The organism is Bradyrhizobium sp. JHI2711 (assembly GCF_056156565.1).
In genome coordinates this window covers 283,664-340,337 of the sequence record NZ_JBPZPT010000003.1, presented here as the reverse complement: position 1 = coordinate 340,337, position 56,674 = coordinate 283,664, and the positions used below count along the sequence as shown (strand labels likewise).

General features: G+C 66.0%; 50 protein-coding genes (2 of these 50 cut by a window edge). 27 read left to right on the top strand and 23 right to left on the bottom strand.

Features of this window, described 5'->3' with window-relative positions; all coding sequences use genetic code 11:
• On the bottom strand, positions 1-167 hold the 5' portion of the coding sequence (locus ACTEK7_RS23825; RefSeq protein ID WP_225113897.1) for a hypothetical protein. 193 nt of this gene lie to the left of the window's left edge; 167 of the gene's 360 nt are visible here — the first part of the coding sequence; its start codon is at positions 165-167; its stop codon lies beyond the left edge, outside the window.
• Between the two features lie 68 nt (positions 168-235).
• Positions 236-1,144, bottom strand: coding sequence for a PaaI family thioesterase (locus tag ACTEK7_RS23820; protein WP_225148033.1), 909 nt, complete (start codon positions 1,142-1,144; stop codon positions 236-238).
• Positions 1,145-1,279: 135 nt separating this feature from the next.
• Here ACTEK7_RS23820 and ACTEK7_RS23815 point away from each other — a divergent pair, with 135 nt between their 5' ends.
• Entirely contained in the window at positions 1,280-1,600 is a 321-nt protein-coding gene (locus ACTEK7_RS23815; protein WP_036009675.1) for a hypothetical protein, read from the top strand.
• Positions 1,601-1,836: 236 nt separating this feature from the next.
• On the opposite strand, the gene ACTEK7_RS23810 is transcribed toward ACTEK7_RS23815, so the two are convergent.
• On the bottom strand, positions 1,837-3,306 hold the full coding sequence (locus ACTEK7_RS23810; protein ID WP_225148032.1) for an amidase: 1,470 nt from the start codon (positions 3,304-3,306) through the stop codon (positions 1,837-1,839).
• Between the two features lie 116 nt (positions 3,307-3,422).
• The gene (atzD, locus tag ACTEK7_RS23805; RefSeq protein ID WP_225148031.1) at positions 3,423-4,532 is read right to left on the bottom strand and encodes a cyanuric acid amidohydrolase; all 1,110 of its coding nucleotides are present in this window, start codon (positions 4,530-4,532) and stop codon (positions 3,423-3,425) included.
• Between the two features lie 242 nt (positions 4,533-4,774).
• Between atzD and ACTEK7_RS23800 the strand changes: the two genes are divergently transcribed.
• On the top strand, positions 4,775-7,111 hold the full coding sequence (locus ACTEK7_RS23800; RefSeq protein ID WP_225148030.1) for a Tex family protein: 2,337 nt from the start codon (positions 4,775-4,777) through the stop codon (positions 7,109-7,111).
• Positions 7,112-7,136: 25 nt separating this feature from the next.
• On the opposite strand, the gene ACTEK7_RS23795 is transcribed toward ACTEK7_RS23800, so the two are convergent.
• Both ACTEK7_RS23795 and ACTEK7_RS23790 read right to left on the bottom strand, forming a co-directional pair.
• Positions 7,137-7,508 (bottom strand): response regulator transcription factor, encoded by a 372-nt coding sequence (locus tag ACTEK7_RS23795; RefSeq protein WP_225148029.1) that lies wholly within the window; start codon positions 7,506-7,508, stop codon positions 7,137-7,139.
• Positions 7,505-8,371, bottom strand: coding sequence for a S1C family serine protease (locus ACTEK7_RS23790; RefSeq protein WP_225148028.1), 867 nt, complete (start codon positions 8,369-8,371; stop codon positions 7,505-7,507). Before ACTEK7_RS23790 ends, ACTEK7_RS23795 begins: the two co-directional genes overlap by 4 nt.
• Before the next feature lie 191 nt (positions 8,372-8,562).
• Here ACTEK7_RS23790 and ACTEK7_RS23785 point away from each other — a divergent pair, with 191 nt between their 5' ends.
• From ACTEK7_RS23785 to ACTEK7_RS23770, 4 genes are all read left to right on the top strand, one after another.
• Positions 8,563-9,528: a VOC family protein gene (locus tag ACTEK7_RS23785; RefSeq protein WP_225148027.1), complete on the top strand. Its 966-nt coding sequence runs from the start codon at positions 8,563-8,565 to the stop codon at positions 9,526-9,528.
• A 63-nt stretch (positions 9,529-9,591) separates the two neighbouring features.
• A complete protein-coding gene (locus tag ACTEK7_RS23780) occupies positions 9,592-10,467 on the top strand; it encodes a dihydrodipicolinate synthase family protein (RefSeq protein ID WP_225148026.1) in 876 nt (291 codons plus the stop codon).
• Between the two features lie 167 nt (positions 10,468-10,634).
• On the top strand, positions 10,635-11,741 hold the full coding sequence (locus ACTEK7_RS23775) for a S1C family serine protease (protein ID WP_225148025.1): 1,107 nt from the start codon (positions 10,635-10,637) through the stop codon (positions 11,739-11,741).
• 125 nt (positions 11,742-11,866) lie between these two features.
• On the top strand, positions 11,867-14,191 hold the full coding sequence (locus ACTEK7_RS23770; protein ID WP_225148024.1) for a xanthine dehydrogenase family protein molybdopterin-binding subunit: 2,325 nt from the start codon (positions 11,867-11,869) through the stop codon (positions 14,189-14,191).
• A gap of 202 nt (positions 14,192-14,393) precedes the next feature.
• On the opposite strand, the gene ACTEK7_RS23765 is transcribed toward ACTEK7_RS23770, so the two are convergent.
• Genes ACTEK7_RS23765 through ACTEK7_RS23755 form a run of 3 tightly spaced genes read right to left on the bottom strand, consistent with a single transcriptional unit; the run spans position 14,394 to position 17,612 of the window.
• The gene (locus ACTEK7_RS23765; RefSeq protein ID WP_225142135.1) at positions 14,394-15,590 is read right to left on the bottom strand and encodes an acyl-CoA dehydrogenase family protein; all 1,197 of its coding nucleotides are present in this window, start codon (positions 15,588-15,590) and stop codon (positions 14,394-14,396) included.
• A gap of 13 nt (positions 15,591-15,603) precedes the next feature.
• Positions 15,604-16,752, bottom strand: coding sequence for an acyl-CoA dehydrogenase family protein (locus ACTEK7_RS23760; protein ID WP_225148023.1), 1,149 nt, complete (start codon positions 16,750-16,752; stop codon positions 15,604-15,606).
• Positions 16,753-16,757: 5 nt separating this feature from the next.
• Entirely contained in the window at positions 16,758-17,612 is an 855-nt protein-coding gene (locus tag ACTEK7_RS23755) for an enoyl-CoA hydratase (protein WP_036028670.1), read from the bottom strand.
• A 143-nt stretch (positions 17,613-17,755) separates the two neighbouring features.
• On the opposite strand from ACTEK7_RS23755, the gene ACTEK7_RS23750 reads away from it, so the two are divergent.
• The 6 genes from ACTEK7_RS23750 to ACTEK7_RS23725 all read left to right on the top strand — a co-directional run bounded on the left by ACTEK7_RS23750 (position 17,756) and on the right by ACTEK7_RS23725 (position 23,125).
• On the top strand, positions 17,756-18,364 hold the full coding sequence (locus tag ACTEK7_RS23750) for a LemA family protein (RefSeq protein WP_036009681.1): 609 nt from the start codon (positions 17,756-17,758) through the stop codon (positions 18,362-18,364).
• A 131-nt stretch (positions 18,365-18,495) separates the two neighbouring features.
• Complete coding sequence (locus tag ACTEK7_RS23745) at positions 18,496-19,410, top strand: TPM domain-containing protein (RefSeq protein ID WP_225148022.1); 915 nt, start codon at positions 18,496-18,498, stop codon at positions 19,408-19,410.
• Positions 19,411-19,415: 5 nt separating this feature from the next.
• Positions 19,416-19,913, top strand: a complete 498-nt coding sequence (locus ACTEK7_RS23740) for a TPM domain-containing protein (RefSeq protein WP_225148021.1) — start codon at positions 19,416-19,418, stop codon at positions 19,911-19,913.
• 313 nt (positions 19,914-20,226) lie between these two features.
• Positions 20,227-21,249 carry a hypothetical protein gene (locus ACTEK7_RS23735; RefSeq protein WP_225148092.1) on the top strand — a complete coding sequence of 341 codons (1,023 nt, stop codon included), beginning with the start codon at positions 20,227-20,229 and terminating at the stop codon, positions 21,247-21,249.
• 93 nt (positions 21,250-21,342) lie between these two features.
• Complete coding sequence (locus ACTEK7_RS23730) at positions 21,343-22,881, top strand: hypothetical protein (protein ID WP_225148091.1); 1,539 nt, start codon at positions 21,343-21,345, stop codon at positions 22,879-22,881.
• Between the two features lie 79 nt (positions 22,882-22,960).
• Entirely contained in the window at positions 22,961-23,125 is a 165-nt protein-coding gene (locus tag ACTEK7_RS23725) for a hypothetical protein (RefSeq protein ID WP_193374981.1), read from the top strand.
• Positions 23,126-23,283: 158 nt separating this feature from the next.
• On the opposite strand, the gene ACTEK7_RS23720 is transcribed toward ACTEK7_RS23725, so the two are convergent.
• From ACTEK7_RS23720 to putA, 3 genes are all read right to left on the bottom strand, one after another.
• Positions 23,284-23,931 (bottom strand): glutathione S-transferase family protein, encoded by a 648-nt coding sequence (locus ACTEK7_RS23720; protein ID WP_225142127.1) that lies wholly within the window; start codon positions 23,929-23,931, stop codon positions 23,284-23,286.
• Between the two features lie 189 nt (positions 23,932-24,120).
• Entirely contained in the window at positions 24,121-25,326 is a 1,206-nt protein-coding gene (locus tag ACTEK7_RS23715) for a CaiB/BaiF CoA transferase family protein (protein ID WP_225148020.1), read from the bottom strand.
• Positions 25,327-25,441: 115 nt separating this feature from the next.
• On the bottom strand, positions 25,442-28,441 hold the full coding sequence (gene putA / locus ACTEK7_RS23710) for a bifunctional proline dehydrogenase/L-glutamate gamma-semialdehyde dehydrogenase PutA (protein WP_225148019.1): 3,000 nt from the start codon (positions 28,439-28,441) through the stop codon (positions 25,442-25,444).
• 114 nt (positions 28,442-28,555) lie between these two features.
• Between putA and ACTEK7_RS23705 the strand changes: the two genes are divergently transcribed.
• Positions 28,556-29,017 carry an Lrp/AsnC ligand binding domain-containing protein gene (locus ACTEK7_RS23705; protein WP_036009699.1) on the top strand — a complete coding sequence of 154 codons (462 nt, stop codon included), beginning with the start codon at positions 28,556-28,558 and terminating at the stop codon, positions 29,015-29,017.
• Between the two features lie 173 nt (positions 29,018-29,190).
• Here ACTEK7_RS23705 and ACTEK7_RS23700 read toward each other — a convergent pair whose 3' ends face one another.
• From ACTEK7_RS23700 to ACTEK7_RS23685, 4 genes are all read right to left on the bottom strand, one after another.
• Positions 29,191-29,391, bottom strand: coding sequence for a cold-shock protein (locus ACTEK7_RS23700; protein ID WP_008563500.1), 201 nt, complete (start codon positions 29,389-29,391; stop codon positions 29,191-29,193).
• Positions 29,392-29,599: 208 nt separating this feature from the next.
• Positions 29,600-29,908, bottom strand: a complete 309-nt coding sequence (gene sorB, locus ACTEK7_RS23695) for a SorB family sulfite dehydrogenase c-type cytochrome subunit (protein ID WP_036028658.1) — start codon at positions 29,906-29,908, stop codon at positions 29,600-29,602.
• Between the two features lie 12 nt (positions 29,909-29,920).
• Positions 29,921-31,120 carry a SorA family sulfite dehydrogenase catalytic subunit gene (gene sorA, locus ACTEK7_RS23690; RefSeq protein ID WP_036009704.1) on the bottom strand — a complete coding sequence of 400 codons (1,200 nt, stop codon included), beginning with the start codon at positions 31,118-31,120 and terminating at the stop codon, positions 29,921-29,923.
• A 220-nt stretch (positions 31,121-31,340) separates the two neighbouring features.
• Complete coding sequence (locus tag ACTEK7_RS23685) at positions 31,341-33,068, bottom strand: adenylate/guanylate cyclase domain-containing protein (protein ID WP_225148018.1); 1,728 nt, start codon at positions 33,066-33,068, stop codon at positions 31,341-31,343.
• Positions 33,069-33,260: 192 nt separating this feature from the next.
• Here ACTEK7_RS23685 and ACTEK7_RS23680 point away from each other — a divergent pair, with 192 nt between their 5' ends.
• Positions 33,261-34,823: a glycosyltransferase family 39 protein gene (locus ACTEK7_RS23680; protein ID WP_225148090.1), complete on the top strand. Its 1,563-nt coding sequence runs from the start codon at positions 33,261-33,263 to the stop codon at positions 34,821-34,823.
• Positions 34,824-34,831: 8 nt separating this feature from the next.
• Here the strand turns inward: ACTEK7_RS23680 and ACTEK7_RS23675 are convergent, their stop codons facing one another.
• On the bottom strand, positions 34,832-35,959 hold the full coding sequence (locus tag ACTEK7_RS23675) for a threonine synthase (protein ID WP_225148017.1): 1,128 nt from the start codon (positions 35,957-35,959) through the stop codon (positions 34,832-34,834).
• Positions 35,960-36,307: 348 nt separating this feature from the next.
• On the opposite strand from ACTEK7_RS23675, the gene ACTEK7_RS23670 reads away from it, so the two are divergent.
• The 4 genes from ACTEK7_RS23670 (at position 36,308) to ACTEK7_RS23655 (ending at position 39,886) form a co-directional block, all read left to right on the top strand.
• Entirely contained in the window at positions 36,308-37,564 is a 1,257-nt protein-coding gene (locus ACTEK7_RS23670; protein WP_225148016.1) for a GTP cyclohydrolase II, read from the top strand.
• Between the two features lie 5 nt (positions 37,565-37,569).
• On the top strand, positions 37,570-38,808 hold the full coding sequence (locus ACTEK7_RS23665) for a URC4/urg3 family protein (RefSeq protein WP_225148015.1): 1,239 nt from the start codon (positions 37,570-37,572) through the stop codon (positions 38,806-38,808).
• Positions 38,809-38,975: 167 nt separating this feature from the next.
• On the top strand, positions 38,976-39,605 hold the full coding sequence (gene upp, locus ACTEK7_RS23660) for a uracil phosphoribosyltransferase (RefSeq protein WP_225148014.1): 630 nt from the start codon (positions 38,976-38,978) through the stop codon (positions 39,603-39,605).
• Between the two features lie 68 nt (positions 39,606-39,673).
• Positions 39,674-39,886: a hypothetical protein gene (locus tag ACTEK7_RS23655; RefSeq protein ID WP_225148013.1), complete on the top strand. Its 213-nt coding sequence runs from the start codon at positions 39,674-39,676 to the stop codon at positions 39,884-39,886.
• Positions 39,887-39,904: 18 nt separating this feature from the next.
• Here ACTEK7_RS23655 and ACTEK7_RS23650 read toward each other — a convergent pair whose 3' ends face one another.
• Both ACTEK7_RS23650 and ACTEK7_RS23645 read right to left on the bottom strand, forming a co-directional pair.
• A complete protein-coding gene (locus ACTEK7_RS23650) occupies positions 39,905-41,014 on the bottom strand; it encodes a M48 family metallopeptidase (protein WP_225148012.1) in 1,110 nt (369 codons plus the stop codon).
• Between the two features lie 3 nt (positions 41,015-41,017).
• Positions 41,018-42,172: a DUF898 domain-containing protein gene (locus ACTEK7_RS23645; protein ID WP_225148089.1), complete on the bottom strand. Its 1,155-nt coding sequence runs from the start codon at positions 42,170-42,172 to the stop codon at positions 41,018-41,020.
• Positions 42,173-42,472: 300 nt separating this feature from the next.
• Between ACTEK7_RS23645 and ACTEK7_RS23640 the strand changes: the two genes are divergently transcribed.
• The gene (locus tag ACTEK7_RS23640) at positions 42,473-43,738 is read left to right on the top strand and encodes a cytochrome P450 (RefSeq protein ID WP_036009721.1); all 1,266 of its coding nucleotides are present in this window, start codon (positions 42,473-42,475) and stop codon (positions 43,736-43,738) included.
• Positions 43,739-43,762: 24 nt separating this feature from the next.
• Positions 43,763-45,037: a cytochrome P450 gene (locus ACTEK7_RS23635; protein ID WP_225148011.1), complete on the top strand. Its 1,275-nt coding sequence runs from the start codon at positions 43,763-43,765 to the stop codon at positions 45,035-45,037.
• A gap of 225 nt (positions 45,038-45,262) precedes the next feature.
• Here the strand turns inward: ACTEK7_RS23635 and ACTEK7_RS23630 are convergent, their stop codons facing one another.
• Positions 45,263-46,183, bottom strand: coding sequence for a LysR substrate-binding domain-containing protein (locus tag ACTEK7_RS23630; RefSeq protein ID WP_036009724.1), 921 nt, complete (start codon positions 46,181-46,183; stop codon positions 45,263-45,265).
• A gap of 125 nt (positions 46,184-46,308) precedes the next feature.
• Between ACTEK7_RS23630 and ACTEK7_RS23625 the strand changes: the two genes are divergently transcribed.
• The 4 genes from ACTEK7_RS23625 (at position 46,309) to mdlC (ending at position 51,229) form a co-directional block, all read left to right on the top strand.
• Positions 46,309-47,478: an acyl-CoA dehydrogenase family protein gene (locus tag ACTEK7_RS23625; protein WP_225144228.1), complete on the top strand. Its 1,170-nt coding sequence runs from the start codon at positions 46,309-46,311 to the stop codon at positions 47,476-47,478.
• 10 nt (positions 47,479-47,488) lie between these two features.
• On the top strand, positions 47,489-48,592 hold the full coding sequence (locus ACTEK7_RS23620; RefSeq protein WP_225142100.1) for a CaiB/BaiF CoA transferase family protein: 1,104 nt from the start codon (positions 47,489-47,491) through the stop codon (positions 48,590-48,592).
• 14 nt (positions 48,593-48,606) lie between these two features.
• Positions 48,607-49,458, top strand: a complete 852-nt coding sequence (locus ACTEK7_RS23615) for an HTD2 family dehydratase (protein WP_225148010.1) — start codon at positions 48,607-48,609, stop codon at positions 49,456-49,458.
• A 148-nt stretch (positions 49,459-49,606) separates the two neighbouring features.
• Positions 49,607-51,229: a benzoylformate decarboxylase gene (gene mdlC / locus ACTEK7_RS23610; RefSeq protein WP_225148009.1), complete on the top strand. Its 1,623-nt coding sequence runs from the start codon at positions 49,607-49,609 to the stop codon at positions 51,227-51,229.
• 8 nt (positions 51,230-51,237) lie between these two features.
• Here mdlC and ACTEK7_RS23605 read toward each other — a convergent pair whose 3' ends face one another.
• The gene (locus tag ACTEK7_RS23605) at positions 51,238-52,014 is read right to left on the bottom strand and encodes an SDR family NAD(P)-dependent oxidoreductase (RefSeq protein WP_225148008.1); all 777 of its coding nucleotides are present in this window, start codon (positions 52,012-52,014) and stop codon (positions 51,238-51,240) included.
• Positions 52,015-52,090: 76 nt separating this feature from the next.
• On the opposite strand from ACTEK7_RS23605, the gene ACTEK7_RS23600 reads away from it, so the two are divergent.
• On the top strand, positions 52,091-52,549 hold the full coding sequence (locus ACTEK7_RS23600; protein WP_225126686.1) for a MarR family winged helix-turn-helix transcriptional regulator: 459 nt from the start codon (positions 52,091-52,093) through the stop codon (positions 52,547-52,549).
• Positions 52,550-52,712: 163 nt separating this feature from the next.
• Here the strand turns inward: ACTEK7_RS23600 and ACTEK7_RS23595 are convergent, their stop codons facing one another.
• Both ACTEK7_RS23595 and trhA read right to left on the bottom strand, forming a co-directional pair.
• A complete protein-coding gene (locus tag ACTEK7_RS23595) occupies positions 52,713-53,507 on the bottom strand; it encodes an SDR family oxidoreductase (RefSeq protein ID WP_225126685.1) in 795 nt (264 codons plus the stop codon).
• A gap of 44 nt (positions 53,508-53,551) precedes the next feature.
• A complete protein-coding gene (gene trhA / locus ACTEK7_RS23590; protein WP_225148007.1) occupies positions 53,552-54,247 on the bottom strand; it encodes a PAQR family membrane homeostasis protein TrhA in 696 nt (231 codons plus the stop codon).
• 185 nt (positions 54,248-54,432) lie between these two features.
• On the opposite strand from trhA, the gene ACTEK7_RS23585 reads away from it, so the two are divergent.
• Both ACTEK7_RS23585 and ACTEK7_RS23580 read left to right on the top strand, forming a co-directional pair.
• Positions 54,433-55,902, top strand: coding sequence for a YcjX family GTP-binding protein (locus ACTEK7_RS23585; protein ID WP_225148006.1), 1,470 nt, complete (start codon positions 54,433-54,435; stop codon positions 55,900-55,902).
• Positions 55,899-56,674 carry the 5' portion of a YcjF family protein gene (locus ACTEK7_RS23580; RefSeq protein WP_225148005.1) on the top strand. Its footprint extends 253 nt past the window's final position, so the window shows 776 of its 1,029 coding nt (coding positions 1-776); it begins with the start codon at positions 55,899-55,901; its stop codon lies off the right edge, out of view. Before ACTEK7_RS23585 ends, ACTEK7_RS23580 begins: the two co-directional genes overlap by 4 nt.

The window sequence follows — 56,674 nt, the reverse complement described above, 5'->3', positions numbered from 1 at the left end:
CGCGGGCACCGCAGGTAATAGAACACGGCGGTGATGACGATGGCCGGGCCGATCGCGATGCCGATCATGATCGCGGTCAGCTCCTTCGGCGTCAGCGTGTCGAGTACCATCGATGCCAGCAGCCAGAGTGCGGCGAACATGGCAACGATGTCGAGCGGATGCCGCAATCCAATTCCTCTGGCGAAAGGCGCGCTATCGTTGGGGCCGGAGCTGCGGCCGTCAAGTCAAAATGGGCTTATTCCTCGTCACTTCCAGGCGTCGGGCGCAGCATGAAGTGACCGAAAGCGGTGGCGATCGGCCTCGTCGCATCGTCCTGCCAGGCCCGCGCCTCGAAGGCGACGATACGTCGGCCCTGCTTCACGATCGAGACGTCGGCAAACGTGTCGAGCGCGCGTCCGGAGCGCAAGTAGTTGACGGTGAGGCCGATCGGCTTGGGCGGTGCGCCAGCGCCGAGCTCCCGCGCCACGCCGATGATGGCGGTGGTCTCGAGGAAGGCGCCCGTCATGCCGCCATGGATCGCCGGCAGGATCGGATTGCCGATGATCTGCGGCGAGAACGGCATCGTCAGCGTGCCGTCATCGTTGACGCGGATGCCGAGCGCGCGCGCGAACGGGCTGCGCGCAAAGGGCCCGTCCGGATCCTCCGGCGCCTCCAGCGTCGGGATGCTGCGCGCATCCATCCGGTGGTCGGCGAGCATGTTGGTGCGGTTGGCGCCGATCATGAAGCAGGCGGTCGCGGTCGCGACCGGATCGTCCTCGGACTCCTGATAGGCGGTGGAGCGCACGAAGGCGATCGAGCGCGTGGTGCGGTAGCAGACCGAATGCGCCTTGATGTCGAGGCCGGGCGTTGCCGGTTTCTGGTAGTCGATGCGAAGGTCCAGGGTCGCGATCGCGCGGGTGCCGTCGAGCGCAAGTTGCACCGCCATGCCGCAGCTCTCGTCCAGCATCGCGGTGACGACGCCGCCATGCAGCACGCCGGTCGCGGTGTCGCCGACGAAGGCCGGTCGATAGGGCAGGCTGGACCACGCCTCGCCAGGTGCGAACCGGTCGAGCTGGAGCCCGCTGATATGGCCGTAATCGGAGCGGCGGCCCTTGATGGCCTCGGCGAGTTCCTCGAAGGCAAGCGTGGTCGGCGTGGTGCTCATGGGGACCTTCTAGACCAGTGTCGGGCCTCGCGCAAAACCCGGAATGAGCCCCGCATCGGCGGTTTGGTCTCGACAGGGCGCGCCGAAGCGCCGATGGTGGGCGCTTCGTTCGTCGATGCACTGCAAGGAGCGCCCATGGCCGACCCCGAAACGCCCTCGACCGCCCAGGGGCCCGTCACCATTTCCACCTCCAGCGCCGAGCGGGCGCCGATCATCTATTTCGACGGCGCATCCTGCTTCGGTCACCACAACGGCGCGATCCAGATCGAGCTTGCCGCAAACCTGTTGATGCCGGTCGGCGCCGCCGTCAGGGTCGACGTGGTCCAGACCGCGCATCTGCGTTGCAGTGTCGCCGCAGCACTGGCACTGCGCGAAGCCCTCGAAAAGGCGCTCGCGATGTATCAGCAGGGTCAGAAGCAGCCGGTGGCGGAGGAGATACCGGCGGTCAAGAACTGAGGCTGTTGCGATCGCGTATCGATGCGATCGCACACTTGCTAAAGCGAGATCCATGCCACGGGCTCGCTGCAACCTCTCCCGCTTGCGGGAGAGGTCGCGCCGAAGGCGCGGGTGAGGGCTTTCTCCTCTAGGGGATTGTCCCATCGCGGAAACACCCTCTCCCCAGCCCTCTCCCGCAAGCGGGAGAGGGAGTGCACCTCCGCCGTAGCGATCGAACTGATCTCATCACGCTCTAGTTAGCCTACATGCACCTTCGGTTTTTTGCCGCCGTTCCACTTGCCGTCGAGCGCGCGCTCGATCTGGGCGGCTAGCTGCAGCAACAGGCCGTCATTGGCCTGCTTGGCGATGGCCTGGATGCCGAGCGGCAGGCCGTGGTCTTGCGCCGCCATCGGCATCGAGATCGCCGGCATGCCGCAGAGATTGGCGAGCGGCGTGAAGGCGAAGAAGCGCCAGAGATTCTCGAACCAGTCGCGCACATCAGGATTGTCCGAGATGGTGAGATATTCCCTGGTGCCGACCTTCGGCGTCGGCAGCGCCGTGATCGGCGTCAGGATCACGTCCCATTGCTCGAAGAAGCTGCCGAAGCCGCGCGAGGTCGTGTTGAACACGGCCTGCATCTTCGCCCGCTCGGCAAAGCTGGTGTGGCGCCCGGCTTCCCAGATGCGGATGTTCATCGGCTCGATCAGATCCTCCGGCGGCTTTTCCAGTCCGCGCGCGGCGAGCATGTTGGAGATCACCACCGCGAAGTTCGAGATGTAGCAGGTGGTCTGCGCCTCGAAGGCGGCCGGGAGGTCGATCTCCGGCAGCGCATAGTCGACGTGGTGGCCGAGGCCTTCGAGGAAGCGTCCGGCCTTCTCCAGCTCGGCAGCGAGCTCGGGCGCCGCGGTGTAATTGCCCCATGTGTGCGACAGCGCGATGCGAAGCTTGCCGGGATCGCGCTTGATCATCTCGCAATATGGCTGCGCCGTGGTCCAGAACGGCATGAACTCGCCGGGCGCAGGCCCGCGCGCATGATCGACGAAGGCGGCAGTGTCGCGCACCGAGCGCGACTGGCAGCCCTGGATCGAGACGAGGCCGGTCAGGTCCGACATGTGCGGCGCGAGCGAGAACACGCCGCGCGAGACCTTCAGGCCGATATTGCCGTTGACGCCGGCGGGAATGCGGATCGAGCCGCCGCCGTCGGTCGCATGCGCGATCGGCACCACGCCCGCGGCCACCATCGCCGCGCTGCCTGCCGATGAGCCGCAGGTGGTGTAGTCCGTATTCCAGGGATTGCGCGTGACGTAGACGGCAGGATTGTCGGCCGACGAGCACACGCCGAATTCTGGCGTCGTGGTGCGACCGATCAGGTTGAGCCCCGCCTGACGGAATTTGCCGGTGAGGAACGTATCGGCGCTCGCGCGATTGCCGCGCATCAGCAGCGATCCCATCTCCTGCAGCCGGCCCTTCATGGTCGGTCCGAGGTCCTTCATCAGGAAGGGCAGGCCGGCGAACGGACCTGCGAGATTGGCGCCGTCCTTGGCGGGATCGGCGATCACGTCCTCGAACAGCTCGACCACGCCGGACAGCGCTGGATTGACCTTGGCAACGCCCGCGGCGGCCTGGCGCGCCAGCTCCTTCGCCGTCAGCTCGCCCTTGCGAACGCGCCCCGCCAGCGCGACGCCATCGTGCTGTGCCCATTCATTCCAGCTCATCGGCAAAGTCATGAAGTCAAATCCCCTTAAGGCCGCGGCGTCACCTTTTTCGCAACGGCCCGCGTGAATCAACCGAGGCGCCACGAGGGGCAGGGTTGCGCCCGGCGGAGAGGTCGGGCTGCCGGCTATCAATCCGACAGTCGTGCGATCGCTGCAACCGGGCCGCCGCCGGCCGGCCCCTGATGCTCGGCGCCGCCGGACACGTAGATTGCGCCGGTGCCGGCAAGGCCCGCGATCAGGCCGCCGACCGCTGCGCGGGCGTGGCGTGTCGCGCTGATGTCGGTGTCTTCAAGCATGGTGTGGCGGAAGCCGCGCACTGTGCCGTTAGGCGAGGCCTCCGCCTTGGCGAAGATGTTGACGAGCGTGCGGCCCGCGGTGGTTTGCGGCGCAGTGCCAAGCCCGACGCTGTTCAACGCCGATACCACCGCCGCGGCGTCGATGGCATCCTCCATCACGGCATGGCCGATCTCGAACTCACTCGCTGAAGATGCCGAGTTGCCGAGCACGATGACGACGTTATGCATCAGCTCGATCCCCGACGAGGTCGAGGCCACCTTGGAGAACAGATCATAGCGCCGCAGCACGTCCTCGTCGCCGACGTCGGAACTGATCTCGCCGAGCGCGACCGCAACGCCCAGCGCGGACGCACCGCGCGAATAGGCCATCGAGCTGTAAGCGCTTGTCGTTGCCGTTGTGGTGCCGCGGGCGTTTGCCGCCGCAACGCGCTCGCTGGTCAGCAGCGGGCACTTGATCTGCACGAAATGAACGTCCGCGGGATCGTTGATGCCGGCATCGGCCATGGCGGCTCGCACGGCCTTCGCTGTCTCGGCGATCTGCGCGGCGCGGCCGAGCTCCTCGGGCAAGAAGTCCCGCGTGTGCGCCATGCCGATGCTGAGGCGCTTGCCGTAGAGGCGTGCCGGCTGCTCGGCCTCGCTGCGCGCGAACACCGTGATGTGCGGGCTCAGCACGCCCTCGGTGCCGCCGGACATCACGAAGGCGATACGCTGCTCGACTGCCTCCGCCGACAGGCCAAGCTTGGGTGCCAGCGCCGTACATAGCGCGGCCACCGCGTATTCCCGGGTAAAATCGTTGACGCCGCCATTGCCCTCGGTCTTGCCGAGAACGGCGAGGATCGAGGTGGGATCGATCGCGCCTGAGCCGATCAAGTCCATCAGGCCGGAGACGTCGCCGGGTCCTGCGGTGGCGATCCTGAAGACGCCGACCGATGTGGTACGCATGATTGGTCCTCGTGCGGAGTGTTCGTTGGCCCGGCGGGAGCAAGCAGGCGCGGAACGCGGGGCCGATGTCAAGTCGCCGCGCCCCCACGAATGTGGCGAGATCGCATCGGTCGGGCAAAAAATCCTCTGTCGACGGTTGCGCACCGCACCTTGATGAATCAACCTTGGTTGGTCCATAAGCGGCGTCCCGCGGCCGGTGGTTCGCCCCTGCGCCCGCGTGCTTGGATTAGAGGGAATCTCGCGTGGCAAACATCAACCAGAAAATTGCGCAGGAGCTTGGGGTTCGCGCCGAGCAGGTCGAGGCGGCGGTGACGCTGCTCGACGGCGGCGCCACGGTTCCCTTCATCGCCCGCTACCGCAAGGAAGCGACCGGTGCGCTCGACGACGCGCAATTGCGCACTCTGGAGGAGCGCCTGGTTTACCTGCGCGAGCTCGAGGATCGCCGCAAGGCCATTCTCGAATCGGTCCGCGAGCAGGGCAAGCTCGATGCGGCCCTCGAGGCCTCGATCATGGCCGCTGACAGCAAGGCTCGCCTCGAGGACATCTATCTGCCGTTCAAGCCGAAGCGCCGCACCAAGGCGGAGATAGCCAAGGAAGCCGGCCTCGAGCCGCTCGCCAACCAGCTTATGGCTGAGCCCGGCAATGATCCGAAGGTCGTGGCGGAAGGCTTCATCAACGCCGAGAAGGGCGTCGCTGACGCCGCTGCCGCGCTCGACGGCGCCCGCGCCATCCTGGTCGAACGCTTCGACGAGGATGCCGATCTGATCGGCGCCCTGCGCGAGGAGATGTGGACCAATGCGCGCATGGCCTCCAAGGTGCGCGACGGCAAGAAGACCGAGGGCGAAAAATTCGCCGACTATTTCGATTTCTCCGAGCCGCTGACAAAACTGCCCTCGCACCGCATCCTCGCGATGTTCCGCGGCGAGAAAGAAGAAATTCTCGACCTGCAAATTCAGCCCGAGGCCGAGGCGCCGCCGCCGGGCGTGCCGAGCGCCTATGAATTGAAGATCATGAAGCGGTTCGGCATTGCCGATCTCAAGCGTCCCGGCGACCGCTGGCTGATCGATACCGTGCGCTGGGCCTGGCGAACCAAGATCCAGGTGCATCTTAATATCGATCTGCGCATGCGGCTGTGGAATTCGGCCGAGACTGAGGCCGTGCGCGTGTTCGCCTCGAACCTGCGCGACCTCCTGCTGGCCGCGCCCGCCGGCACCCGCGTCACCATGGGGCTCGATCCCGGCTACCGCACCGGCGTGAAGGTTGCCGTCGTCGATGCCACCGGCAAGGTGGTCGACACCACCGCGATCTATCCGCACGAGCCGCAGCGGCAATGGAACGAGTCGCTGGCGACGCTCGGCCGGCTCGCCATCAAGCACCGCGTCGAGCTGATCGCGATCGGCAACGGGACCGCCTCGCGCGAGACCGACAAGCTCGCGACCGAGCTGGTCAAGGGCCTGCCCGAGCTGAAGATGAACAAGATCGTGGTCTCCGAAGCCGGCGCGTCGGTCTATTCGGCCTCGGCCTTCGCCTCGGAGGAGCTGCCCGGCCTCGACGTCACCCTGCGCGGCGCGGTGTCGATCGCGCGGCGCCTGCAGGACCCGCTCGCCGAGCTCGTCAAGATCGAGCCGAAGGCGATCGGCGTCGGCCAGTATCAGCACGACCTCGGCCAGGCCAAGCTCGCCAAATCGCTCGACGCCGTGGTCGAGGATTGCGTGAACGCGGTCGGCGTCGACGTCAACACCGCCTCCGCGCCGCTGCTGGCGCGCGTGTCGGGCGTCGGCTCCGGCCTTGCCCAGAGCATCGTGGCGCATCGCGACGCCAACGGCCCGTTCAGGTCGCGCAAGGCGCTCAAGGACGTGCCGCGGCTCGGGCCGAAGGCGTTCGAGCAGTGCGCGGGCTTCCTGCGTATCCTCGGCGGCGAGGATCCGCTCGATGCCTCCGGCGTGCATCCAGAAGCCTATCCCGTGGTGCGCCGGATTCTCGAAGCGACCAGGAGCGACATCAAGGCGCTGATCGGCAACAGCGACGTCGTGCGCACGCTGAAGCCGAAGGATTTCGTCGACGAGACCTTCGGTCTGCCGACCGTCACCGACATCCTTCGCGAGTTGGAAAAGCCCGGTCGCGACCCGCGCCCTGCGTTCAAGGCGGCGGTGTTCAAGGAAGGCGTCGAGGAGATCAAGGATCTCAAGAAGGGCATGATCCTCGAGGGCACCGTGACCAACGTCGCCGCCTTCGGCGCCTTCGTCGACATCGGCGTGCACCAGGATGGCCTCGTGCACATCTCGGCGATGTCGAGGACCTACATCAAGGATCCGCGCGAGGTGGTGAAGCCCGGCGACATTGTCAAGGTGAAGGTGCTGGACTTCGAGGTCGCCCGCAAGCGCATCTCGCTGACGCTTCGCCTCGACGACGAGGTCGGGCCTAAGAAGGACGCCCCGGGCATGCAGCGCGACAACAATCAGCGCAACGCAAGCCGCATGACGTCGGCGGCGCCGCGCAAGCAGGAATCTTCTGGCGGCGGCGCGCTCGCCGAAGCGCTGCGCCGCGCGGCGGAGAAGAACGGCGGCAAGCGGGTGTAGCGGCTGAGCGGCGCCGTTAGGGCTGTCAAAGCTCGATCACGCCGCGGCGCGCCGCATGCGCCACCGCATCGGTGCGGCCGGTGGCGTCGAGCTTGTCGAGCAACGAGCCGACATGGAATTTCACGGTGTGCACGGAGATGCCGAGCTGCCGTGCGATCATCTTGTTGGAGGCGCCCTCGGCCATCAGCGCCAGCACGTCGAGCTCGCGCTGCGTCAGCGCGATGTCCGCAGGCATGATGCGCGGATCGCGGGCGACGATCGTTGCGGCGGGCTGCTCGCCGGGCGCTGCGAGGCGAAGCCCGGCGACATTGCCGAGCAGGGCCGCGAGGCGATCGGCGAGTGTGGGGTCGTCGATCTCCAGCGACAATACGATCTCCGCCGTCTTGTCCTCGCTCACGCCTCCGGCCTTTCGCCGACCGTGACCTTGAAGCTGACCGGCTCGCCGCCACGGTGCACGGCGACGTCGACCACCGCGCCGACGCTCGCAGGTCCCAGCGTTCGCGACAGTGCGCGCACGCCCGACAGCTTCTGGCCGTTGACCGCCACGATCACGTCGCCCTGGCGAATGCCGGCCGCGGCCGAAGGCCCGGCCTTGTCGACATTCATCACCATCGCGCCGATGCCGTCGTCGAGCCGCACCGGCTGCAGCCCGAGGCCGAGATAACCGCGTGCGATGCGGCCGCGCGCCTCGAGCTGCGGCGCGACACGCTCGATCGTCGCGGTCGGGATCACCAGCACGCGTCGCGGCCCGAGCACGGCCATGCCGAAGGCTTCGCCCGATGCATCGAGCGCGAGCCCGCCCTGCTGGCTGCCGCGCAGGCGGACATCGAGCTCGATCCGCGCGTCGATATCGCCGCCGCGCAAGGAACGCCAGCTCTTTCCGGACGCCGACACCATCCCGAGCGCCGCGCTCGGTGTCTCCCGGTTGGTCGCGACCACGACCGACAATGCGCCCAGCGGCGGGACGGTTGCGGCGAGCTTGACCGGCGCGACCGCGGCCTCAGTGCGCAGCAGCGCGATGTCGGTGGTGTGGTCGCGGCCGGCGATCGTGGCAGCGACCCGACTACCGTCGGCGAGGCCGATCTCGACCTCGCCCTCGTCGGCGAGGGCCTCATCGGCGGTGATGATCAGGCCGCTCTTCCAGACGAAGCCGGTCGCGCGAGCGCGATGCGAATGCACCGAGACGACGGACGGCGCGGTGCGCGCCACAATGTCCGCGAGCGCGGAGGACAGTGAGGACAGGGGACTAAGATCAGTCATGGCGGGCTCCCGTAAGTTGTCCTCAATCTGGGATGCCGCGGGCGATTGCGAAACTGGCCGGGTGGCCAGGACCAGGACGGCCTCCGCAAGACCGCGACCGACGAACATGTGATTGGGAGCGCCTCACGGGAACGTGTAGCAATCCCAAAATTGGGCCATTTGGCCTCGAGGATTTCCAGCGAGCCCGACCGATGACCATCGACTTGACCCGCCGCACCCTGCTGCAGCTCGCCGGCGCCACCTCGCTCGCCATGGCCGCCGCAGCCGCGGCCCGTGCCGAGGGCACAGCGCAGGGCGGCGGCCCCACCTTTGCCAGCCCTACGCCGATGCGGGTCGGCATGGTGACGCTGCGGGTGAAGAGCCTCGACAAAGTCGCAGATTATTACCGCGATGTGATCGGGCTCACCGTGATGGAGCGCTCGGCGGCCACAGCCAAGCTCGGCACATCAGGCCTCACGCTGCTGGTGCTGGAGGCCCGTCCCGAAGCCGCGATTGAATCGCGCAGCGCCGCAGGCCTCTACCACACCGCCTTCCTGATGCCGACCCGCAAGGATCTGGCGCGCTGGCTGGTTCATGCCGCCTCGCACCGGGTGCCGTTGTCGGGCTTTGCCGATCATCTCGTCTCCGAATCCGTCTATCTCGACGACCCCGAAGGCAACGGCATCGAGGTCTATGCCGACCGCGACCCCTCGCAATGGCAATGGAGCGAGGGTAGCGTGAAGATGGCGACCGACGAGCTCAACATTCCCGACCTGTTGTCGCTCACCAATACGCGCGTTCCCGATTATGCCAAGGCGCCGGACGGAATGCGCATCGGCCACATGCATCTGCGCGTCGGCGATCTCGCCCAGGCCGAGAGCTTCTATCACGGCACGGTCGGCCTCGACCCGACTCGTCGCCGCAGCGGCGCCGCGTTCCTGGCGTCGGGCCGCTATCACCATCACCTCGGCATGAATGTCTGGCAGAGCCAGGGCGCCGGCCAGCGCGACGAGTCCACGACCGGTCTTGCCTGGTTCTCGCTGGTGATGGCGAAGCCGGAGCTGCTCGCCGCGCAGGAAGAACGGCTGCGCAAAGGCGGTGTGAAGGTCACGGCGCTTGCGGACGGGGTGGAGGCGATCGATCCCTGGGGCACGCGGGTGCGTCTGCTCAGGGTTTGATCGCCGGCGCCGGCATTGGTAATAGCGGTCAGCCGCAAACCAATCGACCGGGCTCAGCGCCGCATGTCCGAATTCCACGGTGTCCTTCCGTATCTCGTCTCGCCCATCGATGCCGACGGCACGGTGCGAACCAACGTGCTGGCAAAACTCTGCGACGACCTGATCGGCGCCGGCGTGCACGGGCTGACGCCGTTGGGCTCGACCGGCGAATTCGCTTACCTGAACGCCGCGCAACGCATGGCGGTCGTGCAGACCACGATTGAGGCCGCGCAGGGGCGCGTGCCTGTTATCGCCGGCGTCGCCTCGACCGCAACGGCGGATGCGGTGGCGCAGGCGAAAGCCTGCCAGAAGTGTGGGGCCGACGGCATCCTTGCGATTTTGGAGGCGTATTTCCCCCTGGCCGATGCGCAGGTCGAATCCTATTTCCGCGCCATTGCCGATGCCGTCGACATTCCCGTCGTCATCTACACCAATCCGCAATTCCAGCGCTCCGATCTCACGCTCGACGTCATCGCGCGCCTCGCCGAGCATCCGCGCATCGGCTACATCAAGGATGCCTCGACCAACACCGGTCGGCTGCTCTCGATCATGAACCGCTGCGGGGACTCCTTGCGCGTGTTCTCCGCCTCCGCCCACATTCCGGCGGCGGTGATGCTGATCGGCGGCCGCGGCTGGATGGCGGGACCTGCCTGCATCATCCCACGCCAGAGCGTGATGCTCTACGATCTATGCACGGCCGGCCGCTGGGACGAGGCCATGGCGCTGCAGCGGCGGCTGTGGCGGATCAACGAAGCCTTCGCCCGTTTCAATCTCGCGGCGTGCATCAAGGCCGGCCTTGCGATCCAGGGCTATGACGTCGGCGGCCCCGTCCCGCCGCAGGCGCCACTGACGGCGGATGCGCGCAAAATCGTGGAAACGGCGCTGCGCGAGCTGGAATAGCTCGCCACGCGGCAATATGCCCCGGCATCCGTGCCGGGCGCAAAATGGTCCATACCTGACCGAGAAACTTCCGCGCGTTTGCGACGTTGCTGCGTAAGCGAGATCCTGCCACTTCATGCATGTGCATCTCACAGCCCGCATTCAGCACAAGACACGGTGATCACCCAATGAATCGTCGCTATGCGATTGCCGCGGCAGCCTTCGCCGCCCTGCTGGTCGCGGTCACGGCCGCGAAGATCCTGCATGTCCCCGTCTCGTATGTCCCATGGGCCGCGCCCTCCGCACGTGCCGTCGAGCAGCGCGGGCCGCTGTGGGACGGCGAGAAGGCGACCATCGACATCTTCGAGCGCGTATCGCCGTCGGTCGTTCAGGTTGCGGCCAAGTCGGCGGCGAGTCCCCTCATGGGCGAGGAGAGCCAGGCCGGCGGCGGTGCTTCCGGCACGGGATTTGTCTGGGACCGCGACGGCCACCTGGTGACGAACAATCATGTTGTCGCCAATGGCGGCGAGATCGCCGTGCGCTTTGCCTCGGGTGAGGTGGCCCAGGTCGACCTGGTCGGCACGGCGCCCAATTACGATCTCGCGGTGTTGCGCATCCGCAGCGTGCGCCAGCTTCCAGCTCCGATTGCGCTGGGCAGTTCGAATGACCTGAAAGTCGGACAATCCGCCTTCGCGATCGGCAATCCCTTCGGGCTGGATCAGTCGATGACCTCTGGCATCATCAGCGCGCTCAAGCGCCGGCTCCCGACCCATGGCGGCCGGGAGATCGCGAACGTTATCCAGACCGATGCCGCGATCAACCCCGGCAATTCGGGCGGGCCGCTGCTGGATTCCGCCGGCCGGCTGATCGGCGTCACCACAGCGATCATCTCGCCGTCCGGATCGAACGCCGGCATCGGCTTCGCGGTCCCGGTCGACGTCGTGAACCGGATCGTCCCTGAGCTGATCCGCAACGGCCGCGTGCCGACGCCGGGCATCGGCATCGTGGCCGCCGGCGAGGATGTGTCGACCCGGCTTGCTGTCGAAGGGGTGATCGTGGTGCGGACGGCCCCCGGCAGTCCTGCCGAGCGGGCGGGGATTCGCGGTGTCAACTTTTCCACGGGAGCGGTCGGAGACATCATCACCGCGGTGGAAGGCAAGCCGGTGCGGCGCCTTGCCGACCTGACCGATGCGCTCGAGCAGGCCGGGGCCGGAAAGACCGTTCGGCTCACGGTCAAGCGCGGCTCGGACACCCGTGACGTGAATGTGAGCATTGTCGATATCGACAGGTCCTAGCCGCCCAATCCGCGCCTGCAAGGGGCTCTGACGCGCATTGCAGATGTGCCGGGGCTCGGTTGTCTGGCGCGCAAAATCGGTTAAAACCGCGCGGTCGTTTTTCCGGATCTCGAGGATACAGCGGAATGAACATTCTTCCCGGCAATTTGCGTTTCGGAGCGGGGCAGCCCGTCAAGCGTTTGGAAGACCAGAGGCTGCTCACCGGGAAGGGACAGTTCATCGACGACAAGCCGGCCGACGGCGCGCTGTGGTTGCACGTGCTGCGCTCGCCGCACGCCCACGCCAAGATCGTCTCGATCGACACCAGCGCCGCGGCTTCGATGCCGGGCGTTGCCGCGATCTACACCGGCGCGGACCTCGTCAAGGACGACATCGGTACCATCCCGACGCTGAACATCTTCAAGCGCCCGGACGGCAAGCCGATGACCGTGCCGCCGCGCCGGCTGCTCGCCCACGAGGTCGTCCGCTATGCCGGCGAGGCCGTGGCCGCGGTGGTGGCGTCATCGCGCGTGGAGGCGCAGAGCGCGGCCGAGGCGATCGTGGTCGAATACGATGTGCAGCCCGCGGTGGTCGATCCCGTCGAGGCGGTGAAATCAGGCGCGCCCGTGGTGTGGCCGGAGGCGCCCGACAACATCGTCGGCGCCATGAGCTACGGCGATGCCGCCAAGGTCGACGAGGCCTTTGCCAAGGCGGCGCACACCGTCGAGCTCGATATCGTCAGCCAGCGTCTCGTTCCGTCCGCGATGGAGCCGCGCTCGACCATTGCCGAGATCGACAAGAAGTCGGGACGTCTCCTGCTGCACGTGCAATCGCAGACGCCGGCCTCGACCCGCGACGTGCTGGCGGAAGCCGTGCTCAAGCGTCCCAAGGACAGCGTCCGCGTGCTGGTCGGCGACATCGGCGGCGGCTTCGGCCAGAAGACCAATCTCTATCCCGAGGACGGCATCGTCGCCTATGCCGCGACCAAGCTGAACAAGAAGATCCGCTGGCGCGGCGACCGCACCGACGAGTTCGTCGGCGGTACCCACGGCCGCGATCTCACGTCGACGGCGTCCTTCGCGCTGGACGAGAAGGGCAAGGTGCTGGCCTATCGCGTCAAGTCGATCGGCTGCACCGGGGCCTATTCCTCGGGCGCGGCCAACATCATCCCGCTGGTGCTCGGGCCGTTCGTACAGACCGGCGTCTACGATCTGCCGCTGGTGCATTTCGAGGTGAAGTCGGTGATGACCCACACCGCGCCGGTCGGGGCCTATCGTGGCGCCGGCCGCCCCGAGGCGGTGTTCATCGTCGAGCGTCTGTTCGACGCCGCTGCGCGAAAAATCGGCATGGACCCGCGCGCGATCCGCAAGGCCAATTACATCAAGCCGGCGCAGCTGCCCTACACCAATGCGGCCGGCCAGGTCTACGATTCCGGCGCCTTCGCGCACATGCTCGACCGCGCCGTGAAGCTCGCCGACTGGGACGGCTTTGCCGCGCGCAAGAAGGCCGCGAAGAAGAAGGGCCTGCTCTACGGCCGCGGACTCACCTCCTACATCGAGTGGACCGGCGGCCGCGCTCACACCGAGAAGGTCAGCCTGCACGCGACCTCGCAAGGGCGCGTCGTGCTGCATTCCGGCACCATGGCGATGGGGCAGGGGCTGCAGACCACCTACACCCAGATGATCTCCGACACGCTCGGCATTGCCATGGACAAGATCGACGTGGTGCAGGGCGACACCGATCTTGCCATGGGCTTCGGCAGCGTCGGCTCGCGGTCGCTGTTCGTCGGCGGCACCGCGGTTGCGGTCTCCTCGAATGACTTGATCCAGAAGGCGCGCGAGAAGGCCGCGAACGTGCTGGAGACTTCGGTCGAGGATATCGAATATCAGGGCGGCATGCTCACCGTGGTCGGCACCGACCGCCGCATCAGCCTGTTCGATCTCGCCGAGAAGGAGAGCGGCGCCAGGCTCAGCGTCGATTCCGAAGGCGAGGTCGACGGTCCCAGCTGGCCGAACGGCACGCATATTTGCGAGGTCGAGATCGACCCCGAGACCGGCGTCTCCAAGGTCGTGCGCTACACCACGGTCGACGACGTCGGCGTCGCCGTGAACCCGATGCTGGTCACCGGCCAGATCCATGGCGGCGTCGCGCAAGGCATCGGCCAGGCGCTGTATGAAGGCGTGTCGTATGATGCCGACGGCCAGCTGCTGACCGCGAGCTACCAGGATTACTGCATCCCGCGCGCCGATGACGTGCCGCCGATCGTGGTGACGCTGGATGATTCCGCGCCCTGCCGCACCAATCCGCTCGGCGCCAAGGGCTGCGGCGAATCCGGCGCCATCGGCGGCCCGCCCTGCGTCACCAACGGCGTGATGGACGCGCTCGCCGAGCTCGGCATCACCCAGCTGAACACGCCCCTGACGCCGCAGAAGATCTGGCAGGCGATCCGGGACGCGAAGGCGGCGGGGTAAGTGCGCTAGCTGTTGCGCAGGCTATTGCACCAAACTCAGCTCGTCGTCCCGGGGCGCGCAAAGCGCGAGCCCGGGACCCATAACCACAGGGAGTGGTTGTCGCGCGAAGCTGGCAACTCCGAGTCCCCGTAACCACCTCGGCCTGTGGTTATGGGTCCCCGCCTCCGCGGGGACGACACTGAGGATGTGGCGCCGGTTCGCCCTAAATCCCCAGCATCATCTTCGCGATAATATCCCGCTGGATTTCCGAGGTGCCGCCAAAGATGGTGTAGGCGCGGCCGTTGAGATATTCCGGCATCACCGTCAGCATCTCCTCAGGCGTCGCCGGCTCGTGGTTGAGCTTGTAGAGCGGGCGCATCGGCTCGACGGCGAGGGCGTCATGGCCGATCACGTCGGCCCCTAACCGCGTCACGGCCTGGCGGATCTCGCTGTTGCGCAGCTTCAGGATCGACGACACCGCGCCGGGATTCTGGCCGGTCTGGAGTGCCGAGAGCACGCGCAGCTCCGTCATCTCGAGCGCGTCGATGTCGACCTCGACCTCGGCAATCCGCGTCGCGATGTCGGGGCTGTCGATGGCGCGGCCCGTGAGGTCGGACTCGGCAAGATCGGCAACCGCCTTCAATCCTTCGCGCAGCTTGGCCGAGGCGATGCCCGCGCCGCGCTCGAACTCGAGCAGATATTTGCCGTAGGTCCAGCCCTTGCCTTCCTCGCCGACGCGGTTGGCGACGGGCACGCGGACGTCGTCGAAGAACACCTGGTTGACCTCGTGGTCGCCGCCGATGGTGAGGATGGGACGGATGGTGATGCCCGGCGTCTTCATGTCGATCAGGATGAAGCTGATGCCGTCCTGCTGCCGCGGCCCATCGCTGGTGCGCACCAGCGCGAACATGCGGTTGGCGTGATGGGCGTGCGTGGTCCAGATCTTGGTGCCGTTGATGATGTAGTCGTCGCCGTCGCGCACCGCGCGCGTCTTGAGGGACGACAGATCTGAGCCGGAGCCCGGCTCGGAATAGCCCTGGCACCAATAATCCTCGCCGGAGAGAATCCGCGGCAGGTAGAAATTCTTCTGCTCGGGGCTGCCGAAGCCGATGATGACGGGTCCGACCATCTTCACGCCCATCACGTTGACGTTGGGCACGCCGGCGCGGGCGCATTCAGTCTCGAAGATCCAGCGCTGCGCCGGCGTCCAGTCGGGGCCGCCATATTCGACCGGCCAGCCCGGCGCGCCCCAGCCTTGGGCGTGCAGCGCGCGCTGCCAGGCCATGCCGATGTCGGGATCGGAGAACACCGATGGCGTCAGCGCGGTCGCGCGCTTCATTTCCTCGGTGAGATTCTTGGCGATGAAGCCGCGCACCTCGCTCTGGAAGGCGCGCTCCTCGGCATTGAACGACAGGTCCATGATGCGCTCCTTGTTAAGCAGAGATGGCCCTGCGGCCCAGCTCGGCGTGGCGGGCATAGTGATGCGCGCTGCCGCCGAACAGCGTGTCGAACGCGACGAGGCGCTTGAAATAGGCGCCGACCTCAAGCTCCTCGGTGACGCCCATGCCGCCATGGAGCTGGATCGACTGCTCGCCGACGAAGCGCGCGCATTTGCCGATCTTCGCCTTCGCGCCCGAGGCTGCCCGGGCACGCTCGATCGGCGCGCTATCGGCCTTCAACGCCGCGCGCAGCGCCATCGAGCGGGCCTCGTCCACCTGCATCGCCATGTCGGCGAGGCGGTGGCGGATCACCTGGTTGGCGGAGAGCGGCCGGCCGAATTGTTTTCGGATCTTGGTGTAGTCGAGCGTGGTGTCGAGCAGCGTCTGCATGATGCCGACAGCTTCCGCACCGAGCGCGGCCATGGCGCGATCGATCGCCCATTCGATCGCGGGCACGGCGTCGCTGCCGTCGCCGAGCAGGGCGTCTTCCGGCAGATGCGCGTCGAACAGCTCGATGTTGCAGGCGCGTCCGCCGCCGAGACGAGGATAATCACTGATGACGAGGCCTGACGTCGTCGCCTGCACGAGGAACAGGCCGATCCGGCCCGAGGGGCCCCGATGATCGTGGATATGCGCGGAGACGATGATCTCGTCGGCGGCATGTCCGTCGAGCACGGCGATCTTGCTGCCGGAAAGGCGCCAGCCTTGTCCGGTCTTGTTGGCGCTGGTCGTGACCTTGGCAAGATCGAACCGGGCGGCGCGCTCCGAATGCGCCAGCGCAAGCTTCAGTGATCCGTCCGCCACCTTGGGCAGGCTCGCCTGCTTCTGCTCGCTGGTGCCGCATCTGGCGATCAGCGCGGCCCCGAGCACGATTGTTGCGACATAAGGTTCAGAAACCAGGCCCCGGCCGAAGGCCTCCATCAAGATGCCGATGTCGACCGCGCCGCCGCCGAGCCCGCCGAACTCTTCCGGAAGCGGCAGCGCTAGCCAGCCGAGCTCGGCGAATTGCTTCCAAACGGCCGGGCTGAAGCCGAGCGGATCGTTCGCCATCTTGCGGCGGTGCTCGGCATCGTAGCTCTCGGCCATGAAACGTTCCGCGCTTTCGCGCAGCAACTTTTGCTCGTCACTGAGATTGAGATCCATCGCGTCTACTCCGCGGCGGCCGGCGGCTTGCGCACGGAGGGATGCAGGCCGGATGGATCGACGATCATGCCGAACTCCTGGAGATTGTGCGCGTGGCAGAGCTGATGCAGCGCGAAGGCCTGGTCGATCGCGGCCGGCTGGCCCATGACGTCGACCGAGCGGTTGACCGCCTCCTTGGTCAGCTTCAGCGCGAAGGACGGTTTTGTTGCGATCCTTCGCGCCAGCTCCAGCACGCGCGACGACAGCTCGGCGCGCGGCACGATTTGGTTGACCATGCCGAGCTGGTGCGCCTCCTGCGCGCTCCAGCTGTCGGCGGTGAACAGGAACTCCTTGGCCTTGCGTGGTCCCAGCTCCCAGGGATGCACGAACCATTCGACGCCGCACACGCCCATGGTGACGACGGGATCGCAGAACTGCGCATCGTCGCTGGCGACGATGAGGTCGCAGGCCCAGGCCAGCATCAAGCCGCCGGCGATGCACTTGCCATGCACCTCGGCAATGGTGGGCTTTGCCAGATTGCGCCAGCGCCGGGTGATCTGGAGATAAATTTCCTGCTCGCGGGCGAACCGGCCATGGGCGTTCGGCTCGGCAAAGCCACCCCAATTTCCGATCGGCGGGAAATCGACCCCAGCGGTATTCTTGTCTCCGGGGCGCAGGTCGTGGCCGGAGGAGAAGTGCGGCCCGTTGCCTGCGAGAATGATCACCTTGACCGCATCGTCCTGCACCGCCGCGTCGAAGGCGGCGTTGAGGTCGTAGGTCATTTGCAGGTTCTGCGCGTTGCGCGCCTCGGGCCGGTTCATCACGACACGGACGATCGCCGGCTCAGGCCGTTCCACGAGGATGGTCTCGAACGAGGACATCGCGTTCCCCCTGGTGTTTCCGCTCTTGTTTTGCCGGAGTTGACTATGTCGGCCGGTGCGAGGCAAGAGGCTTGCGTCAGCCGGCTGCTTTTCTCAGGCGCGCAATCTGATAGTTTGCGCCGGATTCCACCGGGAGAAATTTAATGCGCAAGATCCTGACCGTGCTGGCCGCCCTGGCCTCGCTGAGCCTGACCAATTGCGGCTACAACGCGATCCAGAGCGAGGACGAGCAGATCAAGGGCAATTGGTCCGAGGTCGTGAACCAGTATCAGCGCCGCGCCGATCTCGTGCCCAATCTCGTCAACTCGGTGAAGGGCTTTGCCCAGCAGGAGAAGGACGTGCTGCTCGGCGTCACCAATGCACGCGCCAAGGTCGGCAGCATTCAGGCGACGCCGGAGGTGCTGAACGATCCCGCCGCGTTCCAGAAATTCCAGGCCGCGCAGAGCGAGCTCTCCAGCGCGCTGTCGCGCCTCCTGGTCGTCACCGAGAACTATCCGCAGCTGAAGTCCGATGCCCTGTTCAAGGACCTGATGTCGCAGCTCGAGGGCACCGAGAACCGCATCACGGTGGCGCGCAACCGCTACATCAAGGCGGTGCAGGATTATAACGTCACCGTCCGCTCGTTCCCGACCAATCTCACCGCGATGGCGTTCGGCTACAAGGAGAAGCCGAACTTCTCTGTCGAGAACGAGAAGGCGATCTCGACCGCGCCGAAGGTGGACTTTAACGCGGCGCCGGCGCCGTCGAAGTAAGCGCGTCGTTTCGAATGCGCGCCCCACACTCCGCTGTCATTCCCCGCGAAGGCGGGGAATCCAGTACGCCGCAGCCTCTCCGCATCCCACGGGCGTCTCTGGAATACTGGATCGCCCGGTCAAGCCGGGCGATGACAGCGAGGATTTGGTGGACGCATCGAGCGATCGCCTCTTTTGTGTTCGCCATCGCACTCCTCCTCACCTTTGCCTTCCCCTCCCACGCCGACGTCGCCGTCCCCCAGCTCACCGGCCGTGTCGTCGATCAGACCGGCACGCTCTCCAGCAGCGACATCGCCACGCTCACGCAAAAGCTGCGCGACTTCGAGAACCGCAAGGGCAGCCAGATCGCTGTCCTGATCGTCGCGACCACGCAGCCGGAGACGATCGAGCAATTCTCGATTCGCGTCGCGGAGGCCTGGAAGATCGGTCGCAAGAAGGTCGACGACGGCGCGATTCTCGTCGTCGCCAAGAACGACCGGCATTTGCGCATCGAGGTCGGCTACGGTCTCGAAGGCGTGCTCACCGACGTCACCTCTCGGCGCATCATCGACGAGGCGATCACCCCCAAGTTCAGGAGTGGCGATTTCGCCGCGGGCATCAGCGCAGGCGTGGACCGCATGTTGCGGGTGATCGACGGCGAGCCGCTGCCGTCACCCTCGCGCAGCGTCAACTTCGCCCACAATAGTCTAGATGATCTGGCGCCGGTGTTTGCGGTGGCGCTGTTTGCCTCGATCGGCGTCGGCGGGTTCTTCCGCGCCATCCTGGGGCGGCTGCTCGGATCATTGGTGACCGGGGGCATCATCGCAGCGGTAACCTGGCTCATTCTCGGCTCCGCGGCGCTCGCGGCGGCTGTCGGCATCCTCGGGTTCATCGTCGGATTCATCGCCGATCTGTTTTCGGCGATCACGCCGGGCACGGGCCGCTCGCGCGGCGGCTCGTGGTCGAGCGGCTCCTCCGGCGGATGGAGCAGCGGATCGTCGAGTAGCGGCGGCTTCAGCGGCGGCGGCGGCAGTTTTGGCGGCGGCGGCGCCTCGGGGAGCTGGTAGCGATCATGAGCATCAAGCGCATTGCCCGACATCTCGTGCAGCATCACTGGCGGGCGAAGCAGATCTTTCCGCAAGCGGTGCTCGACCGCATCGAGCAGGCGATCAAGCGCGGCGAAGCCACCCATTCCGGCCAGGTCCGCTTCGTCGTCGAAGGGGCGCTCGACGGCGGCCCGCTGTTCCGCAACCAGCCGGCCCGCGAGCGCGCGCTCGACGTGTTCTCGCATCTGCGTATCTGGGACACCGCCCACAACAATGGCGTTCTGATCTATCTCCTGCTCGCCGACCGCGACGTCGAGATCATCGCCGATCGCGGCATCGACGCGAAAGTCGGCGCGGAGGGTTGGGAGACGATCTGCCGCGCGATAGAGGCCGAGTTCAGATCGGGCCGGTTCGAACGCGGCGTGATCAGTGGCATCGAGGCCGTCTCGCGCGAGCTGGCAAAGCATTTTCCTAAGCAAGGGCCGCATGCGAACGAGCTGCCGGATGCTCCCGTCGTGATGTGACGGATAGTGATTTGATCGGAGCGCGCGCGGCGCGCTCCGTCATTGCGAGGAGCCCTTGCGACGAAGCAATCCAGACTGCCTCCGCGGAGCTGCGCTCGCAATGACGCCATGGGGGCCATTCCGCCCCCGTTCATCTTCCCCCGATTACGAACTGTTTCACGCCCGCCACACCGGTTCCACTTTCCCGGCCCAATTCGGCCCCGGATGAATTCCTAAAATTTCGGTAAGCGGGTCCCGAGGTAAGGATTTCGCAAGCAATGAAAGTTACCAAAAGGTCAACCGAGACTGGAGTATTTGAGCCGTGAGCGAACCAATGCCCGAGCAGGCTGCCCAGGATGCCGCTGCCATCGACGCCGCAGCACCGCAGGCCTTCGAGGCTGCCGCCGGTATCGAGGCCCCCTCGATCGCCCCCGACCACGAAGCGCCGCCCAAGCCCGATCCGGTCAAGCCGGATCCGGTCAAGGCGGACGCCCCGAAGATTGAGCCGCTGCGGATCGAAGTGCCGAAGTTTGAGGCCAAGACTGAGGCCAAGACTGACGCCAAAGCTGAGGCCAAGCCCGAGCCGAAGCACGGCAAGCTCATCGTCATGCCGCCCGCCGACCGCGCCTGGGAGCGCGAGGAGTTCGCTCCGCATGGGAAGGCCGACGAGCCGCGCGAAGCCGGCAGCAAGCGCCGGCTGTCGGCGATGGGCGCGGTGGTGGCGATTGCCGCCAGCGTCGGCGCGATCAGCGGTGCGCTCGCGACCGCCGGCATGATGCGTTTCGCCGCACCCGCCCCGGCTTCGGTCCAGGTCGCCGATACCAGCGCGCTGGATGCCTCCATGGCGCGGATCGACGCCGACCTCGTCGCCCTGAAGGCCAATGTCGAGCAGAGCTCGAAGACCGGCCTCACCCAGTTCAACCGGGCCAACGACCGCCTGGACAAGCTCGAAAAGGCGCAGGCCGAGCCGCTGGCCAGGATCGCAAAGCTGTCCGAGGCCGTCGACAAGCTCCGCGCCACGCCGCCCGCCGCGCCCGCGCAGGCCGCAGCAGCGGTGCCCAAGGAGACCACCGGCTCGATCGCGCCGACCCAGCCCCAGACCCAGGTCGCGACCGCGGCGGCCGCACCGGCCCCGGTCGGCGCAGCGCCCAAGACCGAAGTCGGACGTCTGCCGACGATTGAAGGCTGGCGGCTGCGCAACGCCAGCAACGGCGGCGCGCTGATCGAGGGCCGCGACGGCCTCTACGAGGTCTATCCTGGCGATCCCATCCCCGGCGTCGGCCGTGTCGATGCGATCCGCCGCCAGGATGGCCGCTGGGTGGTCGTCACCTCAAGGGGGCTGATCGTCGGACGCTGAGCGTCCGATACCCGACTTTCGAAGAGGCGCTTCACCGCGATGTGAGGCGCCTTTTTGCTTGAATAGGCACGCTTGCGCGGTGTTACCTCAGGCATGGGCCGCGCCTTGCGAATTCTCGTTGCTGCCGCCGCATTGCTGGGCGGTGTCGTTTCGCTCTTGGCAGCGGAGAGCACCGCGCTGACGCGCGGCACCGCGATCACCGATCCCGATCTCCTGCGCAAGCTCGACCAGAACAACACGCTGACGATCTCGCGTCTTTTGTCGCCGGAGCAGAATTCGGGCGTCCCGCTCACGACTGAACTGATGTTCGCCGCGCTGCCGCAGCTGAAAGACATTCTGCCCGCGATCGATGCGGAATTCGACCGCTATATCGCGTGGTACAGGGCGACCTACCCGGGCGAGACCATCGGCGTCGGCGAGGGCTTCGACGCGCAATTGTTCGATCGAGCTAATCTGAAATCGCGCGAGGCGCGCTTCGTGCTGGCCGGCATCGTCAATCGCATGGACCGTGCCTATGTCTCGGAAGAGTCCTGTGGCGAGATCCGGCTGATCTATCGTCTGGCGCGCTTCGACAGCGGGCCGGATGGCGGCAAGACCGCAACGCGCCTGCCGATGACATTCAACCTCGTGATGAAGGCGCGCGATGGGCGCCAGACGGATGCGAAGGGCAAGCCGATCAGCTGCGCCGAGATCGCGCAGCGCTGGCTCGACAACGGCGACTGGCAGGGCTTGATCGGCAGTCGCGCCCCGCCCGACGACGCCATGCTCGACAGCATCGAGACCAATATCCAGGTCTCGGTCGCGCCGAAATCGGCGCTGCACGATTTCCGCTCCGACTATCTTCTCAAGGTGTTCAAGTACAATGCCGCCACCAGGACATTCGTGGAATCGACGCTGGAGAACCAGATCGACCGCGATCGCATTCTTGCCGACGATGCGCTGCGGCGCGACTTCAAGGCGTGGCTGCTCGCGCCGGAGAACTTACGCGCGTTCGATCGCGGCACCGTGTTGATCCCGGAGAAATTCCTGGCCAGGGTCGCAATCGTGCCGACCCCCGCCGGCCTCGACGCCTCGGCCTTGCAGCCGGAGTTCGGCATGATGCAGGGGGAGGGCAAAGGCGATCCCGTCTTCACCGACAATGACGTGGTCGGCGCGCTGAAGCGGGCGGCGGCACGCGGCCTCGACATGCAGAACGTCCGTTCGGTCGCAGGCTTCCAGCGCCGGCTCAACGACGTCACCTGCACCGGCTGTCACCAGACCCGTGGCATCGGCGGCTTCCATTTCCCGGGCGTCGATTGGCTTGCGGACAGACCGTCGAATGCCGCCATCGTGGCGGCCTCGCCGCACTTCTTCGGCGACCAGCTCCGCCGCCGCGACATCCTGACCGCGTTCGCGGCCGGAAAAACCCCTGATTTCTCACGCGGATTTGCCAGTCGGCCGCAGACCCGCGGCAGCAGCGAGCTCGCCGGCAGCGAATATCAGGACGGCTGGGGGGCGCATTGTTCCCTGCAAGATGCGGGATCGGGAGCGCCGGACAGGAGTTTTACGTCATGGAGCTGTGCTAACGGTCTGACCTGTCAGGCTGCCGCGGCCTCGCGCCGCATCGGCATGTGCTTCATCAAGACGCGTTAGCGCGTGATCCAGGAAAAGTGTGGAGCGGTTTTCCGAAGGATCACGCGCAAGATAAGGTCTCAAGCGATTTGGATGACCCATGACGGATACCGGCAACGCCAACAAGGCGCGCAATCGCGAGATCGCGCGGAACGAGGAAGTCAAGCAGGTCACCGGCAGCGCCCGCGTCAGCATCTGGGCCGTCGCGGTGGCCGTCATCGTCGGCGGAATTCTGTTCACGCTGGGCTGGCTGTCGCTGAGGTGAGCTTGCTTACCTCTCCCCGCTTGCGGGGAGAGGTCGAATTCGATCGCAGATCGAATTCGGGTGAGGGAGTACAGGTCCCTCGATGAACTCACATGTGGAGAGAAGCCCCTCACCCAACCCTCTTCCCGTAAGAACGGGAGAGGGAGAAGAGAGTGTCCTCACCTCGCGTAATTCGTCATCCGTTTTCCCGGCAGCAGCTCGTAGGCCGGCTTCCAGCCCGGCAGCGCCGCCATGCGGCCGAGCCAGGCGTGGATGGCGGGATGGCTCGATGCGAAATCGAAGCCATGCTCGTCGCTGGGATAATGCAGATAGGCCATCATCGAGATGTCCGCGACCGTCGGCCTTGCGCCGATCGCGAATGCATTGTGCTGGAGATGGCCGTCGAGGATACCGAGAAAGTCTTCGAGCCGCCGGCGAAAATGCTTCAGCACCTGCGGATCGTTCTTCTCGGTGAAGGCGCGCATGAAGCGGTAGGTCGCCATGTAGCCGGTGAGCTTGTGGTTGTCCCAGAACAGCCAGCGCAGCAGCTCGAACTTCTCGTCCTCCGTCTCGGCGCCGAAACGGCCGTATTGCTCGGCCAGTTTCAGCAGCAGCGGCGCAGTCTGCGTCATCTTCACGCCGTCGATCTCGAGCACGGGAATCTCGCCCATCTCGTTGACGGCCTTGCGCCATTCCGCCGTGCGCGTGACGCCGCCGGCAAAATCGGTCCAGACCGGCTCAAACGTCTCGCCGCAGAGCGTCAGCATCAGCGCCAGCTTGTAGCTGTTGCCGGATTCGGGGAAGTAGTGCAGGCGGTAGCTAGGCATAGGACCTCGCGAGGCGTGTTGTTGCTGCGATTATAAGCGAGATCGCCCCACGCCGTCATTGCGAGCGCAGCGAAGCAATCCAGCAATGCGTCCGCGGAGACACTCTGGATTGCTTCGCGGAGCCTGTCATCGGGCCGCGCTCCGCGCGGACCCGTTGGCTCGCAATGACGAGGTTAGAGCAGCGCGCTCCTAACCGACCGCTCCCGACCCCCGCAGCGCCTTGATCGCCGCCTCGTCAAATCCCGCCTCGCGCAAAATCTCGTCACTGTGCTCGCCGACGGCTGGCGGCTTGCGCGGCTGCACCTTCTTGGCGCCGTCGATCCAGATCGGGCTGTTGATGGTCAGCATGGTGTCGTTCTCGAACGGCACCAGCACCTCGTTGTCGAGCATCTGCTTGTCGTTGGGGATGTCGTCCAGGATGGCGACGACGCCGAACACGAGGCCGTTGCCGTCGAGGATTTTGCGCCATTCGGCGAGATCCCTGGTGGCGAAGGTCTCGTCCAGGATCCTGATCAGCTCGACCGAGCGGGCGTGACGGTCGGCCTTGGTGACGAAGCGGGGGTCGTTGATCAGATCCTCACGGCCCAGGCATTTGGCCAGCGTCGGAAACTGCTTCTCCTCATTCAGCAGCGACAGGATCAGCCAGCGGCCGTCCTTGCACTGGTAATGATTGGCCACCGCGTTAAGCGCGCGCTCGCGCGGGCGCCGCTCGCTGAACTTGGCGCCGCAGAGCTTGGCCTGCGCCAGCACGCTCGCGGCCCACACCCCGTTCGCCATCAGGTTGGAAGCGACGTGCGAGCCCTTGCCGGTCTTCTCGCGCTGATACAGTGCGGTGACGATCGCGCCGTAGAACGCCATGGCGCAGGGATGGTCGCCCATGCCCGCGACCGAGCGCGCCGGCGTGGTGTCGGTGTCGGCGCGGACGAGATCCATCAGGCCGGACCGCGCCCAATAGGCGTTGCTGTCGAAGCCGGGTTTGTTGGCTTCCTCGCCCTTCTCGCCATAGCCGGTGAAGGAGGCGTAGATCAGCCGGTCGTTGAGATGGGCGAGATGATCATAGGTGATGCCGAGCTTGGCGCGCACCGGCGGCGGCATGTTGGTGATGAAGACGTCGGCCTCCGCCACGAGCTTGTAGAGCACGGCTTGCGCCTCCGGCTTCGACAAGTCGAGCGCGATGCTCTTCTTGTTGCGCGCCTCCAGCAGCCAGGCGAAATTGTGCTCGCCTGAGGGATAGCCCGGCAGGTTCGGCAGGTTGCGATAGGGGTCGCCAGTGCCGGGCGGCTCGATCTTGATAACGTCTGCGCCGAAATCCGACAGCACGGTCGCGGCCGCGGGCGCTGCGATGAAGCTCGCGCAGTCCAGAACCTTCAGGCCTGCAAAAATGCCCTTCTCCATCGCGGCGTCGCTCCCTCGCTTCAATCGTTTCCCGCGCGCTGGAATTGGCGCGGGTGCGTGATGAGAGCATTAGACCGATGTTTTGCCGGGATGCAACGGCGCCTGGCGCAGGGCCTCACTCCTCCCCCGCAAGCAATGCGGCATTGCCGCCTGCCGCAGCCGTGTTGATCGTCACCGTCTGCTCGGTGGCAAAGCGCGCGAGGTAATGCGGGCCGCCGGCCTTGGGGCCGGTTCCGGACAGGCCGCTGCCCCCGAACGGCTGCACGCCGACCACGGCGCCGATCATGTTGCGGTTGACGTAGATGTTGCCGACCTGGACGCGGTCGACGATGGCCTCGATGGTGTCGTCGATGCGCGAATGGATGCCGAGGGTGAGCCCGTAACCGGTGCGCGCGATGGATTCCAGCACACGCGCCAGGTTCTCCGCGCGATAGCGCACGACATGCAGGATCGGGCCGAACACCTCCTCGGTGAGCTGACCGGCCTCCTTGAGCTCGAAGATATGCGGCGCGACGAAGCAGCCGTCCGGCGCGGTGCCCGCAAAATGCAGCCGCGCCTCGCGCTTCATCCGCGCGATATGCGCATCGAGGCGCTGCTTGGCCTCCTCATCGATCACCGGACCGACATGGGTCGCGACATCCGCGGGATCGCCGATCTTCAGTTCGCGCGCGGCGCCCGCGATCATCTCGACCATGCGGTCGGCGACATCCTCCTGCGCGAACAGGAGCCGCAAGGCCGAGCAGCGCTGGCCTGCGGAGCGGAACGCAGAGGTCACGACGTCGTCGGCGACCTGCTCGGGCAGTGCGGTCGCATCCGCGATCATGGCATTGATGCCGCCGGTCTCCGCGATCAGCGGCACGATCGGCCCGTCCTTGGCGGCCAGCGTCCGGTTGATCTGGCGCGCGACGTCGGTCGAGCCGGTGAAGACTACTCCGGCGACATCAGGATGCGCGGTGAGGACGCCGCCGATGCGGCCGTCGCCGGTGACGAGATGCAGCGCGCTTCTGGGGATGCCGGCCTCGTGCAGCAGGGCAACGGCCTCGCGCGCGATGCGCGGCGTCTGCTCGGCGGGTTTCGCCACCACGCTGTTGCCGGCCATCAGCGCCGCGGTCACCTGGCCAAGGAAGATTGCGAGCGGAAAATTCCACGGCGAGATCGCGACGAACACGCCGCGGCCGCGCAGGCTAAGCACATTGCTCTCGCCGGTCGGGCCGGGCATGGCGGCATCGTTTCCGAACAGCTTGCGGCCCTGCGCGGCATAGTAGCGGCAGAAGTCAGCGGCTTCGCGCAGCTCGGACAGAGCGTCGTCGAGCGTCTTGCCGCCCTCGGCTTGCAGCAGCGCGATGAAACGGGCGCCGCGGGTTTCCAGGAGATGCGCGGCCTGCTCCAGCGCCGCCGCGCGTGTGCCTGCAGGTGTCCGGCTCCAGGCAGTAAAGCCGGCGCGCGCAGTCGTCACCGCCGCGTTGGCCTGATCCCGTGTTGCGTCAGCGACAGGCTTGAGGTCGGCCGCCGCGGCCTTCACGTCCGTCAGCAGCTGGTCGAGGGCGGCACGCTCACCGAATTCGACGCCGCGCGAATTGCGCCGCTCCGGCGCGAACAGATCTGCCGGCAACGGAATCTTGGCATGAGGTGCCTGCAATGCCTGGCCGATGGCATTCGCCGGGCGCTGCAGCAGCGCCGTGACAGGCCCGCGATAATCGGCCGCCTGCGCCACGAAGGACGAGTTGGCGCCGTTCTCCAACAGGCGCCGCACCAGATAGGCGAGCAGGTCGCGATGGCTGCCGACCGGCGCATAGGTGCGATAGGCGATGTCAGGATGATCCTTTGCGAGTTGCTCGTAGAGCGCTTCGCCCATGCCATGCAGGCGCTGGAACTCGAAGCCGCCGCCATCTGCTGCGAGCTCCAGCACGGTCGCGACCGTCAGCGCGTTGTGGGTGGCGAATTGCGGGAAGATGCGCGGCCGCAAGGCGAGAAGCTTCGTCGCGCAGGCGACGAAGTTCAGATCGGTCATCGCCTTGCGCGTGAACACGGGATAGCCGTCGAGCCCGCGCTCCTGGGCGCGCTTGATCTCGGTGTCCCAATAGGCGCCCTTGACCAGGCGCACCATCAGCTTGCGGTCATGCGCGCGGGCGAGTTCATCGACATAGTCGATCACCGCGCTAGCACGCTTCTGATAGGCCTGGATCGCGAGGCCAAATCCGTCCCAGCCGGAAAGCGAGGGATCGGCGAGCGTCGCCGCGATCACGTCGAGCGACAGCTCCAGCCGGTCGGCTTCCTCGGCATCGACGGTGAAGTTGAGGTCATGCGTCTTCGCGCGCTGCGCAAGGTTCAGCAATAGCGGCACCAGCTCGGCCATCACGCGGCCGCGGCTGATCGCCTCGAAGCGCGGATGCAGGGCCGAGAGCTTGACCGAGATGCCGGGCCGGTCGGGCAGGGGATGGTTGCCCGAAGCCTTGCCGATCGTGTCAATCGCGCTGGCATAGGCGTCGAAATAGCGCTTGGCATCGGCGGCCGTGCGCGCGCCTTCGCCGAGCATGTCGAAGGAATAGCGCGGCTTCTGGCCCGAGCGCGGCCGAGCCCGCTCCAGCGCCTGCTCGATCGTCTCCCCTAACACGAAATGGTTGCCCATCAACCGCATCGCCTGGCGCGTCGCGGTGCGCACCGCCGGTGCGCCGAGCCGCTTCACCAGCCGGCCGATGGTGCCGTCGGGCGTCTCGCCCGGCTGGATCACCCGCGCCGACAGGCCGAGCGCCCAGGCCGAGGCGTTGACCAGGAACGCGGTGGACTTGGTCTCGTGATGGATGAAATCGCCCTCGCCGAGCTTGTCCTCGATGAACTGGTCGGCCGTGCGCGCATCGGGCACGCGCAGCAGCGCCTCGGCCAGCACCATCAGCGCCAGCCCCTCCTTGGTCGAGAGCGCGAACTCCCGCAGCATGTCCTCGACCCCGCCGAGCCGGTCGTCGCGCTTGCGGATCGCCTCGATCAGCCGCGTCGCGATGCGGTCGATCCGGGCCTCCCGTGCTGGGATGAGATGCGAGGCCGGCAGAACCTTTGCGGCGATCTCGGAATCATCGGGGGCGTAAGGCGCGGAGAAGGGGGGCGGGATGTTCGGCATGGCGTGTCCTGTGGCTGAAATCCAGGATAAGGCCCGCGTGACCGTAGTTCGATAGACAATTTAGCCAGTTTGCCTTAGAAAATGAAGAGGGTTAGCCATTTGGCCAGATAAGATATGGAACTCGATCGAACAGACCGGAAAATCCTCTCGATCCTGCAGGAGGATGGGCGCATCGCCAATGTCGAGCTCGCCGAGCGCATCGGGCTGTCGCCGACCTCGATCGGCGAGCGGTTGAAGCGCCTGCAGCGCGAGGGCTTTGTCGAAGGCTATGGCGCGCGGCTCAACCCGCACCGGCTCGGCCTTGGGCTCCTGGTGTTCGTCGAGGTGCTGCTCGACAAGACCACGCCCGACAATTTCGAGCGGTTCGCCCGAGCCGTGAGGCTCGCCCCTGAAGTGCTGGAGTGTCACATGGTTGCCGGCGGCTTCGACTATCTTGTGAAGGCGCGGCTTGCAGACATGACCGCCTATCGACGCTTTCTCGGCGAGACCCTGCTGTCGATGCCGGGCGTGCGCGAGACGCGAACTTATGCGGTGATGGAGGAGATCAAGCGCGACGCACCGCTGCCGGTGGGTTAGCGAAGTGCAGTCGCGATTGTCATTGCTGTGGTTCGATGAGCGGTCTTCGCAAGGAAAAAATAGCTATCCTTGTGCAATCGCAACGCCTGTCGTCGAATGCACCGGCCGTCTTCTTAAATTTTTCTTGGCCCGCTCCCGGACAAATCCGGGAGGCAGCAAAGGCTGGCGCGGGCTTATACTTTGAGGTTTTCCGCGGAGGTCTTGCCCCGGTTTGCGATCTCTTCGTATTCCACCGTCTGTCCCTCGTTGAGGGTCGACAGACCGGCCTTCTGCACTGCCGAGATATGCACGAACACATCCTTGCCACCCGACGCAGGCTGGATGAATCCATAACCCTTCGTCGGGTTGAACCACTTGACCGTACCTTTAGCCATCACGACTTCTCCGCGGGTCTTCCTCCGAGATCTCGAACCGCCAGTCCCCGCCAACCGGCCGGTTCGGTCCTAACAGGATACGCGGAATGTGGCAGGCTTGGTAGCTCAAACCACATCGCCATTTCGCCGAATTCCGCTCAACTTCGCGGCGTTTTTGCCGGTTTTGCCCGTTTCGCGGTCAAATGGCAGGAGCGCGTGATGCCATCCCTCAGTAGGTCGCGGTCAGATAATCGACGATCTTGCCGACATCGGCATCGTCGATCGGTGCGCCATAGACCTTGATCATCTTGGTCACCTCGGCCTGCCAGAACGCCCTCTTGTCCTTCATCGGCGGCTGCGTGGCGACGTAGTCGGACGAATGGCAGGCGCTGCAATTGCCCTGCACGACCTCGAGATTGGGACCGGGCTTGAAGGCGGCGACTTCGTCCGGGGTCTTGTAATTGACGGGCGCTGCAAGTGACGAGCCCATCAATGCGGTGACGGCGAGCGTGATGGCGAGGAGAACGATGCGCTGCATGATCAGTCTCCTTCAGGCCACGCTGACGCGAACGGTTTCGACGACGTTGCGCAAGTAACCCGCCGGGTTCCAGCGCGGCATGTCCGGCTGGGTCTCACCGCCATTGCCGGTGGCGCGGACCTTGAGCTCGTGGCTGCCGGCCGCGAGCTTCACCGGCAGCTTCCATTCGCGGAAGGCGTACTTGCCGAGATCCTTGCCGAGCTTGGCGCCGACCCAGCTCTTGCCGCCGTCGGTGGAGACCTCGACCTGCTTGATGCCCTTGCCGCCATCGAACGCGATGCCGCGCAGGGTCACGGCTCCCGCCTTCAGCTTGGCGCCATCGGGGACGCTGGTGATGAAGGAGCGGATGGTGAAGCGGTTGATCGGGATCGTCGCCTTTGGCGCGGTGCCCGGCTCGACCGCATTGTTCGGCGTGTCGGGGATGCGGTAGGCCGACTTCATCCAGAAGCCGTCATAAACGTCGTCGATGACGGTGATCTCGTTGAGGTGCTTGACCCAGTAGGTGCCGAAATAGCCGGGCACGATCAGGCGCAGCGGAAAGCCGTTGAGGAACGGCAGGTCCTCGCCGTTCATGCCATAGGCCAGCATCACCTCGCCGTCGGTGGCGTGATCGATGTCGAGTGCCTTGATGAAATCCGGCGTCTTGTCGTTGACCGGTCCGTCCATGCCGTTGAAGGTGACCTGCCTGGCGCCGCTGTGCACGCCGGCCATCTCCAGCACGTTCTTCAGCGGCACGCCGCGCCAGCGCGCGCAACCCATCGCGCCGTTGGCGAGCTGACCGCCGGCGACGCGCGGCTCGAAGAAGCCGCGGCTGTTGCCGGAGCACTGGTTGACGGCGACGATCTCCGTCGCCTTCATCTTGCGGATGTCCTTCAGCGACAATTTCAGCGGCTTGTCGACCTTGCCCTTGACCTCCAGCGTGAACTTGTCGGGGTTGAGATCGTAGGGCAGGTCGGAGAGGTGGTAGCGCACGAAGAACGCGTTGTTCGGCGTGATCGGGCCGTCGTTGAACACCGCAAACGGGGTCTCGAGCTGCGGCGGCCGGCTGGTCAGGCCGATCATCGGCCGCTTCTGCGGATATTTCACCAGCGGCCGTTCGCCATTGGCGAAGGGCAGGGTCACCGTGTCGAGGGCCAGCGCCTTGGTGGAATTCAGTGTGGCCGCCATGGCGGCAAGGCCTGCTCCCTTGAGCAGGTCGCGTCGATCGAACATTCTTTCTCCTCCCGGAGCTTCTCGTTGGATCGGCGGTCATCAGCACGATCCTGCGCTCATCTGTCGCAACCATTTGCGTGAAGTCAATTCGCGCTTTCGCAGCAAGCCCATGCCGCTGCGTTGCAGCAGGCCGGTGTTGTGCTCGTAACGAGATTGACGAGCAGTAGGCCGCGACGACGGTGCGCTCCCTCGCCCCGTTCTTACGGGGAGAGGTAAAGAATCACGCCGCCACGCGCTTGCTGCGATCGACCAGCGCCGCCAGCTCCCTCGCATTCGCCACCACGCGCACTGCGAGCGGCTGGTCGCGGCCGCGGATGGCGACCTCCTGCTGCGGCAGTGCGTCGTCGGCAATATCAGCGGTACGGCGCACTTCGTCCGAGACGATCGCCTCGCAGGCCAGCGTCTTGGTCATGTCCTGCAGGCGGGCGGCGACGTTGACGGCATCGCCGAGCGCGGTGAAGACGATGTGATCGCGATAGCCGATGTCGCCGATGATGACCTCGCCGCCGTGGATGCCGATGCCGAAGCGGATCGGCTGGCGCAGATCGTGGCTCAGGAGATCGTTGAGCTCGTCGATATGCGCAGCGATTCCCGCGGCGGCCTTCATCGCGTGCCGGCAGGCGGTTTGCGGGTCGGCTGCGAGTCCGAACAGCGCCAGCATGCCGTCGCCGACGAACTGGTTCGGCTGGCCGCCGTTCTCGATCACCGCTTGCGACACCGCGCCGAGGAAGCGGTTGACGATGAAGACCGTGTCGAACGGCAGGCGCTTCTCGGCCAGCTGCGTCGAGCCGCGCATGTCCACGAACAGGCTGACGAGATAGCGCTCCTGGCCGATACTGGCCGATGTCGAGGCTCCGTCCGTTGCATGCGTGTGAGCTGCGAAGAGCTGGAAGAACGAGAGATCGGAGGTCGGACGCAGCTGACAGGCCAATCTGATCGAGGGATCGGCGGTGCCGACGCGGGTGAGAACGAAGGCCTCGCGCTGCGACGGAGTGGGCAGGGCATCATGATCGCCGATGATGCGGATGCGGCAGGTCGAGCAGCGGGCGCGGCCGCCGCAGACGCTGGCGTGCGGCACGTTGTGGCGCAGGCTCGCCTCCAGCACCGACAGGCCCTTGGGGACCCGCACCGTCTTGCCGTTGCCGTAGGACAGCGCGATCATGCCGCCGCGCCGTTCGCGCAGGGCGCGCACGCCGCGCGCCGCCAGCACCAGTCCCAACAGACCGAAATAGCCCATGGTGAGACCGCCCGCGATGCGCTCGAGCGTGTTGCCTTCCGCAACCGTGCCGACCTTGCTGCGGGCGAGATGCTGCTTACGCCATTCGCCGTCGTCACTGTCGGCGGCGACGCTGCGGCCGCCCTGGTAGATGCCGAGCAGCGATAGCGTCGGGATCAGCACGGCGGCCGCGAGCAGATAGGGCGCCGCGCGTGTGAAGAACGGCTTCAGCCGAAGCCAGAAATAGACGCCGATGCAGCCGTGCACCCAGGCGATGAGAAGCAGGATCGTCATCTGCCAGAGCAGGCCCGGCGCCGCGACGAAGAACAAATAGAGCTCCTGCGGATACAGCTTCTCGTGTCCGTACAGCGTCTGCGCGAGCCGCACGCCAATGACATGGCCCATGACGAGGACGGGGATGCTCAAGCCGAGCACGAGCTGGAGCGGCTCGATCGTTCGCCAGCGGAACTGGCGGCGCTGATACAGCGCGTAGACGCCGAGGCCCATATGGGTGAGGGCGGCCGTGTAGAACACGATCGCGACCGGGAGGAACTGCCAGAACAGCGTGTGGTAGTAGACCCCGGTCTCCATGGCATCGACCGAGATGTTGCCGAGCGCGTGGTTGAGGAAATGACTGACCACAAAGGCGAACAGGATGATGCCGCAAACGAGTCGCACCTGCCGCACCCCGGCGGCGCGGACGACTGACATCTGTGTGGGAGCGGTGGCCATGATTCGGTTGTGTCAGGTCCTGGAGGAGACCAGCCAGCGTAACCTTTAATTTCCGATATGGACAGCCAGCAGGATCACAGGGACGACGGCCCCACATTGACTCCCCCTTCCAAGTCGGGGAAAAGCGCCGCCGTGACGATCGCTCCCGACATCTCTGCAAAGCCTGACGGCGCCGAACGGCGTCTGATCCTCATGGCCGCAGCGATCATCGCCGCGATGACGCTGCTCCGCATCGTCTATGCCTCGGCCATCGAGCTGCGCACCGACGAAGCCTATTACTGGACCTGGTCGAAGGAGGCTGCGCTCAGCTTCCTCGATCATCCGCCCGGCATCGCCTGGCTGATCCGCTTCGGAACCGCGATCTTCGGCGACACCAATCTCGGCGTCCGCTTCGGCGGCATCGTCGCGATGCTGGTGACGCAGCTACTGCTCGCCGACATCGTCCGCCGCCTCACCCATGATGCGCGCGCGATCGTGTTCGCGGTGCTGATGCCGGAGGCCGCGCTTTATTACGGCCTGTTGATGGCAAAGGTCGCGCCCGACGTCGCGATGATCCCGTTCGCGGTCGCGATGATGTGGTCGCTGGTGCGGCTGGCGCAAAGCGGCGATGGCCGCTGGTGGTTGGCGGCCGGCCTGTTCGCGGGCCTCGCGATGCTGTCGAAATTTACCGTGGTCATGTTCGCGCCGGCCGTTGCCGCCTTTCTGCTGGTGCCGGATTGGCGCTGGCGCTGGCTGCGCAGTCCGTACCCCTATCTCGCCGTCCTGGTCGCGATAGCGGTGTTCTCGCCGGTGCTGATCTGGAACGTGCAGCACGACTGGGCCTCGTTCCGTTTCCAGGGCGTGCGCGCCACCGCCAATTACGGCGTCTCGCTGCGTACGATCGGCGATTACATCGGCCTGCAATTCGGTCTGGTCGGTTTCGTCTTGCTGCCGGTGGTGCTGATGGGCCTGGTGCTGACGGCGTGGCGCGGCTATCGCACGCGCGAGCCGGTCGCGATCCTTTTGTCGAGCGCGGTGCTGGTGCCGTTCGTCTACTTCTTCTTCAAGTCGCTGACGCTTCGCGTCGGCGACACCTGGCCGATGTTCATGTGGCCGGTCGGTTTTGCCGCCACCGCGGTCAACCTCGTCACGATGAGGAAAGAGGGATGGTCCGCCCGAATGCTGAGGTCCTCGCTGTTCTGGGCCAGGACAGCGATCGTCTCGGGCATTCCCTTCGTCATCATCGTGTTCCTCTACTACGTTGCCGCGCCCTGGAATCTGCTCGGCAAGATCGACCCGATCGGCGCCGAGGCCGGCTACGAGCAGGTCGCCGCGCGGACGCAAGCGGCCCTCGACGTAACAGGCGCGACCTGGATCGCAACCACGGACTACCGCACCTACGCCATGATGCGCTGGCTGTTCCGGGGCCGCGTGCCCGTGATCGAGATCAACGAGCGCGGCCGTTTCCAGGATTTCCGCGACCCTGGCATGGACCGGATCAAGGGCCATGCCGGCATCTATGTCGGGCGCGAGCCGGACAACCGCGCATCACTGTGGGAGCACATTCCGGCGCAGCGCGAGCAACTCGCCACGGTCGAACGCCGTTGGCGCGGCGTCGTGGCTGATACTTATGTGATCGAAAAGCTCACCGGCTGGACCCCGCAGCTCTCGCCGCCAAAGGACTCGCCGCTGTTCCAGTGGAAGGTGCTGGCGGACGCCGGCGGGCGCTCGCGTTCTCTCTCCAAGCCTCTCCAGGAGCCTGGAGCGGGAGGGTAAGCGCGAGACTACTGCACGAGGTCGGCGACGGTGGTTGCGGCCTTGAGGCCGGTGCCGGTGAGAACGGCGACCGTTGTTTCGTTCGCATTGATGGCGCCGGTTGCGGCGAGCTTGTCGAGCGCCGCAGCCGCGCTGGCGCTGGTCGGCTCGGCAAACAGGCCCTGGCGCGCGAGGCGGCGCAGGGCGGCGACGATCTCGTCCTCGGTGAGCGCGATGGTGGCGCCGCCGCTCTCGCGCAGGGCGGCGATGATCTCACGCAGGCGGAGGGGAGTCTTGATCGCGGTGCCCTCGGCAACGGTCTTGCTCACCCCGCGCGCGACGGGCGTATCGACACCGGCCTTGAAGCTTGCATCGATCGGCGAGCAATTGAGCGGCTGCGCCGCGAACAGGCGCGGCAGCTTCGAGATCTGCCCGGCCTTCATCAGCTCGCGGAAGCCGAAGGCGCAACCCAGCAGACTGCTGCCGGCGCCGACGGGAACGATGATGTTGTCGGGCGCGCGGAATCCCAGATCTTCCCAGATCTCGTAGGCCAGCGACTTGGTGCCTTCGAGGAAGAACGGCTGCCAATTGTGGCTGGCGTAGAAGGTCTGGCTCGACTGCCGGATGGCCTCGGCCTCGGATTCCTCGCGCGGGCCCTCCACGAGCTGCACGGTCGCGCCGTAGGCGCGCACCTGCGCGATCTTGGCCGGCGACGTCGAGGCCGGCGCCAGAATCTTGACGCGCATGCCGCCGGCCGCCCCCAGCCCCGCCATCGACGAGCCGCCGTTGCCGGAGGAATCCTCCAGAATGGCGTCCACGCCGATCTGTCGCAGGAACGACAGCATCACCGCCGAGCCGCGGTCCTTGAAGCTGCCGGTCGGGTTGAACCATTCGAGCTTGAACAGCGGGCGCAGCGCGCCCCAGTCCTGCTGGGCCAGCGGCGTGCAGCCCTCGCCGAGCGTGATCGGGTTCTCGATCTCGACCGGCAGCGCCGCCCGATAGCGCCACAGCGAGCGCGTTCGGCCATCGATGTCCTCGCGTGAGATGCCCGCCCCCGGCGTCACCAGCAGCGGCGTGCGCTCGTCCGAGCACCAGCGCGGCTGGTCCAAGGGATAGAGCTTTCCGTTGCGGGGATCGATGTAGCTGGCGGCAGGCATAGCAGTCTCCAAGGCAGGGCAGCGCGGTGCGCCGAACTTGAAGCCCATCGCACGAAACGAAGCAACACCTTGAAAACACGAAAAATGGAACTATTTCAATTCCTTAAACTGGCCTCGCAGGCCGAGTGGCAAGCGCGATGGGCGCGCTGGCATCGGATGCGACGGCCTGACGGCCCTCTCGATGACGGGAATTTGGCCCCGAACGGCCCCTGCGCCCTGCCACGATTAACTTGTCTGTCGTCGCCGGCCGCTACAATATGTTGGATTGAGCTTGCGCCGCCGGTTCGGCGTCGCAAGTGAGCCAGGCCCGTCCGAGCGGCGGGCCGTTGGCTTTTTGGGAGCCTGGACATGAGCCGTGCCAACCGTACCGACCACATCCGCCTGACCTCCCATCCGGAGCCGGGCCGGAAGGCCGCCTTTCCCATCCATTGGGGCGCCGCTGATGCGCGCGCGCGCGGGCCGATCATCGGTACGGTGTCGCGCGCCGGGGATCGCAACGTGATCGGCAGCCATGGCGGGTCCTACGCGATGTACCGCGCGCTCGCGGTCTCCGCCGGGGCGCTGGACCCGATCAGGCGTCCTGACCTCACCAATACCTTTCCGGCCGCCACCATCGGTCCGTTCGAGCAATGGACCGATCCCACAAAAATCGTCGCGCTCGATCCCTGGGGGCATCTGGTCGCCGAGAATTTTCGCCAGGAGATCGCCGAGGGCGCGGACATCCGCCCGAGCATCGCGGTGACGCGCGCGCGGCTCGACCTGCCGGAGATTCGCGATGCGCTCGCCGCAAAGCGGCTGCGCGCCGATGGCGAGGTCGTGCACGCCAATGGCAGCGTGTCGGTGGTGAAGATCGCGATCGATCCGGTGTGGTACCTGCCGGGCCTTGCGGCGCGCTTCGGCACCGGCGAGACCGAGCTGCGGCGCACGCTGTTCGAGCAGACCGCCGGGATGTTCCCGGAGCTGGTGACGCGCCCGGACATGAAGGTATTCCTGCCGCCGATCGGCGGCACCACGGTCTACCTGTTCGGCGACGTGACGAAACTGCCGGACCATCGCACCAGGATCACCTGCCGCGTGCATGACGAGTGCAACGGGTCCGATGTGTTCGGCTCCGACGTCTGCACCTGCCGGCCCTATCTGATCCACGGCATCGAGGAATCCGCGCGCGGCGCGCAGGAGGGCGGGCTCGGGCTCGTCGTCTACAACCGCAAAGAAGGCCGCGCGCTCGGCGAGGTCACCAAATTCCTGGTCTACAATGCGCGCAAGCGGCAGGAGGACGGCGATGCGGCCGCCGCTTATTTCGAGCGCACCGAATGCGTGGCTGGCGTCCAGGACGCGCGCTTCCAGCAATTGATGCCGGATACGATCCATTGGCTCGGCCTCAAGCGCATCGACCGCTTCCTGTCGATGAGCGACATGAAATACGACGCGTTGACCTCGCAAGGCATCGACATCGTCGAGCGTGTGCCGATCCCGCTGGAGCTGATTCCCGCCGACGCCCATGTCGAGATCGCCGCCAAGAAGGCCGCGGGCTACTACTCGACCGACATCGCACCGGAAAAGGACGTGAACGGCGTGGTCGGGCGTTCGCTGGAAAAATACTGATCGCGATGGCGGACGCTTTGGAATCGCAGGCACGCGCGCTGCTCACCGCAAAGGCGGTGCGCGCGCGCGCCGGGCAGATGCTCGAGCTCGGCCTTGCCGGCGGGCTCACCCATTTCACGGTCGATCTCGACCGCATCGATGGCGTTGCCGATGCCGTGCTCGCGGTGACCCGTAAAGCCTATCCGACGCTTGACATTCCCTTCCATGCGCGCTGGCGGCACTTCGTGCTCGGCGGCGTCGACCGCTGGGCCCGGCTTGCCGATGCTGCGTCCTGGCCGGATCGCGCGGCGCAAGCGCGCGCCGAGTTCGACCTCGCCATCGTCAGCGTGCTGCTCGATGCCGGCGCCGGCGCAGCTTGGCGCTATCGCGACAGCGTGACGGGAGCAGACGTAGGGCGATCGGAAGGGCTCGCGATCGCGAGCCTCGACATGTTCGCGAGCGGGCTGTTTTCGCGCGATGCGCGTGCGCCGTTCAGGGCCGATGCGGAGGTGCTTGAAAGACTGCCTCTTGGCTCACTCACCTCCGCCTTTCAGGTGACCGAGGCCAATCCGCTGCTCGGCCTGGAGGGACGCACCGACCTGCTGCGGCGTCTGGGCAGGCAGGTCTCGGAGCGTGCGGACGTGTTCGGCTTGCACGATACGCCGCGGCCGGGCGGGCTGTTCGATCATATCGCAGCGCATGCGATCGGCGGCGCCGTCGCTGCGCCCGCGATCCTGTCCGCGGTGCTGAACCGGCTCGGGCCGATCTGGCCGTCGCGACTTGAGCTTGCGGGCGTGCCGCTCGGCGATTGCTGGCGACATCCGGCGATCAAGGCGGACGACGGCACGGCAGGCCTCGTGCCGCTGCACAAGCTGTCGCAATGGCTGAGCTATTCGCTGATCGAGCCGCTGCAGCGCGCCGGCTTTGAGGTGACCGACATCGATGGCCTGACCGGGCTCGCCGAATACCGCAACGGCGGTCTGTTCGTCGATCATGACGTGCTGCGCCTGCGCGATGCCGCCGATGCCGCGCGTGCGCATGAAGTGGATTCGCTGCTCGTCGTGGAGTGGCGCGCGCTGACAATTGCATTGCTCGACAGGTTGGCGGAGCGCATTCGCGCCAAGCTCGGCCGCACCCCTCGGACCTTGCCGCTTGCGAGCATCCTCGAAGGCGGCACGTGGGCGACGGGCCGCGCCATCGCATTTGCACGCCGTCCCGATGGATCGCCGCCGCTCAAGGTGATCAGCGACGGCACGGTGTTTTAAACCCTCTCCCCTTGTGGGAGAGGGTGGCTTCGCGAAGCGAAGCCGGGTGAGGGGTTGTCGCCGCGGGCACATCTCTCAGGTGGAGTTCGCGGAGAGATACCCCTCATCCGGCGCTTCGCGCCACCTTCTCCCACAAGGGGAGAAGGGAAAAGCAAGAGCATCTCATCATGGAAGGCGTCACGATCGTCGATCATCCGCTGGTGCAGCACAAGCTGACGCTGGTGCGGGACAAGTCCATCTCGACCAAGTCGTTCCGCGAGCTGATCAAGGAGATCGGCATGTTGCTGTGCTACGAGGTGACGCGCGACCTGCCGCTCACCGACACCGTGATCGAGACGCCGCTGGCGACGATGCATTCGGCCAAGATCGCCGGCAAGAAGCTGGTATTCGTGCCGATGCTGCGCGCCGGCACCACCTTCGTCGACGGCATGATGGATCTGGTGCCGACCGCGCGCGTCGCCCATATCGGGCTCTACCGCGAGCCGCACAGCTTTGCCGCGGTGGAGTATTTCTTCAAATCGCCGTCTGACCTCAGCGAGCGCCTCGCCATCGTGGTGACGCCGGTGGTCGCCACCGCCAACACCGCCGTCGCCGCCATCGACCGGCTGAAGGAGCGCGGCGCCAGGGACATCCGCCTCGCCTGCCTGATCGCCGCCCCGGAGGGGCTCGAACGGCTGCGCGGATTGCACCCGGACGTGCCGATCTGGACGGCGGCGGTGGATGAAGGGCTCGACGACAACAGGTTCATCCTGCCGGGCCTCGGCGATGCCGGCGACCGCGCCTACGGAACGCGGTAAGTGCTGGGCGCGTTTTAGGAACAGCTTCCACCGCGCGAGGTTCTCCTGCTTTGCGATGGAGAGCAACGATGACCTATCAGAATGACGACCGCAGGGCCGACAGAGCGCGCCGCAACAGCCCGGTCGGCTGGGCAGTCGGCGCGATCTTCGTGATCGCCGTGGTCGCGGCCGTCTTCTTCTACAATGGTCGCGAGTTCGGTCCCCAGACCACGACCTCGAACCCGAACACGGCGCCGAACGTCACCACCGGATCGAATCCACCGGCTGCGCCGGCGAAGTGATGCGCCAGGAGCGGGCCGTCACACCTTCCCGCTGCCGCAAATGCCCTTCAGTGCCTGCCACTCCTTGTCGGTCAGCAGCGGCGGGCCGCTGGCGGGCCGGTCCTCCTTCGTCATGCGCGCGAGGCGGTCCTCGGTCAGCGGATGGCTGGCGAGGATATTCGTCAGGCCGGAGCCGCCCTCTTTGCCGGTGATGCGGAACATCAGCTGGGCCGCGGGCTTCGGCGACCGGCCGAGCGCATGCATGATCTCGATCGCGAAAGTGTCGGCGCCGGTCTCGGCTTCGCGCGAATAGGACGCTTCGACCAGGCTGCGCGAGGCGAAGATCACGGCCGAGGAGCCGGTGATGTCGCCGAACAAGAGGCCGATCAGGAACGAGGTGCCGCCGTTGTAGATCAGGCCGCGCATGTTGTCGTAATGCTTGAGATGGCCGAGCTCGTGGGCGAGGATGCCGGCGAGCTCGTCGGGACTCTCGGCCTTGTCGAGCAGGCCCTTCAGCACGAACACCTTGCCGCCGGGCAGCGCGAAGGCATTCGGTATCGAGCTCGGCAGCACGCCGGCCGTCATTGTGTCGTCGAGGCCGGCCGCATCGCGCAGGCGGTTGACGAGCTTCGTGAACGCGGCCTTGCCCGCGGGGTCTTCGCACACGCCGCGGCCGAAGATGGTCTTCATCTGCACTTCGGCGGCATCGCCGATGCGCCGTTCCACGGGTTTCGGCACCAGCGGCGCGAGTCGGTCGGCGGCGAGCGGAACGCCGAACAGGACGACGCAGACGATGGAGACGGTGGCGGCAACCGACCAGCTCACGATTTTCGCGACGCCGCTGCGCGTCGTCCGGTGCTCGTCGAGACGCGTGCAGCGCGCGGCTACGTCCGTGGCGAGCACGGCATCGCGGATCTCCAGCCGCGCCAGAGGCGGTGCAGACGTCGCAGCCAGGCGCAGGATTCCGGGGGGACTGTCGGCGCGGCGAACGTCGGCATAGGGCCAATGAAGGAGCGTTCCGCCCTCTTCGTGGATCTCGAGCGCATCGCCGAGGATCAGCGTCACCTGCCGCCTGCGGCTGGACACGCCGTCGAAGAAGATTGTCGGCTTGCCGGACTGCACAGGGGTATCGGCGAACACATCACTCAAGGCTCAAAATCCTGCAACATCCAGTCCATCGGCAAAGCCTTCGCCGAGCGCGCCGGCAAGCTGACCGCTGCCGCGTACGTCCGCCGCGGCCGCGATGTCGTGCACCTCGACGGTCTCCAGCACCTTGGCCCAAAGATCGCGTTGAAGATAGACCCGCATGACGATGTTGATGGCAAGAGCGAGCGCGAAATAGCCGATCACCATCATCGCCACCATCGGGATGCTCTTCGTCGCATTGTCGCCGGCGAAGATCTCCTCGGCGGAAACGCCTGTGAGCGAGACGACCAGGAAGGCGCTGCCGCCCATATAGGCTGCGAACGCGACCGTGAGCAGCATCCACCAGCCGATCACTTTCCAATACAGGCCGTAGAAGGCATCATGAGGCAATTCCGAGGACAGGCTGACGCCACCGATGCGGATGCCATCGAGCCACCAGCGCCATTCGCGCGCCTTGAACTCGGCGTAGAAGAACGGTGCGAGCGGGAAGATGAGGAGCGCGATCGGGCTGAGCAGCCAGAGCCACCAGCCGCGCTTGAAGAAGGTCCAGCCGTCGGCGTCGAAATCGCCGCGGAGATCGCCGTAATGGGTGTGCCGCATCTTGTAGCGTTCGAGCGCCGCCGCGCGCCAGGGCAGCGCGAGACCGAGCGTCAGGAGCACCAGCAAGCCCCATAGCATGGCGCGAAACGCGTAAGCCCAGCCGGAGCCGTCCATCCAGAAGCGGACGCCGCGCCAGACCGTGCGGGTCAGGCGGTAGCGCCGCGCGCGAAAAATCGCGAACTGGCCGAAGGCGTAGAAGGCGATGAATAGCGGCGTCGAGGCAAAGGCCTGCCAGCGCTCGAACTCGATGCCAATGAGAAAATAGGCGAGATAGATCGGCAACAGGATCGCGAGCGCGAACAGGAAGCCGACCAGGAGCTCCTTGGCCCGTCCGGTGTATTCGGCCGCATCGCCATCGATCGCGGTGTGCGTCCACAGATGACGGCGGATGTCGGTGACGAGCCAAAACCGGTAGAAGCCGAAGGTCACGAGCTCGAGCATGGCACCCTTGGTGACCATTTTGCGGAACTCGGAGCGGCTGCCGGAGAAATCGACCCGCGTCGCCGGCAGCGGCGGGGGCAAGGGTTCGGACCCGATCGGGGTCCATTGCATGTCGTTCACGGCGGCAACCTCGGGATGCGGATCTGTTCCGGCCAAACTATAGATCAGAGATTAGTCGATCCCCAAGATGAGCGGGTTCGATTTAGCTCGATTCCAGCGGGTTTCTCGCACGATTCTCTGTCGTTCGGCGTGCGGGAGGTCACGTTCTCGTGGCGCCGTGACGATCGTGCAACGCGCTCGTGAAGGCTGGATGAGGCAAAACTCTCCCTTGCCCCGGCGCAGACAACCGGCTGTAATTGCAAATCAAATACCGCAGCGCAGAATTCAACGACGCGCGGTTCATATTCAGGGAGAACGGTCATGCATGGGACCATCGAAAGCGCGGCCAAGCTCGACGCCTTGCGCGAGCGCGCGATGTCGCTGCCGCTGGAGCAGTTCGATCCCGGCGACCCCGAATTGTTCAGAACCGATACGTTCTGGCCCTATTTCGACCGGCTGCGCCGCGAGGATCCCGTGCATTACTGCAAGGACTCGATGTTCGGGCCGTATTGGTCGGTGACGCGCTACAACGACATCATGGAGATCGAGACCAACCATGCGGTGTTCTCCTCGGCCTCCGCGCTCGGCGGCATCACCATCCGCGACATCGATCCGGATCTGCGCCGTGAGAGTTTCATCTCGATGGACCCGCCGCGCCATGCCGCCCAGCGCAAGACCGTGGCGCCGATGTTCACGCCGACACACCTGGACAATCTCGCCATCAACATCCGCAAGCGCTCGGCCGAGTGCCTGGACAATCTTCCCCGTGGCGAGGTGTTCGACTGGGTCGATCGCGTCTCGATCGAGCTCACCACGCAGATGCTGGCGGTGCTGTTCGACTTCCCCTGGGAGGATCGCCGCAAGCTGACGCGCTGGTCCGACGTCGCCACCACGATTCCCGGCCCGGACGGTCTCGTCGCCACCGAGGACGAGCGGATGGCCGAACTCGCCGAATGCGCGGCCTATTTCTCGAGGCTGTGGAAGGAGCGCATCGAACAGCCGCCGAAGAGCGACCTATTGTCGATGATGGCGCATGGCACTGCTACGCGCGACATGGATGCGAAGAACTTCCTCGGCAATCTTATCCTCCTGATCGTCGGCGGCAACGACACCACGCGCAACACCATGTCGGGCTCGCTTCTCGCGCTGAGCCAGCATCCGGAGCAATATCGCAAGCTGCGCGAGAACCCTGACCTGCTCGACAGTTTCGTGCCGGAGGTGATCCGCTGGCAGACGCCGCTCGCGCATATGCGCCGCACCGCGCTCTCCGATTTCGAGTTCCGCGGCAAGCAGATCAAGAAGGGTGACAAGGTCGTGATGTGGTACGTCTCGGGCAACCGCGACGAGGACGTGATCGACAGGCCCTACGAGTTCATCATCGACCGCGCCCGCCCGCGTACGCACCTGTCCTTCGGCTTCGGCATCCATCGCTGCGTCGGCCTGCGGCTCGCCGAGCTCCAGCTCAAGATTATTTGGGAGGAAATTCTCAAGCGGTTCGACCATATTGATGTGGTCGGCGAACCCACCCGGGTCTATTCGAGTTTTGTAAAGGGTATCGAAACGCTGCCGGTGAAGATTGCTGCGTGAGTCGAACGCAACGGAGCCACGATCATGAACATCCAAGCGCCGGTTAAAGTGGACAAGGCCGAACGCATGCGCAGGGCCCGCGAGGAGGCCTATGCGACGCCGTTGTCGCAATTCCACCCCGGCGCGCCCCGGTTGTTCCAGGACGACACGCTGTGGCCCTGGTTCGAGCGGCTGCGCAAGGAAGAGCCGGTGCATTACTGCACCAATGCGCCGATCGAGCCGTACTGGTCGGTGGTGAAGTACAACGACATCATGCATGTCGACACCAATCACGGCATCTTCTCCTCGGATTCCAAGCTCGGCGGCATCTCGATCCGCGACGTGCCGGAAGGCTACGACTATCCGAGCTTCATCGCGATGGACCAGCCCCGGCATTCGGCGCAGCGCAAGACGGTGTCGCCGATGTTCACGCCGACACACCTGGACGAGCTGGCAAAGCTGATCCGACAGCGCTCGCAGACCGTGCTGGACAATCTGCCGCGCAACGAGACGTTCAACTTCGTCGAGCGCGTTTCCATCGAGCTGACCACGCAGATGCTGGCGACCCTGTTCGACTTCCCCTGGGAGGAGCGGCGCAAGTTGACGCGCTGGTCCGACGTTTCCACCGCGCTGCCCAAGAGCGGCATCGTCGCCAGCGCCGAAGAGCGCCGCCGCGAGATGGACGAGTGCTACGCCTACATGTCCAAGCTCTGGAACGAGCGTGTCAACTCCGCGCCGCGCAACGACCTGTTGTCGCTGATGGCGCACAACGAGGCCACGCGCCACATGGATCCCGACAACCTCATGGGCAACATCATCCTGCTCATCGTCGGCGGCAACGACACCACGCGCAACACCATGACCGGCTCCGTGCTGGCGCTGAACGAGAACCCGGAGCAGTACGACAAGCTGCGCGAAAATCCGGAGCTGATCGATTCCATGGTGCCGGAGGTGATCCGCTGGCAGACGCCGCTGGCGCATATGCGGCGTACTGCGCTCCAGGACACCGAGATCGGCGGCAAGCACATCAGGAAGGGCGACCGGGTCGTGATGTGGTACGTCTCCGGCAATCGCGACGAGGAGATGTTCGACAAGCCGAACGAGTTCATCATCGACCGCCCGCGGCCGCGCACGCACCTGTCCTTCGGCTTCGGCATCCACCGCTGCGTCGGCATGCGGCTCGCCGAGCTGCAGCTCAAGATCGTCTGGGAGGAGATGCTGAAGCGCTTCGACCGCATCGAGGTGGTCGGCGAGCCCAAGCGGATCTATTCGAGCTTCATCAAGGGATATGAGACGCTGCCGGTGCGGATTCCGGGCTGAGCCCTCTCCTACCGTCATTGCGAGGAGCGAAGCGACGAAGCAATCCAGGCTGCCACTGCGGAAAGATTCCTGGATTGCTTCGCTACGCTCGCAATGTCGAGGCGACTTGCGCGTATAACACTGGTCGCAGAAAGCTCGGCGGCAGCCCCGCTATAAAATTCCGGCATGACAGCTCGCGCCAGATGCGAAGGCACGACCGCGCGCGGCTGTTCTACGACACGCCATCTAACTCAACCTGATGTCCCACACGCCGTCCTTGCGGCAGGCGGCGACCTCCTCGCGCAGCAGCGCGGTGATGGCGAGCGAGGCCGTCGAGGCCGGGCGGTCGATTGGAGAGGCAAAAATGAGCTCGCGCGTCATCGGCTTGGATACCGGTGCGGTTTCCAGCCGCCCGTCCGCGACCTCGCCGTGGACAGAGGACGGCGGCAGCAGCGCGAAGCCGAGGCCCTCCTCGACCAGGCTCGTCAGCACGCGGAAGGAGTCCGCTTCCAGCTGGACGTCGAGCTTGATCTTGCGCTGGGCCGCAGCGTGCTCGATCAGCGCCCGAAGGCCGTGGGAATGAGAGGGCAGCACCAGCCGTTGCCGCAGCAGCCAGCCGATGTCGACGCTCTTCTTGCGCGCCAAGCCGCAGCCGCGCGGACCGACCGCGACGATGTTGTCGCGCCCCAGGCTCTGCACGTTCAGATGCAGGTCGGCCGAGCGGCCGTACAGGATGGCGAGATCCATCTCGCCGCGATGCAGCCATTCGACCAAATGCCCGCTGTAGCTCTCGACGATGCGCAGCGAGATGCCGGGAAATTTTTCGACACAGCGCCGTGCAAAGCGCGCCGACAGCACGCAACTCACGGTCGGAACCAGGCCGAGCACGACCTGGCCGGACGGCGGCCCCTTGGCCGACTGGATGTCGTCGCGGATCTGGTCGATCTGCCGCACGATGCCGGAGGTGCGTGCGAGCAGCAGGCGGCCGGCCTCGGTCAGCACCATGCCGCGGCCGTTGCGCGTGAAGAGTTCGGTGCGCAGCTCGTGTTCCAGGAGCTTAATCTGCCTGGAGAGCGCCGGCTGCGCCACGCGCAACGTGTCGGAGGCCTTGGACAGGCTGCCGAGCTCCGCCACGCAACTGAAGGTCCTGAGCTGCCGGAAATCCATGCTTGCCAATCCTGGAAGGCTACTCCATACGCTATAACAAATGAGCATAGGGGGCGGGCATTGTTTTCACAACGCCCGTGGGTTGGCCGGCGTTATCTTAACTGCCGCTGAGAATTGGAAACGCCATGAGTCAAGAACACCACGCCGAAGATTACGCCGACATCCGCGAGGCCATAGCCAAGCTCTGCGCGCAGTTCCCCGGCGAATATTGGCGCAAGCTCGACCGCGAGATGGCCTACCCCAAGGCGTTCGTCGATGCGCTGACCGAGGCCGGCTATCTCTCGGTGCTGATTCCCGAGGAATACGGCGGCGCGGGCCTGAAGCTGTCGGCGGCCGCCGCGATCCTGGAAGAGATCCAGCGCGCCGGCTGCAACGGCGGCGGCTGCCACGCCCAGATGTACACGATGGGCACGGTGCTCAGGCACGGCAATGCCGAGCAGAAGGCAAAGTACCTGCCGAAGATCGCGAGCGGCGAGTTGCGCCTGCAGGCGTTCGGCGTCACCGAGCCGACCAGCGGCACCGACACCTCCTCGCTGAAGACGTTCGCGCGCAAGGACGGCAACGACAGCTACATCGTCAACGGCCAGAAGATCTGGACCAGCCGCGCCGAGCATTCCGATCTGATGGTGCTGCTGGCGCGCACCACCCCGAAGGACCAGGTCAAGAAGCGCACCGATGGCTTGTCGGTGTTCATCGTCGACATGCGCGAGGCCAAGAACAACGGTCTCGAGATCCGCCCGATCCGCACCATGATGAACCACGCCACCACCGAAGTGTTCTTCACCGACATGAGGGTGCCGGCGGAGAATCTGATCGGCGAGGAAGGCAAGGGCTTTCGCTACATCCTCTCCGGCATGAATGCCGAGCGCATCCTGATCGCGGCCGAATGCGTCGGCGACGCAAAGTGGTTCATCGCCAAGGCGACGAACTACGCCAAGGAGCGCGCCGTGTTCGGCCGGCCGATCGGCCAGAATCAAGGCATCCAGTTTCCGATCGCAAAAGCCTACGCCTCGATGCGCGCGGCCGAGCTGATGGTGAAGGAAGCCACGCGCAAATACGAGGCCGGGCTCGATTGCGGCGCGGAGGCCAACATGGCCAAGATGCTGGCGGCGGATGCGTCCTGGGAAGCGGCGAACGCCTGCATCCAGACCCATGGCGGGTTCGGCTTTGCCGAGGAATACGACGTCGAGCGCAAGTTCCGCGAGACGCGGCTCTACCAGGTGGCGCCGATCTCGACCAACCTCGTGCTGTCCTTCGTCGCCGAGCACGTGCTCGGCATGCCGCGCTCGTACTGAGGTGGCGGCCATGGGAGCATTGGACGGGATCAGGGTGATTGCGGTCGAGCAGGCGGTGGCGGCGCCGTTCTGCTCCTCGCGCCTGGCGGATGCCGGCGCGGACGTGATCAAGATCGAGCGGCCCGAGGGCGATTTCGCCCGCGGCTATGACGCGGCGGCCAAGGGCCAGAGCAGCTATTTCGTCTGGCTCAATCGCGGCAAGCAATCGGCGGTGGTCGATCTCACCACGAAGGAAGGCCGCGCCGAGCTGGAGAAGCTGATCGCGAGTGCCGACGTGCTGATCCAGAACCTCAAGCCCGGCTCGATGGACAAGCTCGGCTTTTCCCGTGAGCGGCTCTTGAAGGACTATCCCAAGCTGATCTCGTGCACCATCACCGGTTATGGTGACGAAGGTCCCTACGCCCACCGCAAGGCCTATGATCTCCTGATCCAGGCCGAGAGCGGGCTCGCCTCGATCACCGGCAATCCCGATGGCGCCTCGCGCGTCGGCATGTCGATCGTGGATGTTGCGACCGGCGCCACCGCGCATGCCGCGATCCTGGAGGCACTGATCGCGCGCGGGCGCACCGGCAAGGGCGCCGACATCCGCATCTCCATGTTCGACGTGATGGCGGACTGGTGCACCGTGCCGCTGCTCAATGCCGAAGCCGGCAATCCGCCCAAGCGCATGGGCCTGCGCCATCCCTCGATCGCGCCTTATGGCGTGTTCACCTCCAAGGACGGCAAGGACATCCTGATCTCGATCCAGAGCGAGCGCGAGTGGAAGACGCTCTGCGCGAAGGTGCTGGATCAGCCGGACCTGCCGGCCGATCCCCGCGTCGCCAACATGGTCGAGCGCGTGCGCAACCGCGACTTCACCGACACGACGGTGGCCGACATCTTCGGCAGGATGACGCGCGACGAGCTGTTGAAGCGGCTCTCGGACGCCGACATCGCATTCGCCGAGGTCAACACCATGGCCGACCTCGCCAACCATCCGCATCTGCGGCGGATCGAGGTCGACACGCCGAACGGCCGCGTCAGCTATCCCGCGCCGGCGCCGATCATCGTCGGCGAGACGCGCAGCTACGGCGCCGTGCCCGCCATTGGCGAAAAGCCCCAATCCAAGACGTGACAGAGCGAGGCGTCATGACCGAGAAGCTCGACATCGATCATCTCAGGCAATGGATTGGGCGCAGCCAGGAGGCCACCGACGTCGTCACCGCGCAGCTCGTGAAAGGCCTGCGCGCGACGCTGTTCCAGGAGGTCGGCGAGCCCAAGACGGGCGACGCCGCGCCGTTCACGGCGCACTGGTGCCTGGCGCAGCCGGTGTTCCCGATGTCCATGCTCGGCCCCGACGGCCATCCGACTCGCGGCGGCTTCCTGCCGCCGGTGCCGCTGCCGCGCCGGATGTGGGCCGGCGGCGAGATCGAGTTCTTGCAGCCCTTGCGCGTCGGCGATGAATCGACGCGGACATCGCGCATCGCAGACGTGCAAGTGAAGACGGGCTCGACCGGCACGCTGTGCTTCGTCTCGGTCGAGCATAGCATCTCCTCGCCGAGGGGCACGGCGATCCGCGAGCGACAGGACATCGTCTATCGCGAGATGACCGGCGGCGCGCCGGCTGGCGGCAAGGCGCCGCCTCCGCCGCCGCAGGCGCAGCATCGCGAAACGCATGTGTCCGATCCCGTGCTGCTGTTCCGCTACTCCGCGCTGACCTTCAACGGCCACCGCATCCATTACGACCGCGACTACGTCACCAAAGTCGAGGGCTATCCGGGCCTGATCTTCCATGGCCCGCTACAGGCGGCGCTGATCGTCGAGATGGCGGCCAAGCTTCGCGGCGGCAAGGCGCCGAAGAAATTTTCGTATCGCGGTGTGCAGCCGCTGTTCGAGGGCACGGAGTTCTCGGTCAACGCGAACGGGACCGAGGCGGGGATGGAGCTGTGGACCGCGAATGCGGAGGGGCAGCCGACGATGAAGGGCACGGCGGTGTGGTGAGCCACCGCTGTTTCTTCCCGTCATTGCGAGCGTAGCGAAGCAATCCAGAATCCCTCCGCGGAGATAATCTGGATTGCTTCGTCGCTTCGCTCCTCGCAATGACGGGGTGAGGCTGCTACCCTCAATCAACAACACGGGGACGGAACCAATGGCCAGGAACGGCAAGACCGGCAGCAAGCCCGTCACCGTGAAGCAGGCGACGCTCGACCTGCTGCGATCGTTTGGCATCGACAGGGTGTTCGGCAACCCTGGTTCGACCGAGCTTCCGTTCCTCAGCGACTGGCCCGACGATCTCGACTACGTGCTGGCGCTGCAGGAGGCTTCCGCCGTCGGCATGGCCGATGGCTATGCGCAGGCAACGCGCAATGCCGGCTTCGTCAACCTGCATTCGGCGGCCGGCGTCGGCAACGCGCTCGGCAACATCTACACCGCGCATCGCAACCAGACCCCGCTAGTGATCACCGCAGGCCAGCAGGCGCGCTCGATCCTGCCCTTGCAGGCGTTTCTCTATGCCGAGCGCGCCTCCGAGTTTCCGCGGCCTTATGTGAAATACAGCGTCGAGCCGGCAAGGCCGGAGGACGTGCCCGCCGCGATCGCGCGGGCCTATTACACCGCGATGCAGCCGCCGTGCGGGCCGACCTTCGTGTCGATCCCGATCGACGACTGGGCCCATGCCTGCGCGCCGGTCGAGGCGCGGAAAGTGAGCCGCGAGATCGGCCCTGAGCTGGAGCCGATGAAGGCGCTGGTTGCGGCGCTCGCTTCAAGCAAACACCCTGCGCTCGTCGTTGGCCCCGGAATCGATCGCGCCGGCGCGGTGGATCTGATGGTGCGCGTCGCCGAGAAGGCCAAGGCGAGCGTCTGGGTCAGCCCGTTCTCGGCACGCTGCTCGTTCCCCGAGCGGCATCCGCAATTTGCGGGCTTTCTGCATGCCTCGCCGGCGCAGCTGTCCGATGCGCTGCGCGAGCACGATGTCGTCGTCGTCATCGGCGCGCCGGTGTTCACCTTTCATGTCGAGGGCCATGCCGCGATCTTCGACGGCGGCGCGACCATCTTCCAGATCACCGATGATGCGGATGCCGCCGCGGTGACGCCATCAGGCACCAGCATCATCGCGACGATGAAGCCGGCGCTCAGCCTGCTGCTCGACCTGCTGCCGGAGAGCAAGCGCGCAGCACCAAAGGGCCGCACGCTGCCGCCGGCGCCGCAGCCCGCCGATCCGCTGCCGGTCGAATTCCTGCTGCATTCGCTGTCGCAGGCGATGCCCGACGGCGCCTCACTGATCGAGGAAGTGCCGTCGCATCGGCCGGCGATGCAAAAATTCCTGCCGATGCGCGGCCAGGACAGTTTCTACACCATGTCGAGCGGCGGCCTCGGCTACTCCCTGCCCGCCGCCGTCGGTATGGCGCTCGGCAAGCCGAAGCAGCGCACGGTGTGCCTGATCGGCGATGGCTCGGCGATGTATTCGATCCAGGCGCTCTGGACTGCCGCGCAGCGCAAGCTGCCGCTCACAATCGTCGTCATCAACAATTCCGGCTACGGCGCGATGCGCTCGTTCAGCCAGGTGATGCAGGTGCGCAACGTGCCGGGGCTCGAGCTGCCGGGGATCGACTTCGTCCGGCTTGCCGAGGGGATGGGCTGCCGTGCGGTGCGGGTGACGAAGGCTGCGGAGCTGGGCGAAGCGCTGAAGCGCGGCATGGCGTATGCGGGCACGAGCCTCGTTGAGGTCGTCGTGGATTCCGCAGTGCCTGTGCTGTACGGGCAGAAGCATTGACGGCGACATCACGACGCCAAAAAACCTCCGTCGGCCGCGAGCACATGCCCGACGACATACGACGACGCATCCGACGACAGCCACACCACGGCCTCGGCGACCTCCTCCGGGCTGCCCATCCGCCGCAGCGGCAGGCCTGCGCTGACCGTCGCCACATCGCCGACGCCGGCGCGCAGCATCATGTCTGTGACGACGCGGCCGGGCGCGATCGCATTGATGCGAATGCCGCGCGGCGCGTTCTCCATCGCCGCCGAGCGCGTCAGCGAGATCGCGGCGGCCTTTGAGGCCGAGTAGAGCGAAAAGCCTGGATTGGGATTGCGCACCCCGCTGACGGAGGTGTTGACGACGATGCTGCCGCGCCCCTGCGCCAGCATCGCCGGCAATTGATGGCGCAGGCAGAGGAACAGCGCGCGGACATTGGTGTCGAACACGCTGTCGTAGATCTCCGTGCCCTGCTCCTCCAGGGGCGCGCGGCGCTCCTGGAAGCCGGCATTGTTGAAGGCAACGTCGAGCCGGCCGCAGCGCCCGACGGCTGTGCCGACGAGGCGCGCGACCTCGTCTTCCTTCGTGATGTCGGTCTGAAGCGCGATCGCCTCGGTGCCGAGCTCGCGGCACGCGGCGGCGGTGGCCTCGATCTCGGCCTCGCGCCGGCCGGCGACGACGACCGCTTCCGCTCCTTCGGCCGCCATCCTCAGCGCCGTTGCGCGCCCGATGCCGCTGCCGCCGCCCGTGATCAGGCAGACCTTGCCGCTCATGCGCTGACCGGTCGGCAAGGCTTCGCTCATGGTCCACTCCAAACACTTGCGCGCGCCGTTGCGCCCATATAGTTGTATGATACAACTATATGGGTCGAGTCAAGCCATGGCCGAGCTTTCGCTGATTGACGACATCCGCGCCGCCTCGCGCCTGATGGTGCGCGAACTCGGCTTCATGGACGCCACGGTGGCGGCCTCGGGCTATCCGCCCTCGGCGGTCCACACCATCCTGGAGATCGGCATTCGTGGCCCCATGACGTCGGGCGAGCTCGGCGATTTCCTGCGGCTGGAGAAATCCAGCGTCAGCCGTCTGGTGCGCAAGCTGATCGATTGCGGCGAGCTCAAGGAGACGCCGGACGAGGTTGATGCGCGCAGCAAGCTGCTGTCGCTGACGGCGAAGGGCCGGCGCACGCTGGAGGCCCTCCACGCGTTCGGCCGGCAGCAGGTCCGCGGCGCGCTGGCGGCGCTGACGCCGGCTGAGCAGCGCACGGTGTGCGAGGGCATGATGCTCTATGCGCAGGCGCTGCGCGCGAGCCGGGTGGGGGAGACGGTGGCGGTGGTGTGATGCGCGAGGTTGCTGAAGCTGCTTCTACACGCTCGGTGTCATCGCCCGCGAAGGCGGGCGATCCAGTACTCTGAGACGGTTGTGGTTGAGCCGACAGGGGCGGCATACTGGATGCCCCGCCTCCGCGGGGCATGACAGCGTCTAGCGTGGGAGCACCTAACGGTCACTTCCCGAACTCCTCCCGCATCTTCGCCTGGATCTTGGCCATGCCGCCGATCCAGCGGTCGTAATTCTCGGTCTTCTTGCGCATGTAGCCGAGCACTTGCGGGTGCGGCAGGATCAGGAACGTCTCCTGCTCGAGGCCGGCGAGCACGTCTTTCGCCACTTGCTCGGGCGTCAGGTCGCCGTCGCCGGATTGCGGGCCCTTGGGAATCGAGCGCAGCATGTTGGTGTCGACACCCTGCGGACACAGGATCGAGACCTTGATGTTGTGGGCCTTGTGCGAGATCGCGAGATTCTCGGCAAAACCGACCGCCGCGTGCTTCGTCGTCGAATAGGCCGGGCTGCCGACCTGCGACAGCAGGCCCGCGGCCGAGATGGTGTTGAGGAAATAGCCGCCGCCGCGCGCCCTCATGCGGGGGACGAGATGCCGCGCCGCATAGACATGCGCCATGACGTGGATCGCCCAGCTGCGCTGCCAAGGCTCGTCGGAAGCGCCACCGGCGTTCTCCGACATTGGATCGAAGCCGCCGCCGATGCCGGCGTTGGAACAGAACAGCGCGATCGGGCCGAACTGCCGCTCGGTCTCCTCGATGACGTGGACGATGTCCTTTTCCTGCGCGACGTCGCATTTGAACGCGGCGCCATCGACCATGGCCGCGACCGCTCGCGCATTGGCCGCGTCCATGTCCGCGACCACGACCTTGGCCGCACCCGCACTGTGAAAGGCCTCGCACAGCGCCTTGCCGATGCCGTTTGCGCCGCCCGTGACGACCACGACCTTGCCGGTCACCTGCATGCGACGTCTCCTCTCGTCTTCTTATACCGCTTCGCGGAAACTTCTCAGCTCAACACGAGGTCGAGCACCGCGGTATAATGACATGCCGCGCCGGCCAAGACAAAGCCGTGCCAGATCGCATTCTGAAAGCGCAGCCGCCGCCAGGCGTGGAAGATCACGCCGAAGCTGTAGAGCAGGCCGCCGGCAAGAATGAAGCCCAGCACCAGCGTGGGCAACGCCCTGACCACGGCATCGTAGAGCATCATGCCGCTCCAGCCCATCGCGAGATAGATGCCGACCGAGACGCGGTCGAACCGGCCGGGATAGAGCAGCTTCAGCACGATGCCGAGGATTGCGACGCACCAGACGCCGGCCAGCAGCACCAACGCGAACACGCTGTCCTTCAGCTCCAGGATGAACGGCGTGTAGGTCGCGGCGATCAAGAGATAGATCGCGGAATGGTCGAAGCGGCGCAGCAGCCATTTGGCCGGCGAGACCGGCCAGAGATTATAGGTCGCCGACAGCACCAGCATCGAGAGCAGGCCGGCGACATAGACGGAGACGCCGACGATGTCGGCGGCGTCGGCATAGACCGCCGTCAGCACCACCAGCACCGTCGCGGCAATGATGCCCGCGAGCACGCCGATCCCGTGGACGATGCCGTCGGCGATCAGCTCGGCGCGATCGTAGTCCCAGCCGATCGCGTCGGCTGCGGCGTGGACGGAAGAGGATGCAAGCTGCTTCAACTGGAAGACGGTCATGGCAATCCGCAAAGGCTCGAGGCAATGCCCTCTAGATGGGTGTTTCAGGACCGGCGGGTCGTTCAAACGGCTGATTTGCCGAGAAAGGCGGTGGAAGTATGAAAGCTTGAATTTCTTCAGGCAATTGCCACTTTTGTGACTAATCCGTTTTGCGTATCCCTCGCCCGAGATCCCCTCACGTTCATATGGCATTCAGTTTCCAGGATATGGTCGAGGAAGCGCGGCTGTCGGCGCGGGCGCTGATCGACTATGGCGAGCACTTCTTCAACCCGACGGTGCGGCTTGGTGTCACCGGTCTGTCGCGCGCCGGTAAGACCGTATTCATCACCGCGCTGATCCATGGACTGACGCGTGGCGGCAGGTTTCCGGTGTTCGAGGCCTATGCCTCGGGCCGGATCGCGCGGGCGCACCTGGCGCCGCAGCCGGACGATGCCGTGCCGCGCTTTGCCTATGAGAGCCATCTGCGCGCGCTGATCGAGGAACGGCGCTGGCCGAGCTCGACCGTTGATATCAGCGAGCTCAGGCTCGTGATCGACTACCAGCGCCCGAACGGCGCCGACCGCACGCTGACGCTCGACATCGTCGACTATCCCGGCGAATGGCTGCTGGACCTGCCGCTGCTCCACAAGAGCTACGAGCAATGGTCGGCGGAGAGCCTGGCGCTGTCGCGCGAGGCGCCGCGCGCGCATCTCGCAGCCGAGTGGCACAGTCATCTCGCAACGCTCAAGCCCGAAGCGCGCGAGGACGAGCAGGCGACGCTGACGGCCGCAAAGCTCTTCACCGATTATTTGCGCGCCTGCCGCGACGAGCGGTTTGCGATGAGCCTGTTGCCGCCCGGTCGCTTCCTGATGCCCGGCAATCTCGCCGATACGCCGGCGCTGACCTTTGCGCCGCTGGACGTGCCTGCTGGCGGGCAGGCGGGCGAGGGATCGCTGTGGGCGATGATGGTGCGGCGCTTCGAAGCCTACAAGGACGTCGTGGTGCGGCCGTTCTTCCGCGATCATTTCGCGCGGCTCGACCGTCAGATCGTGCTGGCCGATGCGCTCGCCGCGTTCAACTCCGGCCCCGAGGCGCTGCACGATCTCGAAGCCGCGCTCGCCGGCATTCTCGACTGCTTCAACACCGGCCGCAGCACGATCCTCTCCAGCCTGTTCCGGCCGCGCATCGACCGCATCCTGTTCGCGGCGACCAAGGCGGATCATCTGCATCATTCCAGCCACGACCGGCTTGAGGCCGTGCTGCGCCGCGCCGTCTCGCGCGCGGTCGCGCGCGCGGAAAACACCGGCGCGGCGATCGACGTCGTCGCGCTCGCCGCCGTGCGCGCCACGCGCGAAGCGCAGGTGGCGCATGGCCGTGACAAGCTGCCGTCGATCCTGGGAACACCCGCCGCAGGCGAAAGCGCCGGCGGCGAGTTCTTCGACGGCAACACCGAGGTTGCGACCTTTCCGGGCGATCTGCCGCTCGATCCCGAGCTGCTGTTCAATGGGACGGATGCGTTCCGCGGGCTCGCGTCGGAGGCGGCCGGGAACAGCGATTTCCGCTTCCTGCGCTTCCGCCCGCCGAAGCTCGAACGCGAGGGTGCCGACGAGCCGACGCTGCCACACATCCGCCTCGACCGTGCCTTGCAGTTCCTGATCGGAGACAAGCTGTCATGACCGAGCGATCGAAGCCACGGCGGCCGGCGACGTTCCGGCTCGACGATCCCGGCGTCGTCGTCGCCGAGGCCGACGAGACCGGCCGTCTCGGTCGCGCCACCATCCAGATCACGCCGGAGCCCGACCCGGCGATGCTGCCGGTGCCGGTGCAAGCCGCAGTCCCGGCGCGGCGCGGCTTTCCCTGGGGCACTCTGTTCTGGTCGGGGCTCGCCGGATTGACGCTGCTCGGCACCGGGCTCGGCGTGGTCCATCTGATCGAGGATCTGTTCGCGCGCAACGAGACGCTCGGTTTCGTCGGGCTTGCCTTCGCCGCCGTCACCGCGCTGGCGCTCGCGCTGGTGATCGGACGCGAGGCGTTCGGCCTCGCGCGTCTTGCGACCATCGAGAAGCTGCACCAGCGCGCAGCTTCCGTGCTGGCCAGCGACGATCGCAAGGAGAGCCGGGTCATCGTCCAGGACCTGCTCAAGATCGCGCACCAGAACCCGCAGCTGGCGCGCGCCCGCGCGACGCTGGAGAGCCATGCCGGCGAGATCATCGACGGCGCCGACATGATCCGCCTCGCCGAGCGCGAGCTGATGTCGCCGCTGGACGCCGAGGCGCGGCGGCTGGTGTCGTCAGCGGCGCAAAAGGTCTCGATCGTGACGGCGGTGAGCCCGCGCGCCGCCATCGACGTGCTGTTCGTGTTCGTGGCGGCGCTGCGCCTGATCCGCCAGCTCGCTTATCTCTATGGCGGCCGCCCAGGCGCGCTCGGCATGATCCGCCTGCTTCGCCA

Excerpts from the sequence above, each read along its gene's own strand:
- ACTEK7_RS23595 (WP_225126685.1), bottom strand. The coding sequence starts at position 53,507 with ATGCAGGTGACCGGCAAGGTCGTGGTCGTCACGGGCGGCGCAAACGGC.
- ACTEK7_RS23785 (WP_225148027.1), top strand. The coding sequence starts at position 8,563 with ATGACCATCGACTTGACCCGCCGCACCCTGCTGCAGCTCGCCGGCGCC.
- ACTEK7_RS23775 (WP_225148025.1), top strand. The coding sequence starts at position 10,635 with ATGAATCGTCGCTATGCGATTGCCGCGGCAGCCTTCGCCGCCCTGCTG.
- ACTEK7_RS23810 (WP_225148032.1), bottom strand. The coding sequence starts at position 3,306 with ATGACTTTGCCGATGAGCTGGAATGAATGGGCACAGCACGATGGCGTC.
- ACTEK7_RS23725 (WP_193374981.1), top strand. The coding sequence starts at position 22,961 with ATGACGGATACCGGCAACGCCAACAAGGCGCGCAATCGCGAGATCGCG.
- ACTEK7_RS23720 (WP_225142127.1), bottom strand. The coding sequence starts at position 23,931 with ATGCCTAGCTACCGCCTGCACTACTTCCCCGAATCCGGCAACAGCTAC.
- ACTEK7_RS23655 (WP_225148013.1), top strand. The coding sequence starts at position 39,674 with ATGACCTATCAGAATGACGACCGCAGGGCCGACAGAGCGCGCCGCAAC.
- ACTEK7_RS23790 (WP_225148028.1), bottom strand. The coding sequence starts at position 8,371 with ATGACTGATCTTAGTCCCCTGTCCTCACTGTCCTCCGCGCTCGCGGAC.
- ACTEK7_RS23745 (WP_225148022.1), top strand. The coding sequence starts at position 18,496 with ATGACAGCGAGGATTTGGTGGACGCATCGAGCGATCGCCTCTTTTGTG.
- ACTEK7_RS23665 (WP_225148015.1), top strand. The coding sequence starts at position 37,570 with ATGGCGGACGCTTTGGAATCGCAGGCACGCGCGCTGCTCACCGCAAAG.
- ACTEK7_RS23820 (WP_225148033.1), bottom strand. The coding sequence starts at position 1,144 with ATGAGCACCACGCCGACCACGCTTGCCTTCGAGGAACTCGCCGAGGCC.
- ACTEK7_RS23815 (WP_036009675.1), top strand. The coding sequence starts at position 1,280 with ATGGCCGACCCCGAAACGCCCTCGACCGCCCAGGGGCCCGTCACCATT.
- ACTEK7_RS23675 (WP_225148017.1), bottom strand. The coding sequence starts at position 35,959 with ATGCCTGCCGCCAGCTACATCGATCCCCGCAACGGAAAGCTCTATCCC.
- ACTEK7_RS23740 (WP_225148021.1), top strand. The coding sequence starts at position 19,416 with ATGAGCATCAAGCGCATTGCCCGACATCTCGTGCAGCATCACTGGCGG.
- ACTEK7_RS23765 (WP_225142135.1), bottom strand. The coding sequence starts at position 15,590 with ATGGACCTGTCGTTCAATGCCGAGGAGCGCGCCTTCCAGAGCGAGGTG.
- ACTEK7_RS23635 (WP_225148011.1), top strand. The coding sequence starts at position 43,763 with ATGAACATCCAAGCGCCGGTTAAAGTGGACAAGGCCGAACGCATGCGC.
- ACTEK7_RS23730 (WP_225148091.1), top strand. The coding sequence starts at position 21,343 with ATGGGCCGCGCCTTGCGAATTCTCGTTGCTGCCGCCGCATTGCTGGGC.
- ACTEK7_RS23780 (WP_225148026.1), top strand. The coding sequence starts at position 9,592 with ATGTCCGAATTCCACGGTGTCCTTCCGTATCTCGTCTCGCCCATCGAT.
- sorB (WP_036028658.1), bottom strand. The coding sequence starts at position 29,908 with ATGCAGCGCATCGTTCTCCTCGCCATCACGCTCGCCGTCACCGCATTG.
- sorA (WP_036009704.1), bottom strand. The coding sequence starts at position 31,120 with ATGTTCGATCGACGCGACCTGCTCAAGGGAGCAGGCCTTGCCGCCATG.
- ACTEK7_RS23770 (WP_225148024.1), top strand. The coding sequence starts at position 11,867 with ATGAACATTCTTCCCGGCAATTTGCGTTTCGGAGCGGGGCAGCCCGTC.
- ACTEK7_RS23680 (WP_225148090.1), top strand. The coding sequence starts at position 33,261 with ATGGCCGCAGCGATCATCGCCGCGATGACGCTGCTCCGCATCGTCTAT.
- ACTEK7_RS23605 (WP_225148008.1), bottom strand. The coding sequence starts at position 52,014 with ATGAGCGAAGCCTTGCCGACCGGTCAGCGCATGAGCGGCAAGGTCTGC.
- ACTEK7_RS23640 (WP_036009721.1), top strand. The coding sequence starts at position 42,473 with ATGCATGGGACCATCGAAAGCGCGGCCAAGCTCGACGCCTTGCGCGAG.
- atzD (WP_225148031.1), bottom strand. The coding sequence starts at position 4,532 with ATGCGTACCACATCGGTCGGCGTCTTCAGGATCGCCACCGCAGGACCC.
- ACTEK7_RS23600 (WP_225126686.1), top strand. The coding sequence starts at position 52,091 with ATGGCCGAGCTTTCGCTGATTGACGACATCCGCGCCGCCTCGCGCCTG.
- ACTEK7_RS23735 (WP_225148092.1), top strand. The coding sequence starts at position 20,227 with ATGCCCGAGCAGGCTGCCCAGGATGCCGCTGCCATCGACGCCGCAGCA.
- mdlC (WP_225148009.1), top strand. The coding sequence starts at position 49,607 with ATGGCCAGGAACGGCAAGACCGGCAGCAAGCCCGTCACCGTGAAGCAG.
- trhA (WP_225148007.1), bottom strand. The coding sequence starts at position 54,247 with ATGACCGTCTTCCAGTTGAAGCAGCTTGCATCCTCTTCCGTCCACGCC.
- ACTEK7_RS23755 (WP_036028670.1), bottom strand. The coding sequence starts at position 17,612 with ATGTCCTCGTTCGAGACCATCCTCGTGGAACGGCCTGAGCCGGCGATC.
- ACTEK7_RS23705 (WP_036009699.1), top strand. The coding sequence starts at position 28,556 with ATGGAACTCGATCGAACAGACCGGAAAATCCTCTCGATCCTGCAGGAG.
- ACTEK7_RS23585 (WP_225148006.1), top strand. The coding sequence starts at position 54,433 with ATGGCATTCAGTTTCCAGGATATGGTCGAGGAAGCGCGGCTGTCGGCG.
- ACTEK7_RS23615 (WP_225148010.1), top strand. The coding sequence starts at position 48,607 with ATGACCGAGAAGCTCGACATCGATCATCTCAGGCAATGGATTGGGCGC.
- ACTEK7_RS23750 (WP_036009681.1), top strand. The coding sequence starts at position 17,756 with ATGCGCAAGATCCTGACCGTGCTGGCCGCCCTGGCCTCGCTGAGCCTG.
- ACTEK7_RS23685 (WP_225148018.1), bottom strand. The coding sequence starts at position 33,068 with ATGGCCACCGCTCCCACACAGATGTCAGTCGTCCGCGCCGCCGGGGTG.
- ACTEK7_RS23625 (WP_225144228.1), top strand. The coding sequence starts at position 46,309 with ATGAGTCAAGAACACCACGCCGAAGATTACGCCGACATCCGCGAGGCC.
- upp (WP_225148014.1), top strand. The coding sequence starts at position 38,976 with ATGGAAGGCGTCACGATCGTCGATCATCCGCTGGTGCAGCACAAGCTG.
- ACTEK7_RS23760 (WP_225148023.1), bottom strand. The coding sequence starts at position 16,752 with ATGGATCTCAATCTCAGTGACGAGCAAAAGTTGCTGCGCGAAAGCGCG.
- putA (WP_225148019.1), bottom strand. The coding sequence starts at position 28,441 with ATGCCGAACATCCCGCCCCCCTTCTCCGCGCCTTACGCCCCCGATGAT.
- ACTEK7_RS23630 (WP_036009724.1), bottom strand. The coding sequence starts at position 46,183 with ATGGATTTCCGGCAGCTCAGGACCTTCAGTTGCGTGGCGGAGCTCGGC.
- ACTEK7_RS23620 (WP_225142100.1), top strand. The coding sequence starts at position 47,489 with ATGGGAGCATTGGACGGGATCAGGGTGATTGCGGTCGAGCAGGCGGTG.
- ACTEK7_RS23670 (WP_225148016.1), top strand. The coding sequence starts at position 36,308 with ATGAGCCGTGCCAACCGTACCGACCACATCCGCCTGACCTCCCATCCG.
- ACTEK7_RS23715 (WP_225148020.1), bottom strand. The coding sequence starts at position 25,326 with ATGGAGAAGGGCATTTTTGCAGGCCTGAAGGTTCTGGACTGCGCGAGC.
- ACTEK7_RS23700 (WP_008563500.1), bottom strand. The coding sequence starts at position 29,391 with ATGGCTAAAGGTACGGTCAAGTGGTTCAACCCGACGAAGGGTTATGGA.